This window comes from Ruegeria sp. HKCCD4315, assembly GCF_013112245.1.
Classification (GTDB): domain Bacteria; phylum Pseudomonadota; class Alphaproteobacteria; order Rhodobacterales; family Rhodobacteraceae; genus Ruegeria.
The window spans coordinates 3,006,313-3,063,120 of the sequence record NZ_WVRN01000001.1 but is presented as its reverse complement, the minus strand read 5'-3'; the positions used below and the strand labels follow the sequence as shown (position 1 = coordinate 3,063,120).

Below are 56,808 nucleotides of genomic sequence, written 5' to 3'. Positions count from 1 at the left end.
TGGGTCATCGCGCCACCGGTGTACTGATGAGCTTTGAGGCCTGGACCATATTCGCGTTGTTCTGGGTGGTGTTCGTAACCACCCCAGGCCCGAACGCGGTCAACTGCATCTCAAATGGGATGAGCTTACCGTTTCCCAAAGCAATGCTTGGGGTGCTGGCAATCGTGACGCAAGCCAGCGCGTTCCTGATCCTGTCGGCGCTGGGCATCACCGCACTGATCGCGGCGTCACCGACCGGGTTCTTCGTGGCCAAACTTGTGGGGGCCGCTTTCCTGATTTGGGTCGGCATCCGAGGCTGGATGAACGCTACGAAACCAGCGCCAGCCTCTGAACGCCCTGCGCGGCATGTCTATTTTCACGCGCTGGCGGTGGCGACGATAAATCCCAAAAGCGTGGCAGGGTACCTGGCGGCCTTTTCGCAATTCGTGCAGCCCGACGTGCCGATCTGGCAGCAGATGGGAGTCATCATGCCCACGGCGCTGATCATCACCACGCTCAGTTATACCGGCTTCACCCTACTGGGCGCGCTCATGGGCAAGGCCGCACTAGGGGCTGTGTTCAACATCTGGGTTCGCCGTGTGATGGCGACCTGTTTCATCATCTATGGCGTGTTGCTGGGGGCCAGCTCCACGCCCGCAGCAAGGGGGTAATTGTATGCACACGGGTTCCTGCCTGTGCGGCGCGGTCGCGTTTACCATCGACGGAGAGCTGTCGCCGCCCTCGGCATGCCATTGCGGCCAGTGCCGCAAGCAGTCGGGCCACATCTGGTCCTCGACCTCGACCCATGAGGACAACCTGAGCTTTACCGCCAGCGACACGCTGCGTTGGTTCCGTGCGTCAGATACCGCGCGGCGTGGCTTTTGCAGTGTATGTGGCTCTTTCCTGTTCTGGCAGCACAATGCCGAAGACACGATTTCGATTTCCATGGGTGCGCTCAGCGAACCTACGGGCCTGAAACTCTCAAAGCACATCTTTGTCGCTGACAAAGGTGACTACTACGACATCTCAGACGATCTGCCCCAGCGGGCACAGTAACAGAGGATCAAAACACATGAGTGATTTTCCAACCAAAGCCCGTGTTGTCATCATCGGTGGCGGCGTCGTGGGCTGCTCGTCCCTTTATCATCTGGCCAAGAAGGGCTGGACCGACTGCGTTCTGCTGGAAAAGAACGAGCTGACTGCTGGCTCGACTTGGCACGCGGCGGGCAACGTGCCGACCTTCTCGACCTCATGGGCGATCATGAACATGCAGCGCTACTCGACCGAGCTGTATTCGCGCTTGGCCGAAGAAGTTGACTATCCGATGAACTACCACGTTTCGGGTTCCATTCGTCTGGCGCATAGCAAAGAGCGGATGCAAGAGTTCGAGCGCGCCATGTCCATGGGCCGCTATCAGGGCATCCCGATGGAGATGTGGACCCCGGAACAGGCCAAGGAGCATTATCCGTTCCTTGAGACGCATGACCTTGAGGGCGTGTTGTACGATCCGACCGATGGCGATATCGACCCGGCGCAGCTGACGCAGGCGTTGGCCAAAGGCGCGCGCGATCTGGGCCAGAAGATCATCCGTTTCTGCCCGGCCACCGATGTGACACAGCATGACGATGGCAGCTGGACCGTGCATACGGAAAAGGGCGACATCGCCTGTGACTATGTGGTGAACGCCGCCGGCTACTATGCGCAGCGCGTGGGCGAGATGTTCAAGCCATTCGGCGGCCGCACCGTTCCCGCGATGGTCATGAGCCATCAATACCTGCTGACCGACGAGGTGCCCGAGGTTGAGGCGTGGTCGAAAGAGCATGGCGGCAAGCTGCCGCTGCTGCGCGACGTCGATGTCTCCTACTATCTGCGGCAAGAGAAGAACGGCTTCAACCTCGGCCCCTATGAGCCCAACTGCAAGGGCCACTGGATGACCGAAGACGATCCGATGCCCGAGGATTTCAGCTTCCAGCTTTGGAATGACGATCTGGACCGGATTGAGGATATCGTCACCGACGCCATGGAGCGGGTGCCGCTGATGGCAACCTCGGGCGTTGGACGTGTAATCAACGGTCCGATCCCCTACGCGCCTGATGGCCTGCCGCTGATCGGTCCGATGCCCGGTGTGAAAAACGCTTTTGAGGCACACAGTTTTACCTTTGGCATCGCGCAGGGCGGTGGCGCGGGCAAGGTGCTGGCGGAATGGATCGTTGACGGCGCGACCGAATGGGATATGTGGGCCGTCGATCCACGCCGCTACACCGATTACACCGATCAGGACTATTGCAACCAGAAAGGCATGGAAGTCTACGGCAACGAATACGCCATGCATTTCCCGCACCACGAATGGCCTGCCGCGCGTGACAAAAAGCTGTCGCCGGTTCATGATAAGGTCAAAGCGCTGGGCGGCGTGATGGGCGTTTACAACGGTTGGGAACGCGCCAACTGGTTCGCGCAGCCGGGTGATGACACCACGCTTGAGGCAACGCATACCTGGGGCCGTTCCGGCCCCTGGGAGCAGCGGATCAAAGAAGAATGCGAGGCGGTGCGCGACCATTGCGGCGTGCTTGACCTGCCAGGGTTCTCGCGTTTCATGGTCAAAGGCGAAGGCGCTGCCGAGGCACTGCGTGGCCTAGTAGCTGGTGGATTGCCTAAAGTGGGCCGTATCAATCTGGTCTACATCTCGGATGACCGCGGCCGCATCCTGACAGAGATGTCCTGTCTGCGCCTGGGCGAAGATGAATTCGTCATGATCACTGCCGCGACCGCGCAATGGCATGACCGGGATATTCTGGTGAATGCAATGCCCGCCAGCGTATCGGTTGAGGACGTCACCACAACCCGCGACACACTGATCGTCACCGGCCCGAAATCGCGTGAGATCCTGTCGGGTTTGACCGACGCCGATCTGTCCTCGGGCTGGCTGACCCATCAGGCCGCAACCGTGGCTGGCCAACCGGCCCACCTGATCCGCGTTTCTTTTGCTGGTGAGTTGGGGTGGGAAGTACACGCACTCAACGCGGATATGCCTGCGATCTACGACGCGATCCTCGGTGCAGGGGCCAAGCCGTTCGGCATGTACGCCCTGAACTCGCTGCGCATCGAGAAAGGTTACCGCGCGTGGAAAGGCGACTTGTCGACCGATTACTCGCTGCTCGAAGGGGGGCTGGAGCGGTTCGTCAAACTGGACAAGCCGCAGGACTTCCCCGGCAAGGCCGCGATCCTGAGCGAGAAGCAGCAAGGCGTGAAGAAGTCGTTCGTCACCCTGACTGTTGAGGCTGGTGATTGCGACGCGCCTTACATGTCCTGCATCTGGCAGGGCGATGAGATCGTCGGTGAGACGACGTCGGGTGCATGGGGGTACCGTGTCGGCAAATCCATCGCTCTGGGCATGATCAAGGCTGAGCTTGCGAACCCGGGTACCGAGCTTGAGGTCGAAATCTACGGCCAAAAGTGCCGCGCTGTGGTAGAGCAGGATCAACCGCTTTGGGATCCCGAGAACGAGCGGTTGCGCGCTTAACCTCTTGCGGAGACCGCCATGAGCAAACGATACGCCAAACTGGGGCCCGGCGAGGGCCCCAACTATGACTGGGAAAACGATCATACCTTCGTGAAGGTGTCAGGTCAGGACACAGACGGCGCATACACGCTTATGGAAGACAACTTGAAGGCCAGCTTTGCGCTTGGCCTTCATCGCCATGATACGCACGCCGAAACCTTCTATTTTCTGGAAGGTGAAGTTGACTTCTATGTCGACGGCGACTGGCATCGATGCGGGCAGGGCACCACGATGCATGTGCCACCCGGAGTACCGCACGCGTGCCGCGTTGCAGGTGATGCGCCAGCCAAGATGCTCATGATCTTTCAGCCCTCGGGGTTTGATGGGTTCCTTGCTGAACTTGCAAAGATGACCGAGGCAGACTTTGCGGACGAGGCCAAGATGGCCGAGGTCAATGCGCGCTACGACATTGTTCCCATGGGTCCTGTCCCGCCGCATCCGGATGATGAGGTCTGAGATGGCTATTCCAAAAACCATGTCTGGTGTCTATCTGACGGGTCACGGTGGACCCGAAGTCTTGGAGTGGCGCGAAGATATTCCGGTGCCAAAGCCCGGTCCCGGGCAGGTCCTTGTTCGGGTTGCCGCTGCCGGTGTGAACAACACTGATATCAATACGCGGGTTGGCTGGTATTCGTCGGATGTGACCGGCGCTACGGATGCTGTGGATCAGGACGTCGAAGCCGGCGGGTGGGGTGGCGCCCTACGTTTCCCACGCATTCAGGGTGGGGATCTGTGCGGCATCATCGAGGCAGTGGGCGATAGGGTCCATTTCAGTCCAGGCCAACGCGTGACCTGCCCGATCAACCTGCCGCGTCCGCGTCCCGGTCAGCCTCAGGGCTTTATTGCATTGGGGTCCGAGATCGACGGGGCGTTTGCCCAATACTGTCTGGTAGAGGCGGATGACCTGTACGACGTCAGCGCATCCCCTTTGTCCGACGTTGAAATTGCAGCCATCCCCTGCGCATTTGGGACCGCTGAAAACCTGCTGACCCGCGCAGGGGTCACATCAGGCCAAAAGGTCCTGATCACTGGCGCGTCTGGTGGTGTTGGGATGGCCGCTGTGCAGCTTGCTGCGTTGCGTGGGGCCACTGTCTGGGGCGTGACGGGGTCCGCAAAGGCTGAGGTCGTGAAATCCCAGGGTGCGGCAGGAACCTTCGAGCGTGATGAACCGTTGCCGCATGACATGTTCGACGTGGTGATTGATGTGGTTGGTGGGCCCGCGTGGGCATCGTTGATCCTGTCGCTGAAACCCGGTGGGCATTACGCCGTATCAGGCGCAATTGCCGGCCCGATGGTGCAGGCGGATCTTAGGGATATCTACTTGCGCGACATAACCATTCATGGCTGTACGCATCAGACACCCGAAGTATTTGGCCGCCTTGTCGAATTGATGAATGCCGGGCGCATCCGGCCATTGATCTCGCGCACCTATCCGTTAAGGGACATCGCACTGGCGCAATCGGATTTTCAATCCAAGACCTTTCCGGGCAAGCTGGTGCTGATCCCCTGAGGAGCAATGACATGACAGATATCACCCTCTTGGATGGTTCAATCGGCCAGGAATTGGTCAAACGCAGCGGGGATACGCCAACAGCGCTTTGGTCAACTCGGGTCATGATTGATCGCCCCGAGCTGGTGCGCGAAGTACACGAAGAGTATTTCAGGTGCGGCGCGACAATAGCGACAACGAATACCTATGCGGTTCACCGGTCCCGATTGCGGTTCGAAGACATCGAAGATCAGTTGGAACCCCTCGTTGATGCGGCCTTGTCACAAGCACAAGCCGCGTGCATTGGAACAAAGGGGCGCGTCGCGGGTTCTCTGGGGCCTTTGTTGGCCACATACAGGCCCGACCTGAAGCCCGACCCAATCGATGCGGGCGAAAAATTTGCGGAACTGGTAAGCCTTATGGCGGATCGGGTGGATCTGTTTCTCATCGAGACGGTGTCCTCTGTGCTTGAAGCCGAAGGCGCGCTGCGGGGAACATCGGGATGTGGCAAGCCGGTTTGGTTGTCTCTTTCAGTCAACGATGACGACGGCACCCGTCTCAGGTCGGGTGAGCCCCTGGCGGACATAGCGCCGTTGGTCAAAACGTACGCGCCGGATGCGCTGTTGATCAATTGCTCGCGCCCCGAAGCGATCCCAGCAGCGTTGGACATCCTGTCCAGCATGTCCTTGCCATTTGGGGCCTATGCAAATGGGTTCACGCATATCTCGGCCGGGTTTCTTGAAGATGCGCCAACAGTTGATGCGCTGGAACAACGCCATGATCTTGGGCCCCATGCATACGCGGATCGCGTCATGGCATGGATTGATCAGGGGGCAACGATTGTCGGCGGATGCTGTGAAATCGGACCGGAGCACATCGAAACGCTCGCCACCCGGTTGCGGGCAGCCGGACACAACATCGTCTGAGCACGAAGATGACAGGTGAGACGGCGCAAAAAGGCTTGAAGCAAACGATCCGGCATTTCGACATTCTTGTCGCGCCGGGGTTTGTGTTGCTTGAACTCGCCTCGCTTGTGGATGTTCTGCGGGTGGCAAACCGGGTCTGTGCCTCGCCGCCTTTCACCTATACCTACCGGTCTTTGCGCGGTGGCGATATTGCCAGCAGCAGTGACGCTTTTGTTTCGACCTCAACGGTACCATCGCAACCTACGGCTGACTATTTGTTCGTCATCGGCAACACGGACCCGGATCAGCCAGACCTGTCGTTGGGCCGTATTGTGTCGGACTATACTTTCCGTGGCGCACAGGTCTTTTTGCTGTCTGAAGCGGCCAGTCGTTACATAAAAGAACAGGGCACGGAAGATTTGGCAACCCATTGGGAAAATGCCTCGTTCCTGCGTGAACGCGGTGCCCGGTTCGAGGCGAAGCTTTTGATCGCGACCGAGATCGGACCCGTAGTGACCTGTGCCGGTATGAGCGCCACGGCAGACATTGCACTGTCGGTTATCGGGCGACACATCTCGGGGCCAGCCAAAATGACGGTCGCCGATATCATGCTGCATGAGCAGATTCGCGATTTCTCATCCATGCAGCCGTTTTCCGGGGCAAAAACCACAGCCACCGGCGACGCCAAGCTGGATCAGTGCATTAAGCTGATGCAAGAGAATATCGAGGAACCCTTGCCAATCCGCCAGATTGTCGAGGACTTGAACCTGTCAAATCGGTCACTGGAACGTAAGTTCAAATCCTTCTTCGGCACAACTCCCAACGGGTTCTATCGCGAAATGCGTTTGGCCAAGGCCAATAACCTTCTGATGAACACAACAATGAGCGTACGCGAGATTGGGATGGCTTGCGGATTTCCCAACGGGTTTTCATCTGTTTACAAAAGCTTTTTCGGGGTCACGCCATTTGTCATGAGACGGGACAGGCGTCAGACCACACAAAGATGATTTTCTCTGACATCGTGACGCTTTTGATGCATTTCTTGTCGATCCTTCGTGGCATTCTGCCCCAAACCAAACACTAGCGGAGTCGTCACAATGGTTGATCTTCCCAGCAAGGCCCGAGTGGTCATTATTGGCGGCGGCGTCATCGGATGCTCGGTCGCCTATCACCTGACCAAAAAGGGCTGGAAAGATGTCGTGCTGCTTGAACGTAAACAGCTGACCAGTGGCACAACCTGGCACGCGGCCGGTCTGATCGCGCAGTTGCGGGCCACAGCAAACATGACCAAGCTGGCGAAGTACAGCCAGGAGCTTTACGGTTCTTTGGAAGAAGAAACCGGTGTTGCCACCGGGTTCAAACGCTGCGGTTCTATCACCGTCGCCCTGACCGAAGAGCGCAAGGAAGAGATCTACCGTCAGGCGGCCATGGCCCGCGCCTTTGGCGTTGAGGTCGACGAAATTTCAAATGAGCGGGTGCAAGAACTGTACCCACACATCAATCTCGACGGTATCAAAGGGGCCGTTTACCTGCCGCTGGACGGGCAGGGCGATCCCGCCAATATCGCTCTGGCGCTGGCTAAGGGTGCGCGCCAGCGCGGCGCTGTTGTGAAGGAACGGGTTAAAGTCACAGACATCGTCAAGCAGGGCCGTACTGTCACCGGGGTGGATTGGGTCGCGGATGACGGCAGTGCCTCGGGCCACATCGAATGCGACATGGTGGTGAACTGCGCCGGGATGTGGGGTCATGAGGTTGGCCGCATGGCGGGCACCAACGTGCCGCTTCATGCGTGCGAGCATTTCTATATCGTGACCGAAAATATCGATGGTCTGACCCAACTGCCAGTGCTGCGCGTGCCTGACGAATGCGCGTATTACAAAGAAGATGCAGGTAAAATCCTGCTGGGTGCGTTCGAATCCAACGCTAAACCCTGGGCAATGGACGGCATCCCGGACACGTTCGAATTCGATCAACTCCCCGAAGATTTCGATCATTTTGAGCCGATCCTCGAAGCCGCATGTGAACGGATGCCGATGCTGGCCGAAGCCGGTATTCACACTTTCTTCAACGGCCCGGAATCGTTCACTCCGGACGACGCTTACCATCTGGGTCTGGCGCCTGAGATGGATAATGTATGGGTCGCCGCCGGGTTCAATTCGATCGGCATCCAATCCGCCGGTGGTGCGGGCATGGCGCTGGCTGAATGGATGGACACAGGCGAGAAACCCTTTGACCTTGGCGACGTAGACGTCAGCCGGATGCAGCCGTTTCAGGGTAACAAAAAGTACCTCTTCGAACGCTCGAAAGAGACGCTGGGGCTGCTCTATGCAGACCACTTCCCCTATCGCCAAAAAGCCACTGCGCGCGGCGTGCGCCGGACGCCGTTCCACCACCACCTTCTGGAACAGGGGGCCGTCATGGGCGAGCTGGCCGGCTGGGAACGCGCCAACTGGTTCGCGAATGAAGGACAGGAACGGGAATACCAGTACAGCTGGAAGCGCCAGAACTGGATCGAAAACTCGGCTGCTGAACACCGCGCGGTGCGCGAGAATGTCGGCATGTATGACATGTCGTCTTTCGGCAAGATCCGAGTCGAAGGTCCCGATGCCGAGAAGTTCATGAATTATATCGGCGGCGGCGACTACTCGGTACCTACTGGCAAGATCGTCTACACGCAGTTTCTGAACCGCACAGGCGGGATTGAGGCGGACGTCACCGTTACGCGCCAGACCGAAACCGCTTATCTGGTTGTGACCCCCGCTGCGACCCGTCTGGCAGATCAAACATGGATGATGCGCAACGCGGGCAATTTCAATGTGGTGATCACGGATGTCACGGCGGGTGAAGGTGTTCTGGCTGTCATGGGGCCCAACTCGCGCGCTTTGCTCGAGAAAGTATCGCCCAACGATTTCACCAACGCGGCCAACCCCTTCGGCACTGCGCAGGAGATCGAGATCGGTATGGGCCTGGCGCGTGCTCATCGCGTCACCTATGTGGGCGAGCTTGGATGGGAGATCTATGTCTCTGCGGACATGGCAGGCCATGTATTCGAAACCTTCCTTGAGGCCGGGCAGGATATGGGGCTGAAGCTGTGCGGTATGCACATGATGGACAGCTGCAGGATCGAAAAAGGCTTTCGCCATTTTGGCCATGACATCACCTGCGAGGATCACGTGGTTGATGCGGGCTTGGGCTTTGCCGTCAAGGTCGACAAAGGCAGCGACTTCATAGGACGGGAAGCGGTGATTGCGCGCAAGGAAAGCGGCCCTAAAAACCGGCTGGTGCAGTTCAAGTTGACTGACGCTGAGCCGTTGCTGTTCCACAACGAGCCGATTGTCCGCGATGGCGAATATGTGGGTTACCTGAGTTCAGGCAACTATGGCCACACGTTGGGCGGTGCCATTGGTCTGGGCTATGTCCCGTGCGAAGGCGAAAAGGCTGCGGACGTTCTGGCATCTTCTTACGAGATCGATGTCTGTGGGGTGAAGGTTAAAGCGGAAGCTTCGCTCAAGCCGATGTACGACCCGAAATCAGAGCGTGTGAAAGTCTGACATGCGAGAGGGGGGCTCTGCCCCCGCCGCCCGTTCCGGGCGACTCCCCCGAGGTATTTAGGGCCAGATGAATGAGGGATCCCTTGTTCATCTGGCTAAAATACCTCGGAGCGCGAGGCAGCGCCTCGCTGCGCCAACATGAGTTTCAACGCGGCATCCGAGATCGACCCATCACTATTCGTTATGTGTTACTTCAACGTTTTCAGAGTTTTCAAGCTGATGTGAACTGCCGTAAATGTGTCCGGTATCAACCGGAGATTTGCTGTGGCCGACACGCCCATTCCCTCTCAGAATTCCGACACACCTAAGGGTCTGGCGCTGGCGGTAACCGCATATGTCCTTTGGGGATTTTTGCCGCTCTACCTGAAAGCGCTGGACCATATTGGCCCAGTCGAAGTCGTGGCCCATCGCATCATCTGGTCTGTTCCGGTGGCCGGGTTGTTGTTGGTCATTTTGGGGCGCACTCGCGACCTCAAGGCAGCGCTCGGAAATCCGAAGATGCTGGGAATGGCGGCTTTGACAGCTGCTTTGATTACTGTGAACTGGGCGATTTATGTTTGGGCGATCTCAACCGGTCATGCTTTGGATGCCGCGCTTGGATATTACATCAACCCGCTGTTCAGCATTGCACTTGGCGCGATTTTGCTGCGTGAGCCACTGACACGCATGCAGCTGATTGCCGTGGGTCTGGCCTCATTAGGTGTTTTGGTTCTGGTGTTTGAGGCCGGCCGTTTGCCATGGGCTGCGCTTGGCCTGATGGTCAGTTGGGGGTTCTATGCGTTTTTCAAACGATCCCTGCCAATCGGACCAAATCAAGGGTTCCTGCTTGAGGTGCTGATCCTTTTGATCCCGGCTTTGGTCTACGTCACATTTTTGGGCGTGCAGGGTACGGGGCACTTTGGCGTGGGACTGTCAGATACTTTGCTGTTGTCCTGCGCCGGAGTCGTGACGGCTGTGCCTCTGCTGGTTTATGCAAACGGGGCCAAGTTGGTTCGGTTGTCAACGATGGGTATCCTGCAATACATCGCACCAACCATGATTTTCGTGACAGCAATCACTGTGTTTGGCGAAAAGATCGACACCGGTCGGATGATCGCTTTCCCGCTGATCTGGGCGGCGTTGATTGTTTATTCGATCCCGATGATCCGGCAAACGCGGGCTCAGGCCTGACGCAACAGCTGTGCCGCGGCATCTGCCCAAAGGGCGTAGGCGTGTGGACTGGGATGATAGCCGTCCGGGGCAGCAAGCGCCGGGTCATCCGGCAGATCGAGTTTCAGATGCCGGACATGGGGGTAGGCCGACACAACCTGCTGCAGCGCCTGATCCAGCCGGGCCGCCTGACGGCCGAGGACCCAGGCCAAAGGATGGGACAAGGCTGGGAACCTGTTCATCTGTGGAACGCCGGTTACGACAATGCGTCGTGCTCCCAGATCGTTGGACAGAGCAGTGATAAGCTGCGTTTGGCGGTATGCAAATTGTCGGGATGTAACGGCACGGGTCACATCATTGACGCCTAAGGCCGTGACAACTGCGTCGAACTCCCCCTGCAGGCTTTTCAGGCGGTAGAGTGTGTCCAGTGTTGTGTGCCCCGTGGTTGCTTCCAATTGCCACTCGACCGAATAATGTTTGGCCAGCCGGTCAACCAGCTGCCCTGACAGAGCCTGCGCTTGGGTTCCGGCCCCAACACCAGCCGCCGAGCTGTCGCCACAGATGAGCAGGCGCAGGCGTGGTCCGCGACCTGATCGGCCATTCCGCGGGCCCGTCGGCTCTGGCAACATCTGAGCGTTGCGCCGGACTGAAAGCCCCTGCGCTGCCAGAACCGGCAGCAGGGGAATGCGCAGGACCTGATCGGCTGCAATCAAACCGCGCATGGTCAGCTCAGGGCGTCTTTGAACTTGAGAAACCGTGCATCGGTCATCACGCGCGCCATCATCGCCTCTCGTAGTGCACCCACTGTCTTATAGGGGCGCATCGCGACCTCGAAGGTTTGAATCAAACCGTCGTCGTTTAGCGTGATCAGATCCACCCCGATCCCGTCAAGATCCCCGACCTTGCACTGGAATTCCAACGCCCAGTCTTTTCCCTCGCCCATGATGCGGCGATAGCGGAAGTCTGAAAACACCTGACCAACATGTCCCAGAACGGCGGCCACCGGCGCGCGCCCGGTCCAGGTGCTGTAGTAGGTTGGCGGCAGGAACCGGACATCCTCGGCCAGAAGCGCGTGGATCAGGGCTTCATCGCCGTTGGCGACAACCTCTTGCATTCGTTCGATGGTCGGGTGCATGTCGTTTCCTCCTGTGTCGAAGGTCTCTGAACATTGCCCAACAGGCAAGGACGACGTTGCGGGAGGGGGCGGGCTGCGATAGGCAGGCCCGCATGAGTGAGACCTATGACCCCCCTCAAACCCCGCTGGATGTCTTGCACGAAGACGCGCAGTTGATCGTGGTGAACAAACCGTCTGGCCTGCTTTCGGTGCCAGGGCGTGGTGAACATCTGGCGGATTGTCTTCTGACGCGGGTGCAGGCTGCGTTTCCTCAGGCATTGCTGGTGCATCGGCTGGACCGGGATACATCCGGTGTCATGGTTTTTGCCCAAACGCCCCATGCACAGCGCAATCTGAGTGTGCAGTTCGAACAGCGTCAGACGCGCAAAACCTACGTCGCTCGTGTCTGGGGGCGCTTGGAGCCAAAGACCGGCACAGTGGACCTGCCTTTGATTGTGGACTGGCCCAACCGGCCCCGACAAATGGTCTGCAAAGACACCGGAAAGCCCGCGCTCACCGATTGGCGCGTTGTAAAACATGAGGGCGACACAACGCGAGTGCGCCTGTTTCCCAAAACCGGACGGTCTCATCAGTTGCGGGTTCATATGCAGGCGTTGGGTCATCCAATTCTGGGCGACCCGTTTTATGCAACAGGTCCGGCGGCGGATTTTCCAAGGCTGATGCTGCATTCGGAAGAACTGCGCCTGAAACACCCAGAAGGCGGGGTTTCGATGAAATTTCGTGCCGGGGCCGATTTTTGACGAATTCGCATCCCAGTTGGCGGCTAATTGCCGATCTCACTGGATTGTTGCTTGAGACCCAACACCCTGGCCGTGATATACTGAGGAAAACCAAACGCACCTGACAAACGGGTGTTGGAGCAGAAGGTGATGTCATGACGATTTCCAAGTTTATTCTGGCCACGGGGCTGAGTTCAGTCCTTGTTCTTTCGGCCTGTACAGATCCCGGCACATTGTCGGCGCAAAGCGATCCGAACCAGAACGCCAAACAGGGTGCCGTTTTGGGGGGTCTTGTCGGGGCGGGCATTGGCGCGATCGCCAATAACTCGAACCCGGGTCTGGGCGCGTTGGCAGGGGCCGCAATTGGCGCAGCCGGTGGTGGCCTGATCGGCAACCAGTTGGACAAACAGGCGGCTGAGCTGCGTCAGCAATTGGCAAATGACGGAATCACCATCGTCAATGCGGGTGATCGTCTGATCGTGACGGTCCCAAATGATATTACCTTTGACACTGACAGCTCGACCGTGCGCCCGGGATTGCGGTCCGATCTGGTGAAAGTGGGCCAGAATCTGGTCAATTACCCCAACTCGAACGTGCAGATCATTGGTCACACGGACAGCGACGGTGACGCGGGTTACAATCAAGGGCTGTCTGAGCGTCGCGCAAACGCAGTTGCGGATATCCTGCAGGCCAATGGTGTCAGCTTTAATCGCATCACGACAATTGGTCAGGGCGAAAACAATCCCGTCGCCTCGAACCTGACACCGGAAGGCAAGGCTCAGAACCGACGGGTTGAAATCGTTGTTGTGCCCAGTGGAAACGCGTAACGCGGATTAAGCATTATGCACGGGGTCGCCATTGGCGGCCCCGTTTGCGCATTGACTGTGCGTCAAATGGGGTTTGGAACAGATCAAACTCGGGCTAGTTTTCAGAAAATCACTGAAACGGAGTCCCCCTAGATGTCTCAACCCACACTCCTCGGCTTGTCTGGATCCCTGCGTCAGGATGCAACCAACCGCAAGCTTTTGCGGGAAGCGGCCCGGTTGTTTGCTTCGGCCAACTTTGTCGAAGCAGACCTGAACCTGCCCCTTTATGACGGAGATCTGGAAGAGGGTGAGGGCGTTCCGGCAGCGGTGCAGTCTTTGGCGGACCAAATCGCACAGTCAGATGCGGTTATCATCTCGACGCCGGAATACAACAAAGGTCCATCGGGCGTTTTGAAGAACGCGCTGGATTGGGTCAGCCGCACACAGGGCAATCCGTGGGCCGACAAACCGGTTGCCGTTATGTCGGCGGCGGCAGGTCGCGCTGGCGGTGAGCGCGCGCAGATGATCCTGCGGTCGTTTATGGTGCCCTTCCAGCCGCGCATTCTGCAGGGGCCTGAAATCCATCTGGCAGACAGTTCGAACGCGTTCGACGAACACGGAAAACTGACCTCTGACCGGTATGAAAAGTCACTGCATAAACTGATGCAGAAACTGCGGGCCGAGGCCGGTTTTTGAAACTGGCCCGCGTATTAGGCATGGCACGTTCGGGCTGACGAGCCTCAAAGGATGGTGTTGGGTCTATGCGCCCATCTCGTAGAGCGCATCGATTACAATGAGGCGTCGGGCCGGAAATCTTCGGGAATTTCATCCCGGCCTTCCAACATCAGATCAGCCATGACCTCGGCGATCTTGGGGGCCATGCCAAAACCGATTTTGAAACCTCCATTGGCGATAAACTGACCCTTGTGCAGTGGATGCGCACCTAACATTGGTGCGCGGCTTTTGCTGCGGGGGCGGACACCGGCCCAGCGCTCTATTACCTCGGCCCCGTGCAGCAGCGGCAGGGCGCGCGTTGCGCGATCGATCACATCGTCCAGAGCGCTGTCTGTGCTGGTCGGATCGTCATATTCCCGTTCCGACGTTGACCCGATGGCAAGTGTTCCGTCCGCGTGGGGTACGATATGTATCACATCGGCAAAGAGCTGAGGGACCTCTCCGGCGTCAAAGCGCAACAGGGCAGCTTGCCCTTTGACGCCGTTTCCGACGGTCTTGCCATAGGCATCGTTGAGCTCTTGTAACCCGGCAAGGCCAGTTGCGTGCACAACCTGTCCTTGGTTTTCAGCGTTATTGACAACGTGAACGCCCATAACCTCAAGGGCGGCCACAAGCGCAGCGCAGGCTCGTCGAGGGTGCATCCGCGCGGTCAGAGTATCCCGGATGACAAATCCGGTGGGGCTGGGCGGACACCATGTACCAGCCTGTGCGGTGGTGATCACGCGCCATTCGGCTTGACCTTGCCAAAGTTTATCTGCCGTACCTTCGCGCTGCCGCGCCAGGTCAAGGCTGCGGGCATCCGGGATGGGCTGAAGGCGACCCAACCGACCATAACCGGGGGAAACGCCGCCGGTTTCTTCGATTTGCCGCCAAAAAGGTTCAGCCATGATCAGACTGTCGAACTGAAAGGCTTTCTTGGCGTTCCAGTTTTCCGGCACATGCGGGGCCAATGCACCGACCAGACCGCCGCTGGACCCGGCACCGGGCCCGAACGGATCGACAACCTGCACCTTTGCGCCGCGTCGGGCACAGACCCACGCGATGGACAGGCCGAAAATCCCTGCGCCGCGCACCGTCACATCGACCATTGCCAATTCCCTTTTCCTTGTTCAGTGTCGCGCCGCTTAGCTACAGGATTCCGAGATGGCAGACCAGCGTGCCAAATTGACGTGGACGGAGGATCAGATACCGGTCTCGGATCGTTTCGACGATCCCTATTATTCTTTGCAGAACGGGCTAGAAGAGACGCGCCACGTGTTCCTGGCTGGCAACGATCTACCTGCGCGATTCACACCTGGTTTTCACATCGCCGAACTTGGTTTTGGAACTGGGTTGAACCTGCTGACGGTATGGTCTGAGTGGGAGAAATCCGGCCAAACCGGACCTTTGCGGTTTACCAGTTTCGAAGCTTTCCCAATGGCCACGGAAGATATGCATCATGCGCTGAAGGCGTTTCCCGAGTTGAAACCGTGGAGCAGCCGGTTTCTCGCACACTGGACGGGTCGCGAATGCATGCTCGAAACTCTTCAGTTCGAGGTGATCATTGGTGATGCGCGTGAGACTTTGCCAAAATGGGCCGGAAAGGCGGATGCCTGGTTTCTTGACGGGTTTTCGCCCGCCAAGAACCCGGAACTGTGGGGGGCGGACCTGATGCAAGAGGTTGCAATCCACACCGCGGCAGAGGGGACAGCCGCCACCTATACCGCCGCTGGTTTTGTACGTCGGGGGTTGGAGGATGCTGGTTTCAACGTGATGCGCACGTCCGGCTATGGCCGCAAGCGACATATGACACGGGCAATCAAAGCATGACGCAGAAGAACAATATCGGTGCAGGCATCGCCCTGATGGTGGGTGCCACGATTGTGTTTGCCTTGCAGGACGGTATCTCGCGGCATCTGGCCGGGACCTACAACACCTACATGGTCGTGATGGTCCGCTATTGGTTCTTCGCGGCGTTTGTCATTGCACTGGCGGCACGATCACCCGGTGGGTTGAGGGCAGCCACGCAGACAAATCAGTTGGGTCTGCAAATAACCCGTGGTGTGTTGCTGGCGGCCGAGATCTGTGTCGCCGTCTTTGGGTTCACCATACTCGGTTTGATCGACAGCATGGCTGTCTTCATCTGCTATCCATTGCTTGTTGCCGCGCTAAGCGGGCCGGTATTGGGCGAGCAGGTCGGGTGGCGCCGGTGGAGCGCGATCGGGGTGGGGTGCATTGGCGTTCTGATCATTTTGCAACCAGGTGCGGGCGTATTTAACCCTTGGGCGATCATTCCCCTCATCTCGGCCCTGATGTTTGCAGTCTACGCCCTGCTGACCCGCTATGCCGCCCGGCAGGACAGCACAGCCACCAGTTTTTTCTGGACAGGTGTCGCCGGCTCCGTCGCAATGACTCTGGTCGGAATTTGGTTCTGGGAGCCGATGGTGCCTGCTGACTGGGGCTGGATGGCGCTACTGTGCGTCAGCGGCGCGTCTGGTCACTGGTTGCTGATCAAGTGCTATGAGATGGCCGAGGCGAGCGCGGTGCAACCCTTCGCCTATTTCCATCTGGTCTGGAGCGCGATGCTGGGTATTTCAGTCTTTGGCGAAACGCTGCGCCCTGAAGTTGTGGCAGGCGCAGCGATTGTTGTGGCCGCAGGGCTGTTCACCTTATGGCGCGAACGCCGCCAGAGATGATCCGATCAGTTCTTGTGAGAACGGGATCGGAAGCGCGGGCTGTCCCAGTCGCGCGCGGTAGACAGGCAGGCTTTCGGTCACGCGCATCACGTAGTTGCGGGTTTCGCTGAAAGGTATCGTCTCGATCCAGTCAACGATATCAACTTCGCCGGTGCGCGGGTCTCCAAAACGCTCCATCCACGAGATTGGGCGCCTGGGTCCCGCGTTATACCCGGCGGCCATCATCACCACGTTGCCGTTGAAATCAGCTGCCAGACCCGAAAGATAGTTGGCCCCCAGCTTGGCGTTGTACTGCCAATCCGTGGTAAGCCGTCCCGTCTGGTGGCCACTGAGAATGCCTAACTCACCCGCGACCAGCTTGGCCGTCGCAGGCATCACCTGCATCAGACCGCGCGCGCCCGCGCCACTAATAACGACAGGATCAAACTCGCTTTCGCGCCGCGCAATCGCCAGCGTCATTTCCTTGGCCATCGGTAGGCGCATGTCTGCGACCGGATGCACCGGGTAGTAGGCTGCGGGCAACACCGTGCCCGTGGTTGCCGCCCGCTTGGCGATCATCACCGCCAGGTGTGGCTGTTTCAGCTCGATGACCAGGTCACCAAGTTGATTGGCCTGCACCGGATCAAGGCTTTCGACCAGATGTGTCAGGAACCTCTCGGAGAGGTTGCCCTCTCCGGCCTTCAACAGTAGCAAGCCTGCTTCCAAAACACTGGACTCAGCGAACTCTGCCTGCCGCCAATGCGGTGCGCGGCGTGGATTGGCCAGCTCTGCATCAAACGGCCTGCCGATCCGTTCCGCAGCAAGCAAGCCATAGAACGAAGTCTGGTAATCCGCCCCCATCGCATAAGCGTCATATGCTTTGTCCGCATCACCCTGCGCTGCATACGCGCGTCCAAGCCAGTAACCACCACGCCCTTTCGAAATTGGTGATTTAACCGCGTCGGAAAAATTCTGGAAATGCCTTACGGCGGTTGCAGGGTCATTCAGCTTGCGCAGGGCCAGAAACCCCGCCAGCCACTCCAGATCGGCATAGCCATAGCCCATTTCAGGGGTCATGTGGTGATTGGCGGCCACGTCATATGCGCGTGCAGATCGTCCAGACCGCATCTCAAGCCGTGCCAGGCGGCGGCGCCCTTCGGCCCATTTGTCAGGCTCGCCCAACGCATCCGGCCCTGTTGAACGCGCCAGCATCAGGTCTATGGCGCTGTCGTCCAATTCCTTCTTGTCCCGCCAGACAAAACGGTCAAAGGCAAGCCCGGGCGCATCCATCAGAGATTTCGGGACTGCTGCCACCTTGCCGTCCACACCCGGCTGACGCTTTTGCAATGCGATTCGCGCCTCGGCCAGCTTGCGTTGGTCAGCACTGACCAGCGGCAGCATTTGGCCCGCGCTGACCAGATGACCATCCCACAACATCCGGTCCAGCCGCGCCGCGTGATGTGGTTTCAACAGCTTCGCAAAGTTTTCCAGATACGTCTTTTGTAACCCCGAACCCATCGGCATGGTCCGCCACGCCGTGACAATATCCGCTTCGGCGTCCCCCACGCGTCCTTTTGCTTTTAAGGCGATTGCATAGTTCAGCGCGCCCTCAGCCGTCTGAGGAGGCATGTCAGTGTAGAATTTCAAAACCCTATCCGGGTCAGCGCCGGTAAAGACGGGCTCGCTCTTGCGGCGCAACCATGCCATTCCGGGCCAGTCCGGACGGCGTTCGAGAAACACCAGCACATCGCCCGAGCTGCCGAATCCCTCGCGCAGCCAGTGCCAGACGATGACGTCTCGGGAAACAGAGCCGCGTTGGCCTGAAACCCTCAACGCGGCATTCCAGTCGCCCTTTCGCATTTCATAAAGCCCGGCGCGCAAATCACCAGCGGCATCCGCCCGCGCAAGCTGCGGTGCCGTCACTGAATACACAATCACAGCAATCAAAAGTGCCAGAATGCGTGTCATACCTTGCATTTCCCAACCAACCGAGGATAGAGCCTGTGAGGATAAACCGTGCGTCGCCGGGATCAACTCACAAAGCTGGAAACGTGAGGGACCGAGGCGTAAAAACCGCAAAATGCACCTTAAAGGAGCGTGTCATGTTCAAAGGCTCAATGCCAGCCCTCGTCACCCCGTTCACCAACGGCGAGTTGGACCTGAAGACGCTCAAACACCTTGTGGAGTGGCAGATTGCCGAAGGCTCGACCGGGCTGGTGCCGGTTGGAACCACGGGCGAAAGTCCCACGCTCAGCCACGATGAGCATGAAACGGTTATCGAAGAGGTCGTGAAAACAGCGGCGGGTCGCGTTCCGGTCATCGCCGGTGCCGGATCGAACAATACGGTCGAAGCCGTTCGTTTTGTGCAATTCGCCAAAAAGGTCGGCGCGGATGCAGCGCTGGTTGTCACCCCGTACTACAACAAGCCAACCCAACGCGGCCTGATCGCGCATTTCCAGGCTCTTCACGAAGCTGCGGATATTCCGATCATCATTTACAATATCCCCGGACGGTCCGTTGTTGACATGACACCGGCCACTATGGGTGAGCTTTCCAAGCTGCCACGCATCGTTGGGGTTAAGGACGCAACGGGCGATCTGGCCCGTGTCAGCCAACAGCGCGCGACCTGCGGCGCGGATTTCTGCCAACTGTCTGGTGAAGACGCGACTGCGCTTGGATTCAACGCCCATGGCGGCGTTGGCTGCATCTCGGTCACGGCAAACGTGGCACCCAAATTGTGCGCCGAATTCCAACAGGCCACACTGGCCGGAGACTATGCAAAAGCGCTGGACTATCAGGATAAGCTGATGCCTCTGCACGAGGCCATCTTTATCGAACCGGGTCTTGTCGGTGCCAAATACGCGCTCAGCAAACTGGGCCTTTGCAGCACCGAAGTGCGCTCACCTCTCACCGAGCTTGAGGACGGCACCAAGGCTGCAATCGAGGCCGCAATGGCGCATGCCGGTCTGATCTAAGTCGGACCCGAAATGACAAAAGGGCGGCCTCAAATCCCGAGCGCCGCCCTTTTCATTTGCCGGATCCAATCTTCATCTGTCTAAAAATACCTCGGGGAGATGCGCGGTACGCGCAGCGGGGGCAGAGCCCCCTTCTCACCGTTTCCCGTAGTAAAGCCCAACAACATGCTCTGCCTGCGCAAAGAACAACCAGCGCGACGTTGCTACGCCCGCCAGATGCGACGCCACCGCCAGCAAGGCAAAGAGGTGCTTGATCACGACGCCCGAGACCGGGATCAGGATCAGCAGCAAAGGCAACACAAACGCCAGAACAAAGGAAATGATCCGCAGTTTCTGCACGTGTTTGCGCCCAACCACGTGGACGAATTCGCGCAACAGATAGTTGGTGCCCGTATGCGGCGGCTCGAAGGCGCGCACATCACCGCGGGCGCCCAGCCCAGTGGCGGTGCTCAGCGAAGTGCCGGATCGCGCGAATGCGCCGTCGCCCTTGGCCCAGTAAGCAAGCTGTACTGCCCCGGCAATGGCAAGCAACCAGGGGGCCAGAGTTTCAGCCCCGGACAACAGGGCACCTCCGGCCAAGCTGAAGGACAGGAACAGGATTGGCGTCAGTTCCATGTTCCAGCGCGGGATGGTCTTGAGCTGGGTGTAGATCATCGAGGTGGTAAACACGGTCGCAAGACTGAAAAACGCGCCGAGCCAACCCAGAACTGTCCAATGGCTGCCCAGAAAAACTGCGCCGAATGCATAAAGCCCCATGACCACCAGGGCCGCCACGGCACAGACCCCTTCTCGGCTGAGCCAGCTCGATTTCCATTGGCTGAACGCCTTCCAGGCGCGTTCGGGGTGGCCCAAATGGAAGGTTGAGGCCAGCAAACCACCCACTGCCAGCGCATATGCGATGACGTAAAATACGAATGCCACAAAGCCTGTCACCGCAGGCTGGCCAAGCCCGAGGAAAAACAGCAAGCCGAATCCCAACCCGGACAAAGTGGTGAAGATAATAACGGACGGTGCGGGATGCATCAGAGTTTCTCCAACGTCTTGTCGAGCCAGCCGAGGAACCCCTTGGGTTCTTCAGCGACCGGTGCCAGCAGGGGGGCCAAAATGTCGATCTGGTCCTCAACCGTGTCCTTGGGGCGTGGCGGCAGGTATTTATTGACGGGTTTGGTGCCCATTTCAGGCATCAGGTCCATACCGCCCCGATCTGCGACGAGTTTGCTGACATCGCTGTCAGGGTCGCCCAAATCGCCAAAGTGCCGCGCGCCGGCCGGGCAGGTGCGCACGCATGAGGGCACACGATCTACCTCGGGCAGGTTTTCGTTGTAGATACGGTCGACACAGAGAGTACATTTTTTCATGACGCCTTCTGCTGCATCCAGCTCCCGGGCACCGTATGGACAGGACCAGGCGCAAAGACCGCAGCCAATACAGTCGCTTTCATTAACCAACACGATACCGTCTTCGATGCGTTTATAGCTGGCGCCGGTTGGGCAGACAGTGACACAGGGAGCATCTTCGCAATGCAGGCAAGATTTCGGGAAGTGTATCAGTTGAGCGTGACCCTGTTCCGGCTGTACCTCATAGGAATGTACGCGGTTCAAGAAGGTGCCGGACGGGTTGCCACCGTAGGCGTCTTGGTCCGACAGAGGCGCGCCGTAGTTTTCCGTGTTCCATCCTTTGCAAGAGATCACGCAGGCGTGGCAACCGACACAGGTGTCCAGGTCGATGACCAGACCCATTTTACGTTCGGTGGATTGGGGGAGCTGGGTCATGTCAGGGAACCTCGGCAGTTATGGGCGGGGGAGGGGGCCAGCCCCCTCTTGAGCCTTTGGCTCAATTCACCCCCGAGATATTTTTGGCCAGATGAAGAACGGATCCGGGTCATTTGCCGACCTTCCATGCGATATCTTTCGGGCCGGTGCCAACGGGCGATTTGATCGGCTCAAATTCGGGTTGGCTTTCGGTATCTGTCGGAGGGGCGGCTTTTTCGATTTTGACCTTGAGGTCGAACCATGCAGCCTGACCAGTCACCGGGTCAGAGTTGGCCCACCGCATCCCGTCGCCTTTGGGCGGCAGCAGTTCGTGGATCAGGTGGTTGAGGAGGAAGCCTTTGGTGGCTTCTGGCGCGTCCTCTTGCAGAGCCCACGCGCCTTTTCGTTTACCAATGGCGTTCCAGGTCCAGACGGTGTTGTCGTTCAGTGCGGCCATTTCCATGACGGGCACGGTGATTTCTCCGTGCGGAGAGGTGACCTTGGCCCAATCGCCATCGCTCAGCCCATGTTCCCGCATCAGTTTGGTTGGGACGTAGAGCGGGTTGCGTCCGTGCAGCTGGCGCAGCCAGGCGTTCTGAGTGCCCCAGCTGTGGTACATCGCCATCGGGCGCTGGGTCAGTGCGTTGACTGTAAAGCCTTCGTTGCCCTGCTGGTCGGGTTCATACCAGATCGGCAGCGGGTCCATCGTGTTTTTGATCCGCTGGCGCAGGTGATCCGGCGGCTGGCGGTCACCATGCCCTTCTGCGGCCAGTTGGAACTTGCGCATAGGCTCGGAATAAAGTTGGAACAGGTATGGCTGCGGGCTGTCATAGAGCCCCATGCCAACAGCCCATTCCTGATAGGCCGCGTTCCAGGGTTTGTAGTAATCCGCGCCTTCGGGGATGTGCGCGACGTAGAAACCACCGTTTTCGATATAGCGGTTCAGCTGGTCGGGATTGACCTCTCCACGCCCTTCCATGTCGCCGTTTTCACCGCGGAACCCGGCAAGCGGGCCAATACCCGGCTTGCGCTGGTGGTTCACGATATAGTCGGCGTAGTCTTTCCACTTGGGCGTCCCGTCTTCGTTGGTGAAGCCCGGCAGGCTCATGCGATTGGCGAGTTCGATCAGAACCGACTGGAAGCCGCGCACGTCGCGGTCAGGCTCAATCACCGGCCAGCGGATCGCGTCGGCGGCGGCGTCGGCCTCGCAAATCGGGCGGTCAAGCAGCGAGATACAGTCGTGCCGTTCCAGATAGGTGGTGTCAGGCAGGATCAGGTCAGCATAAGCCACCATTTCCGAGGAGTAGGCGTCGGAATAAATGATATGTGGTATGACGTATTTGCCGTCTTCGTTGCGCGCCGTCAGCATCTCCATCACACCTTTGGTGTTCATGGAGGAGTTCCACGACATGTTCGCCATGTACATGAACAGCGTGTCGATCTTGTAAGGATCACCAGCTGCGGCATTCGAGATCACCATGTGCATCAGCCCGTGGGCGGACATTGGGTTTTCCCAGGTAAAGGCTTTGTCGATACGCTGCGCCGTGCCGCAATCGTCAATCAGTAGGTCCTCTGGCCCACGTGGGAAGCCTAGGTGGGGCCCTTCCAGCGGGCGACCAGGACGGCGGTCGCCGTGGGGGGTGGGGTGCGCCTCGACCGGTTTGGGGTAGGGCGGTTTGAAGCGGAAGCCGCCGGGGACCTCGACCGTGCCCAATAGGATTTGCAGCACATGCAGTGAGCGACACGTTTGAAACCCGTTGGCGTGGGCCGAGATACCACGCATGGCGTGGAAGCTGACCGGGCGGCCAATCATTTTGGAGTGTGTCTCGCCCCGGAAGTCGGTCCATTCTTGATCCAGCTCGATGGCTTCGTCAAAGGCAACACGGGCGATTTCCGCCGCGATGGCGCGGATGCGTTTGGCCGGGATGCCGCAGCGCTCGGCCACAGCTTCGGGGGCGTGGTCGTCGCTCAGGTATTTCTCGGCCATCAGGTGGAAGACGGGTCGATGCGTGACGCCGTCTTTTTCATAGGTTGCCGCCAAGTCTGGGCGGACGCCGGGTTTGTTGAACGCGGTGGGTTCGCCGGTCGCACGATCTATCACTAGCGGCTTGCCGTCGGCGTCGCGCAGGAACAGGCCCTTTTCAGGCCCCTCCGCAGCATTCACCAGCACTGGCGCGTTGGTGTAGCGGCTAAGATAATCGAGATCGATTTTTCCTGCTTTCATCAGCACGTGGATCAGAGACAGAATGAACAGACCATCCGTGCCCGGCGTAATCCCGACCCAGTCGTCTGCCACGGCGTTATAGCCGGATCGGATCGGGTTCACACCGATCACCCGCGCGCCGCGTGCCTTGATTTTGCCGATACCCATCTTGATTGGGTTGCTGTCGTGATCTTCGGCCACACCAAACAGCATGAACAGCTTTGTATGATCCCAATCGGGCTGGCCGAACTCCCAGAAAGCGCCACCCATGGTGTAGATGCCGCCCGCAGCCATGTTAACCGAACAGAACCCGCCATGGGCTGCATAGTTCGGGGTGCCGAAGTTTTGCGCCCAGAAGGACGTGAAGCTTTGACTTTGGTCTCGGCCAGTAAAGAAGGCAAGTTTTTGCGGGGCGGTCTCGTGCAGTTCATTCAGCCAGCCAACGGCGGTGCTGATCGCTTCATCCCACTCGATTTCGCGAAACTCGCCCGAGCCGCGCGGGCCGACCCGGCGCAGCGGTTTGCGCAGGCGTGACGGGGCATTGACCTGCATGATCCCGGCGCTGCCCTTGGCGCACAAAACACCTTTGTTTACAGGGTGGTCGCGGTTGCCTTCGATATAGGCAACCTTGCCATCTTTCATGTGTACGTTGATGCCGCAACGGCAGGCGCACATATAGCACGTGGTCTTGCGAACCTCGTCCGAAACCTTCGGAGACGTATCAAGGATCGGCTGCTGATGGGTCATTGGCGGGTCCTGTCGGTTATGTCGGGATGAATGTGTCAGTTTCTTCCCGATTTGAGAACACTGTTCCGAGAAACGGTGTGAAAGAGTGCATTACGTTTTGCTGGCTTGCAGGGCGGTCACGGCGATCATTTGGGTTACATCTTCGGCGCTACAGCCGCGCGACAGGTCGTTGGCCGGCTGGGCCAGTCCCTGAAGCACGGGGCCAATTGCGGTATAGCCACCCAGCCGTTGGGTGATCTTGTAGCCGATATTGCCCGCGTCGAGATTTGGGAAAATCATTACGTTGGCTTGACCGGCGACGGATGAACCGGGGGATTTGCGGTCGCCCACCGAAGGGACAAAAGCGGCGTCAAACTGCAACTCTCCGTCGACAGACAGATCAGGTGCTGTCTGACGCAAGGTGTCAGTGGCTTCGATCACCTTGTCCACGTCCGTGTGTTTGGCGCTGCCTTTGGTCGAAAAGCTGAGCATCGCGATCTTGGGTTCGACCTGCAGAAGAGTTTTTGCCGAAGCGGCCGAGGCGATGGCGATTTTGCTCAACTCAGAGGCAGACGGGTTGATGACCAGACCGCAGTCTGAATAAAGCATCGCCCGCGCACCGGGTTGGGCGTTTTCAGGCGGGTACATCAGAAAAAAAGACGACACCATTCCGGCATCTGGGGCCATTCCGATCACTTGGATAGCCGCGCGGACGATGTCGCCGGTTATGTGAACCGCGCCGCCTACCGTGCCGGTGGCGCGCCCGCTGCGTACCAGCATGGCGGCGTAGACTGGCGCTGATTCAACGGCAGCGCGGGCTTTGGTCAGATCCACGCCCTTGTGCTGACGAAGTTCGAAGAACCTCTGGGCAAACTCCTCGGTCAGGTCCGAGATCTTGGGGTCATGCACAGCGATGCCCGGCGAAGGCACCGCCCCTTGATCTTTCAGGGCGGCTTCGACTTCGGCTTGCGGGCCGACCAGGATTACGTCGGCCAGATCGGCCTTGTGGGCGGCAAGCGCCCCCGCAACAACACGGGGATCACTGCCTTCGCATAAAGAAATAACAGGGCGGATGGCCGGAGCGTTCTGCCGCAACAGCTCAATGGGTGTCAGGGTCATTCGCTCCGGCCTCGTCCTTTGTTTATACGGCTTGCTCGCGCATGTCGTCAGCCGAAACGCCCGCAACTGCGACAGGCTTTTTCATCGCGTCGCGGCGGAAGGGTTCACCCAGTTCCTGATTGATCATGGCTTCGATCAGGGTGGTGATGCCGTTCTTCTGATCCTCGATCGCCTGGTTCAACGCTGCGGTCAATTCGTCCTGCGTGCGGGCGATAACACCCTTCAGGCCGCAGGCATTTGCGATACCGGCGTATGACACTTTGGTGTCCAGCTCGGTGCCGACGAAGTTGTCATCGAACCACAGGGTCGAGTTGCGCTTTTCCGCGCCCCACTGGTAGTTGCGGAAGACGATCTGAGTTACGGCGGGCCATTCTTCGCGGCCAATTGCAGTCAGTTCGTTCACGGCGATACCAAAGGCACCGTCACCGGCGAAGCCGACAACCGGAACGTCCGGCTGGCCGATTTTCGCACCCACGATGGCGGGCAGGCCATAGCCGCAGGGGCCGAACAGGCCGGGGGCCAGATATTTGCGGCCTTCCTCGAAGGACGGATAGGCGTTGCCGATGGCGCAGTTGTTGCCGATGTCGGACGAGATGATCGCCTCTTTCGGCAGCGCGGACTGGATTGCGCGCCATGCCATGCGTGGGCTCATCCAGTCGGGCTTTGCGGCACGTGCACGTTCGTTCCAGCTGGTGCCCGGATCGTCATCTTCGTGATCCATGCTCGAAAGCTGCTGCGCCCAAGCGGATTTCTTTTGCGCGATCTTGGCTTTGCGGTCCGCGCGGCCCTCGTCACCCGCGGTGTCCGACAGCTGGGCCAGAATCCCGTTTGCGACCTTGGCCGCATCACCGACGATGCCGACGCTGACTTTCTTGGTCAGACCGATGCGGTCGGGGTTGATGTCGACCTGGATGATTTTTGCATCGGCAGGCCAGTATTCCATGCCGTATCCGGGCAGGGTCGAGAACGGGTTCAGACGGGTGCCCAGGCACAGAACCACATCGGCCTCGCTGATCAGCTCCATCCCGGCTTTCGAACCGTTGTAGCCCAGCGGACCGGCGAACAGTGGGTGCGAGCCGGGGAAGGCGTCGTTGTGCTGGTAGCCAACGCAGACCGGCGCATCCAGACGCTCGGCCAGGGCCTTCGACGCGTCGATGCCGCCTTCGGCCAGAACCACACCGGCACCGTTCAGTATGACAGGGTTTTTGGCGTTCGACAGCAACTCGGCCGCCTGCGACACAGCGGTTTCACCGCCCGAGGGGCGCTCGAATTCGACAATAGCAGGCAGATCAACGTCGATAACTTGGGTCCACATATCGCGGGGTATGTTCAACTGAGCCGGACCGCTGGCGCGTTTGGCCTGCATGATCACGCGGTTCAGAACCTCGCAGACGCGGGACGGGTCACGAACCTCTTCCTGATAGGCAACCATGTCTTCGAACAGCTTCATCTGCTCGACTTCCTGGAACCCACCCTGTCCGATGGTTTTGTTCGCCGCCTGCGGGGTCACCAGCAGCAGCGGGGTGTGGTTCCAGTAGGCGGTTTTGACAGCGGTCACGAAGTTGGTGATGCCAGGGCCGTTTTGCGCGATCATCATCGACATCTTGCCGGTGGCCCGGGTATAGCCATCGGCCATCATGCCGGCGCTGCCTTCATGGGCGCAGTCCCAGAACATGATTCCAGCTTTTGGGAACAGATCCGAGATCGGCATCATCGCCGAGCCAATGATACCGAACGCATGTTCGATCCCGTGCATCTGCAGAACCTTAACAAAGGCTTCTTCGGTCGTCATCTTCATGTGAGTGCTCTCCAAACAAGTGGGTGAAGCCGGGCAAAGAGCCCGGGGTTTGATACGGTTTTGGCGTATGGGTGCGGCTGGCGTTAGGGCCAAAACGAAACCCAAATTAGGTCCAGATGCCGCTCAGGTAGTTCGAATGGCGTCTGCAATCAATTTTACACCTGGTGCAATGCGGTCGGTCGAAATGGAGGAGTAACCGAGGCGGTAGTAATTCTGTGGCCTGTTCGGACCAGAGAAAAACGGGGCACCAGGTTCAATGTGAACGCCCTGGGTCTGCAACCTCAATGCCAGTTGGGTTGTGTCGATATGCTCGGGCGCAGACATCCACATTGATGAGCCGCCAATCACGCCGCGCCCGGCCACGGTCAGTCCGCTTTCTTCTATGGCGGAATCCATTGCATCGCGCCGTTCTTGCAGGGCTTTCGACATACGCCGGATTTGCGCGTCGTAATGGCCCAGTGAAAGGAAATACGCAGCCGTACGCTGAATGTGCCCGGGTGGGTGGCGCAGAACCAATGACCGAAGCGCGCGTGCCTCTCGGATAAAGGGCTCAGAGCCAACCATGTATCCAAGCCGCAAACCGGGGAACAGCGACTTGGAAAAACTGCCGACGTAAATCACGCGTCCATCCCGATCCATAGACTTGAGTGCCGGAGACGGCGCACCCCGAAAGGCCATTTCGAACTCGTAGTCATCCTCGACAACCATTGCATCCAATTCGCGTGCTCGATCCAGCAGTTGATTGCGGCGCGCGATAGGCATTGTCGCCGTCGTCGGGCTTTGATGGCTGGGGGTGGTAAAGATAACGTCAGCGTCGTCTGGGATCGTCTCGGGTGGCAGTCCGTTCTGATCGACGCTCAAGGGCGTCACCGCGCAGTCCCAATGGTTCAGCAGGCTCCGCAGCGCGTAATAGCAGGGGTCTTCGATCACTGCAGATCGATTGTGAGTCAGCAAAATGCGCGACGCCAGCCAGAGAGCGTTCTGCGCGCCCAAAGTGATCAGAATCTCTTCGGGGCGGGCTGCAATGCCGCGTCTGGGCAGAGTGTGGCGGGCGATGAACTCGATCAGAAGTGGATCATCCTGATCCACGTAGTCCCCCGTTAGCGAATCGAAGTCCTTGTGTCCCAACGCGCGCACGGCGCACAAGCGCCAGTTAGCGTGATCAAACAATGACCGGTCGGCCTGACCGTAGATGAACGGATAGCGGTAATCGCGCCAGTCGCTGGGTTTTGGCAGAACGTCACTGTCCAGAAAGCGACGGGCCAACGCTTTGTCCCAGTCAACGGATTCTGTGCCGCGCTGGACAGGCGAGTATTTCGGTGGAACGGGCGCGTTATGCGAAACATAGTACCCAGATCGCCCCTTGGCCGTCAGGTAATCATTCGCCAGCAATTCGGTATAGGCCAACGTGACGGTAATCCGGCTGACGCCCAGATGTGCGGCCAGTTTTCGCGATGATGGCAGTTTCTCTCCAACGTGAAAGCGGCCCGACAGAATGCCCTCGGCAATCATCTGCTGGATTTGGGCCTGCAGCGTGCCCTGACCGTTGAGTTCTAGAAAGAATGTATCGACCGAAATCCCCATGCCTGCTTATAGGTTGGACTTAAAGGGCGTGCAATCTGGACTTACGCAATCTGGGCGTATTTCAACGACCCGGTTGACTGGGAAACGTTATTAAACTAAATAACCAGAAATCTAGTTTAATGGAGGCGACTCATGTGGGAAGCTGCTGCTGCCGGATTTTCTGCGATGGGCTCGGAGGCCCGGCTGAAAGTCCTCAAGACCTTGGTTCGGGCTGGTGAGGCCGGTTTGACGGTTGGCGAGATTCAAAACCGGACGGGCATTGCTCCGTCGACTTTGGCGCATCACCTGCGGTTTCTTGCGGCCGGTGGTGTGGTTGAACAGGAAAAGATTGGTCGGACCACGATCAACCGAGCTTGTTACGACGAATTGAGAAACCTGGCGCAGTTCATTCTCAGCGAATGCTGCGCCGATGAAGTTGGAAAGGCCGCGAACGATGGCTGAGTTGACACAAAACCCGCGCGTGACGGCCAAGGGGGTGCTGGACCTGATCAAGACGCCTTGGGCGCTGATCGTCGTGATCCTTGTCGCGGTAGCCGTTCTGGACCCCGGCAATCTGCGTGAGGTGGTAACGTTTGCCGCAAAGGCTTTAGCCCATACAGGGCAATACATCCTGTTTGCCGTGCTGTTGCTGTCGTACCTAAAGGCGACCGGAGCAGAAGTGATGGTGGCGCGCGCCTTTGAGGGGCGCGAGACCCGAATGATCTTTCTGGCCGCGTTGTTCGGTGGATTGGCTCCGTTCTGTTCCTGTGAGGTCATTCCCTTTATCGCGGGCCTTCTGGCGCTTGGCGCGCCGCTGTCTGCGGTCATGGCGTTCTGGCTCAGCTCACCCTTGATCGACCCGCCGACGCTTTTGATTACGGCTGGCGCGCTGGGGTGGCCTTTTGCCATCGGCAAAGCGGTCGCGGCGGTCGCACTTGGCCTGTTCGGAGGCTTCGCGGTTCGGCTGCTGATGCGCCAGGGTGCGTTTGCCCAACCGTTGCGCGCGTACAAACCCGCCGGGTGCTGCGGATGTGGGCCGAAACTGGACGACAAGCCGGTCTGGAAATTCTGGCAGGAGCCCGAGCGCCGCGCTCGGTTCCGCTCGGAATTCGTGCACAACGGTTTGTTCCTGTTGAAATGGCTGGCTCTGGCCTATGTACTCGAAGCCCTGTTGGTCAACTACGTGCCTGCCGACCTGATCGCTGGCGCGGTGGGTGGAGAAGGTGTGCTGCCCATCGTTGTCGCTGCCTTAGTGGGTATGCCTGCTTATCTGAACTCCTACGTGGCACCACCGCTGTTGGCTGGATTGATGGAACAAGGAATGACTGCGGGTGCCGCCATGTCTTTCATGGTCGCTGGTGCCGTCAGTTCCATCCCGGCAATGGCCGCCGTCTGGTCGCTGGTCAAACCCCGTGTGTTTGCAACCTATTTGGGCCTTGGTGTGGGCGGAGCAATTATCGCGGGCATCATCTTTCAGATGGTGTGACTAAAAAAGCCACCCGGTGTCAGCGTCGGGTGGCTTTGCGTCTAGGTGTTAGCCAATTAACTGCCTTCGCACAGGCTTGGCAGTTTGAACCGGTACCGCGCCTCACCAGATTCGACATAAACGCGTTTCTCGATGCAAGCTGTGGTGCCTACGGTCTGGGAAATGGGCGACTCGGTCGACGTGATTGAAGTTGCCGAACCATCGGGCAGCCGGACCGAGGCGATAACACCGTTCCTGAGATCACCATTGACCGGGGTCGCCGACAGCACTGGAACGGTCAGGAAAGCTTCGTGCTCGTGTTTGCCCTCATCCCCCAGCAGATAGAGGGTTGTGACGATGGCAATCATCACAGCGCCACCGGCCAATCCAAGACCCCATGTTTTCACAAAGGCATAGATCGAAACGGCGCGGTGCGGGCCAAAGATCGCTGATAGAATGCTTAGCATGACAAGTCCGTCAAAAAAGTCCCAGCCGTTCCGACCGGGGCTGATTCTACGTTACGGGCGAAGATCGTCTTCGTCTTCGTCATCCGCCCCGCCTTTGGGCAGATTGAAGAAGCTGTCGGCGTCGATGATCGCCTCTTCGTCTTTTTCTTCTGCTGGCTCGTCGGACAGCGAGAAGGTTTCGAGCCCTTCGATGGCCGTCGGGATTTTCGGCGCGGCATCCATTTCCAGAGACTGTTCCGTCGAGACCAGTTTGCGACGCTCATCATCGCTCATCACACCGCCTTCGGCCGCTTTCTTTGCGGCTGCTTTCTGAACGGCTGTGTCCAGCTCGGACTGCTTGCAAAGGCCCAGAGCAACCGGATCGATGGGTTGCATGTTGGTGATGTTCCAGTGGGTACGCTCGCGGATCGACTGGATTGTCGGTTTCGTGGTGCCCACCAGCTTGGCAATCTGGCCATCGCTGAGTTCGGGGTGGAACTTGACCAGCCACAGGATCGAGTTCGGACGGTCCTGACGCTTGGACAGCGGGGTGTAACGCGGACCACGGCGTTTTTCTTCGCCAGCGGCCGAAGGATTGAACTTGAGCTTCAGCTTGTGAAGCGGGTTGTTCTGCGCCGCGTCGATTTCGTCCTGGGTCAATTGGTTGTTGGCAATCGGGTCAAAGCCTTTGACGCCTGCAGCCACATCACCATCAGCGATGCCCTGCACTTCCAACTCGTGCATTCCTACGAAATCCGCGATCTGCTTGAAGCTGATCGTGGTGTTGTCCACCAGCCATACGGCGGTTGCCTTGGCCATAAGCGGTTTTGCCATCAGCCCGTCTCCTATACATACATCTGTCCCGTCGCCGGAATTCGGCGGCCCCGGGGATTTGGGGCAGGTTTCCGTTGTCGGGGAACTTGGGGCCTATATAGTCGCGGCACGGCAAGAAGGGAAGAGGCGAATGCGCCAAGGTATTTCAGGGCTGGTATTGTGGATCTTCAGCGCGGTTGCCGCGCTGGCCGAAGGCGAAAAGGCCGGAGAGTTCGATTACTATGTTTTGTCGCTCAGCTGGTCGCCCAACTGGTGTGCCCGCGAAGGCGACGCGCGCGGGTCCGATCAGTGCGATGCGCGGCATGACCACGGTTGGATTTTGCATGGCCTGTGGCCACAGTTCCATCAAGGCTGGCCGTCGTATTGCAGAACGCCCGAAGCACCGCCGACCCGACGCATGACGCGTGAAATGGAAGATATTCAGGGCAGTGCGGGCTTGGCCTGGCACCAGTGGAAGAAACACGGCACCTGTTCCGGGCTGTCGGCAGCCGACTATTTCGCGCTGTCCCGGCGCACCTATGACGCGGTTGAGCGCCCGGAGGTCTTCCGCAAGCTGGACGCATCCGTGAAGTTACCCGCCGAAGTGGTCGAAGAAGCGTTTCTGAAGGCCAATCCCGAACTAGAGCGCGATATGATCACCGTCACGTGCAAGCAAGGCTATATCGAAGAAGTCCGCCTGTGCCTGTCACGCGACCTTGACCCCGTGCCTTGTAGCCGCGACGTGATCCGCGACTGCACCGCCAAGGACGCATTGTTCGATCCGATTCGTTAAAGCTTCTTGTTCTGGCAGTCGCGGGCATAGTCCAGTGCTTTGGCGGTTCCTTTGAGGTCGATGGCCATGACGACCTCCCCAGCCGGATTGTAGACGGTCATTGTCTTGTTCTGGGCGATTGCGTCGACGAAGCTTCGGTCGGTGAAGAAGACAGTCGCGCCCGGCACGTCGCGCTCGTTGAACCCGATGGCCGTGGCATCATAGCTTTTGCCGTCCAGATCAAAGCGGATCGAATAGCTCTCACCCTGTTTAATGTCGCCCCACGCCTTGTTGTAGACCGCGAAATAGCCGCGATTACCCAGCGCGTCATAGCCCAGCCGCACGACCGAGAGGTCCTGGTACACCGTCTGGATCAGGCATCCGTTACCAAGCGCGGGGTCCATCATGATGTTCCAGCCTTCGACGAAGCCCTTGTCGACAAGTTCCTGCGACAGGGCGGCAGTTGCGGTGAAGGTGGCGAAGGTGAGGGCGAGAAGGCGGGTCATAACGTATTCCAATCAAAGGGATCAAGTCTGAGGCATTCTACTACGCGCGTACGGAAGGCAAAGGCCCTTTTGCTTTTTAGCGACCTTTTTGACTCCGGGTCTTGATCCATGCGCAAGGGTGAACCCTGCTATGATGGCTTGGGAAGCAACTTGAAAACCGATCGCTGACCAATAGTTTTACGACTCAGCAGTTTAAGGAGCATTAGATGTCTCAGTTTCCAAGGACTTTTTCACATATCGGGTTGTCTGTTCCAAACGTGGACGAAGCCGTAAAGTTCTATTCCGAGGTCTTGGGGTTTTACGTCATCATGCCGCCCACGGACGTGGTGGAGGATGGCTCGGACATTGGGGTCATGTGCACGGATGTTTTCGGCCCGGACTGGAGGAAATTGCGTATCGCACATCTCGCGACAGCGGACCGGATTGGAATTGAACTTTTTGAGTTTGACGGGAATTACGCGCCCGAAAACAACATCGATTTCCGCAGAAATGGAACGTTTCACTTTTGCATTCAGGACCCCGATGTCGAAGGTCTGGTCGAGAAGATTGTGCAGGCTGGTGGAAAACAGCGCATGCCGATCCGGCACTATTACCCCGGAGAAAAGCCTTACCGCATGGTCTATGTTGAAGACCCATTTGGTATCGTATTCGAACTCTACAGCCACTCGTATGAGCTGACCTACTCGTCTGGTGCTTACACCTGAAGCCTGCGAGCATGCTTTGATAAGCGTTGGGGCGACAATGCAGTTGTCGCCCTGGTCCAATACGGCCCGCTATATTTCCTTTCGCGCCCTTAGCGCGGCGGTGATCGTCCCGTCATCCAGATAATCCAATTCTCCGCCAATCGGCACGCCCTGCGCTAGTGAGGTCAGGCGAACCTGTCCTTCCAACTGATCAGCAATGTAATGCGCCGTGGTCTGGCCATCGACGGTGGCATTCAGCGCAAGGATGATCTCGGTAATCCCCTCGGCCATCACTCGGTCTTTGAGGCGGGGAATGCTCAACTCGTCCGGGCCAACCCCGTCCAGCGCCGACAGCGTGCCACCCAGAACGTGATAGCGGCCTTTGAAGACGCCCGCGCGCTCCATCGCCCAGAGGTCGGCCACGTCTTCGACCACGCAGAGCTCTCCGGTTGCACGGTCTTCGCTGTTGCAGATGTCACAGATATCGGTGGTGCCCACGTTCCCGCAGTTCAGGCATTCGCGGGCGGTCACGGCGACTTGCTGCATGGCATCAGACAAAGGTGTCAGCAGCAAAGCGCGTTTTCGGATCAGGTGCAGCACAGCGCGACGGGCCGAACGCGGGCCGAGGCCGGGCAGTTTGGCCATCAGGTCGATCAGGTTGTCGATGTCGCTGTTCGAACTCATGGCCTGTCCTGTCTTGCGCCGGAGGGAGCCTCCGGCGGGAGTATTTCAAAAAAGATGAAGCTCAGAACGGCAGCTTGATGTCTGCGGGCAAGCCCATGCTTTCGGTCAGTTTGGCCATTTCTTCCTGCGAACGTTCAGCGGCTTTGGTTTGGGCATCCTTGATGGCCGCCAGGATCAGGTCTTCGACCACTTCCTTGTCGTCACCGTTGAAGATCGACGGATCAATATCCAGACCTTTCAGTTCGCCTTTGGCGGTTGCAGTCGCCTTGACCAGTCCAGCCCCGGATTCACCGACAACCATCATGTTGTTCAGCTCTTCCTGCATTTCGGTCATCTTGGTTTGCAGGTCCTGCGCGGATTTCATCATCTTGGCCATGTCACCCAGACCGCCAAGCCCGCCGAGTCCTTTCAGCATAGTATTCTCCTGTATCTCTGCTTGGGTTCTAAATACGGGCCGCAGCCGCGTGGCACAAGGGTTCCCGCGTTTGACGGTGAGGTCTTTGGAAACGCGCCTCCCTTTGTCGCGCAGTGGCAGGTTGCGCGTTATGTGAAGGCAAGGATTGGGTTTGCCGCACGGGCTTTGCCGAGACTTAGATTTTGGAACCGGGTGATCACGGTAACCTCAATAGACGCGTCACCGGCTCAATCCTCTTCGAACGGGTCCCACTCATCCTCGACTTCGGGCAGCGCCTCGGTCTCGACTTGGGCGGCGCGCTGTTCCGGTGTCTCGATCTTTGTGATCCTGGCCCTGGGAAATTGAGCCAGTACAGCCTGAACCAGCGGGTGTTGTTCGGCTTCGGCTTTCAAAGCCAGTTCGGCCTTGTCCCGAATTTCAGCAATTGTCGGCGCATCCCCGTTCGAGACGATCGAGACAGCCCACCGGTTTCCGGTCCAGCGTTGCAGGGCCGAACCCAGCCTGGGCGCAAGGTCTGTCGGTGCCTGCGTGGCTGGGGTGAATTCGATCCGACCGGGTTGGTAAGATACAAGCCGCACTCCGTTTTCCACTTCGACCAGAAGCTTCACGTCGCGGTTGGCGCGGATCAGTTCGACCACGTGCTCAAAGGTCGGGTAACGGGCCAGGGCGGTCTGAACATCCAGAGCCAACGCGGCAACGGGAGCGCCGCTTGAGCCGCGTGGGGCCGAGGCGTATGTGGATGCGGGGGTGGCGCTGGCCTGCGCGGGTGTTGCACCCTGCCGAGACATCGAGGTGCCGCCGCCAGGTCCACCTGCCGGAGGCGCTGGAGTGTCCTGCAGCCGCTTGACCAGTTCTTCAGGGCTGGGCAGATCAGCAACGTGGGTCAGGCGAATAACGGCCATCTCAGCGGCCATCATCGCGTTTGGCGCGGCTGAAACTTCTTCGAGCGCTTTCAGCAACATCTGCCACATCCGGGTCAAAACGCGCATCGGCAGGGCCTCTGCCATGTGCTGGCCACGGCTCCGTTCGTCAGGCGAAACGGTTGGGTCTTCGGCGGCGTCGGGCGTAATTTTGACGACGGACACCCAATGGGTGATTTCGGCCAGATCGCGTAAGACGGCCAGCGGGTCTGCGCCCTCAGCGTATTGCCCGCTGAGTTCCGTCAGCGCACCCGCCGCGTTGCCCCGCAGGATCATGTCCATCAGGTCCAGAACGCGGCCACGGTCCGCAAGGCCCAGCATTGCGCGGACCTGCTCGGCAGTGGTTTCACCCGCCCCGTGCGAAATCGCCTGATCCAGCAGCGAGGTTGCATCCCGTGCCGATCCTTCCGCGGCACGTGTGATCAGCGCCAGCGCGTCATCGGCGATTTGGGCATCTTCGGCGGTTGCGATCTTTTGCAGAAGCCCGATCATATCTTCGGGCTCGATCCGGCGCAGATCAAAGCGCTGACAGCGGGACAGAACCGTGACCGGCACTTTGCGGATTTCGGTTGTTGCGAAGATAAACTTCACATGTTCAGGCGGTTCCTCGAGCGTCTTGAGCAGCGCGTTGAAAGCGCTGGTCGAGAGCATGTGGACCTCGTCGATGATGTAGATCTTGTAACGCGCGCTGGCGGCGCGATAGCGGACACTGTCGATTATTTCGCGAATGTCATTCACACCGGTTCGGCTGGCGGCGTCCATCTCCATCACATCGACATGGCGGCCTTCCATGATCGCCACGCAATGTTCGCATTGCCCGCAAGGCTCGGTCGTCGGGCCGCCATTGCCGTCGGGGCCGATGCAGTTCATACCCTTGGCGATGATCCGCGCGGTGGTGGTTTTGCCGGTGCCGCGAATGCCGGTCATGATGAAAGCCTGCGCAATCCGGTCCGCTTCGAATGCGTTTTTCAGGGTGCGCACCATGGCGTCCTGACCCACCAGATCGGCAAAGGTTTCCGGGCGATATTTGCGGGCGAGAACCTGATAGGCGGGGCTGGGCGTGTCGGTCATGTTTTCTCGGTCGGATTCGGTGCTTCGGCTCAGCGTAGTGGCCGCTGCCTTCCGCGTCCACTGCGAGGCGCGATGATTTTTGATTTAGATTCCGACCGGATTCGCACTAAGCTGTTCCAACAAAATTTAAGACTCATTTTTGTAAAGAGTTCCTGGTGGAGGACACACGTTCATGTCGCAGCTGGTTATCTATGCCCTGCAAGTCGCAGGAGGAACGCTGGCCCTGACGTCTATACCCGGACATGGCGGGGACTATGAGACGGATCTGGATACGATTGCCGCGTGGAAGCCGGGGATTGTCATTTCAATGACAACGGATGTCGAGATGCTTCAGCACGGGGCGCAGGATTTTGGCAGCGATATTCAAAGCCGCGCCAGCCGGTGGGTGCATCTGCCGATCGAAGACTTTGGCGCACCAACGGCGGCGGTTGAAGAGGCGTGGCCAGAAGTTAGCGCCGCCGCCCGGCATGCCCTGGCTGGAGGAGGCCGAGTGCTGGTGCATTGTCGGGGCGGCTGTGGCAGGTCGGGGATGGTTGTCCTGCGTCTGATGGTCGAGTGCGGCGAACGGGCTGACAAGGCGCTGGAGCGTCTGCGCTCGCTGCGCCCCTGTGCTGTGGAAACAGACGCGCAGCTGGCTTGGGCGGCCCGGGTTTCCCCGGCGCAGGTGGTGTGACCTCAGGCCGAAAGCTGTTCGGGTGCGTGTACGGTTTTCCGGGGCCGTAGCGTTGCAACCTCGATCATCGCGCAGGGTGGGTTTGCAATGATGCCAGATGGCAGAGTGCGGAACGTGTTTCCAAAAATCAGATCAGCATAGAGGTTCAGGTCCTCAATTGCTGCGTTGGGCTGCGTGTCACAAAACACGCGAACACTGTCTGATTGTGCCTGGAAAATTGCCTGACACCCTTTTGTGCAATGTGAAAGCTCACTACTACCGTCAAACTCGAAGTCGTCGCCTGTGGCAGCCGAAGCTTGTGTCATGGCCTCGGAGATCGAGCGCGCCAGCCGCGCCAGGGCGGGGCAGGTTTTGCCCGTCCGCTGACATACCGTTGCGCTGTATTCATGCGTCTTTGTCTTCCAGATCATCCTGCGCCCTCCGCGCGTGGTGGACAGAAGGATCGGGTCAGGTGGGACAGCGAAGTGCAGTCAGGACCTGCCCGGACACCCCGCCCGAGTTTCGGTTTCAGTTTCGATGGCAGGTCTCCTGACTTGCGGGTCATGGCTTTGCCGACCTTCCCAGCCCTCGGGGCCAGTGGCGTTTCGGCTTTGCTCACCGCTTACAGTTGCGGGGGCAGTCGCGGCATTGGTTAGCGTCCGGATGACCAGACGGAACCGCACCGTGTTCCCTTTTCATCCCGACCCCTTGTGGGGGACAGGAACCATCACACAATCGCTAGCGTCTGATCCGGTTCCGAGTCAAGCGGATCTTTGTCCCCGACGTTTGGTCATGCTGGATGGGTAAAAACTTCCCGCGTAGAGTTTCAATTATTGAAGTAAGAAACTTTGTCTTCGGCGCAGGGTCAGGGATCATGTTGGATACAGAACAGACGGTTTTGACCGAAGAGTTCCTCTTTCCGTCCGGGTCATCAACCCTTTCAGCGCGCTTGTACCGACCGTTGTCGGAACCCGGCACAGTGGTTGTGCTGAACAGTGCCACAGGCGTGCCACGCGACTATTATCGCCACTTCGCACGTTGGCTGGCCGCTGAGCGCGGCATGGCGTGCCTAACCTATGATTACCGGGACTTCGGGCACTCTTTGACCGGCCGCATGAAGGATGCACGTGCGACAATGGCCGATTGGGCCTTGATCGATATGCCGGCGGCGCGGGCGGAAATGCGCAGGCGTTTTCCCGGTGCACAACAATGGACGATTGGTCATTCTGTAGGTGCCATGCTGGGACCCGTACAGCCCGATATCGACAAAATCGACCGGATGATTTGTGTGTGTTCTGGGCTTGTGACCCTGAACGATCACCCATGGCCCTACCGTGGATTGGCCGGGGTGTTCTGGTATGGGCACGCCCCATTGCTGGTCAAAGCGCTTGGGTATTTACCCGGAAAGGCAATCGGTTTTGGTGCGGATTTGCCGGCATCGGTCTACTGGCAATGGCGTAAATGGTGCACCGCTCCTTCGAGTTACATGCCCGAGATCGGAGCCGGGTTGCCTGATGCGCGTTGGACAGAAACTGAAAAACCGGTGGATCTGTTTACTTTTGAAGATGACCAGATGGTCCCACCCGAGGCGGTATGGCGGCTTGCCGATCTCTATGGCCCCAAGGCCAAACGACATCTGCTGAAACCTGCTGAATTTGGGTTATCTGAAGTTGGGCATATTGGGGCTTTTGCTCGTCGTAACGCGGCCCTTTGGCCACGCTTTGTCGACATCTGAACACGTTTTGGGTGAGACCGCGTATCACCCATTAGGCATGTGAGGGGAAAGTGAGAGGTTGGACATCGACCCAAGCGGGGCTCGTTGTGGCTGCTTCCTTCCGGACCTGACCAGGTTGGCGAGGCGCTCGCCCGCGCCAACCTCTCGACTCTGGATATAGGGAAGGCGAGGGCAAAAGACAACCCGTCAGAACGTCAGACGGATCCGCTCGAATCCGGCTTCATCAGGACTTAGCATTTGGGCGTTGAACATGCGCAGCTCATCCATGTGTTCAAGGGCACCGGGACCTGTTCGAAGCAAGGCATTTACGCCCGTTTGAGCTGTCAGTGTAAACGGATAGGGGTGCCGCGATATTGGATCGGGCGGAAGGCGACGAGATAGGTAATCCCGCGTCAGTTCTTTGATGTCGAGCGGCGGTAGGTTGATGCGTTGGGCCGCAGAGGCGGCAGGAAAATGTCCGCCTCCGCTGGCGCGGTAATTGTTGCTGGCCAGGACGAATCTTTGCGCAGGTTGAACAGGTTGGCCACCGAATGTCAGATTGCGAATTCGCCTGTTGTCAGGGTCGACCAACCGACCGTCATTGTCGAAGCGCGCAGGTTGCGATGGATCGATTTGATAGGACAGGCCGAAGATGACGTCAAAATTGTAACCGGCACGTTCGGGGTTTACTAAGTCCGCTTCTATATCAGGTGACAGCTGGTTGAGCACGCTTGCCGACATTTCCAGCCAATCCAGCACGTCGGCACCGTTGATCTGTAATGCGCGCAGTTCATTGGGAAACGGATACAGGTCTGCAACGTGACGCAGGCATATTTCCCCCGCCGGGACATCTGTAAAATGCCGTGGGCCAGCGCGCCCACCGCTTTTCCCAGGCGCCACGGCTGACAAAAGAGGTAACTCTTCCAAAGCGGAACCGTGCAGGAAAGGGCGCAAAGCGGCAGCCTGCGCAGCAGCAACCAGAGCCAAGCCGCGATCCGGTGCGCAAAAACTGAAATAGCTGTGCATGGATTCTGATACGCGCGCGACGGGTTTGGCAACCGCGCTGCGTGTCTGACGATGGGCGTCGGCGAACAGACGCACCATATCCTGGTCTTCCTCGACCGCGATTCCGCTCGCGCAAACCGGGCGCAGGTCCACGCGACATTCTTCAATGCTGAACCCGGCATTCGGTCGCGGAGAAACTACAAGATCAATGACACCAAGATAAGATCCAGCCGACCCGGCCATGACAACCGGGGTCTGATGCACCAGCCCGTTTGCGTGATCGAGATATTGGGCGTTGGTATCGGTGCGACTCGGAAGGGTCAGATGCGTATGCCCGGCGACAATGGCGTCGATTCCGTCGATGGCGGCCAAGGGAATTATGGCATTCTCCATCCCTTCCACCGGCTCTTTTTGGCCCAGGCCGGAATGCGCTAGAGCAACGATAAGGTCACATCCTTCAGCGCGCAGCCGTTTTGGCAGTTCGCATGCCGTCGAAATAATTTCCTCGGCAGTGACTTCTCCGTTCAAGTGATGTTCTTCCCAGCGGGTGGTTTGAGGCGGAAGAACGGATATCAAGCCGATGCGAAGGGGCATATCTTTGCCACCCAAAAGCACGGTGCGGTCCAGTATCGCGAATCTCTGCCATGCTTGCAGGCTACCCGATCGATGCAGGTTGCTGCACAGGACAGGGCAAGGGGCTTGCGAGATGATATTGTCCAATACCGGCAGCCCAAAACCAAAATCATGGTTGCCGAGACCTATGGCGTCGTACTCCAGCGCCGCAAAGGCTTGCATGACCGGATGCGGCACGTCGCTCTGGGCCGCCCACTCGCCCAACGGCGTGCCCTGAATTGCATCCCCATTGTCCACCAACAGAACCAAAGCATCCCCTGCTTCTTGGCGGGCTTTGCGGATCAGGCTGGCGGTGCGCGTCAATCCTAGCGTCGGGTCAGGAGTATCCGTGTAATAGTCAAAACCTGTCAGGTTCATATGCAGGTCGGTTGTTGCCAGAATACGCACATGCCCACGGTTTTTTTCGGAGGGCACCTGCGTCGAAGGGTTTTGCTTCACTTTGAATGGTCTGCTTTTGAATAGGGTTATTGATTAATTCTTACAAAGCGTAACCTAAATGATTTTTCCGGGGCCGCCATGCGGCTTTTCAGCGGCAGACATGCGTGTTGCGCGTGTTTGAATTGCCATTGCAACACGGTCTGAGACATGGCAGCCCTGTGCCAGGGACCAAAAGGAATTCCAATGAAAAACGCAGAGCAGGTGACCTTTGGCGGCTCGGGTCTGGATCGGGCGGCCCATATGCGCGGAAATGCCGAAACGTTGACGGCGGCGCAAAGCCACCCGGCGGCGGCGTGCATGATGATCTGGCGCGGTAAAGTTCTGGTTACGGGCCAAGGGCTGGATCAGCTTGCTCTGCTTCCAATGACGCACTCGCTGGTCAGCGCGGGACCAGGCGGGGTCATTGAGGCTCCTGTTTTTTTGGGCCTTTCCGCTGAAGACACGCCATTGTTCGCGGTGGATATCTCGGCCTGGACCGCAGAAGGTCTGGACCTGACCGGTCTGGGAGAGTTCGTGGACAAATCCGAGCAGCAGCACCCGGATTTGCCAGAGGGATACGTGTTTGCTGAATTGCGTCGGATCATGACGCGACTTTCGCCGCGCGATGCCGAATTGGCGGCAACGGCCAAAGCCGTTATCGGCTGGCACGAAACGCATCGGTTTTGCGCACGCTGTGGGGCTGCCAGCGAGATGTCTCAGGGCGGGTGGCAACGCAGTTGCCCGTCATGCGGCGGGCAACATTTCCCGCGCACCGACCCGGTTGTGATCATGCTGATCACATATGGTGACAGCGTGCTGATGGGCCGGTCTCCGGGCTGGCCCGAGGGTATGTTTTCGCTATTGGCGGGATTTGTCGAACCCGGAGAAACGCTGGAAGCTGCGGTGCGCCGCGAGGTGATGGAAGAGGCGGGCGTTCCGGTCGGAGACGTATCCTATCTGTCCAGTCAACCCTGGCCATTCCCGGCTTCGCTGATGTTTGGCTGCGCGGGCGAGGCACTGGCGCATGACATCGTGATTGATCCCGTTGAGATTGAAGAGGCGATGTGGGTCAGCAAATCCGAGATGATGCAGGCATTTGCCGGTGATCATCCAAGCCTTTTGCCCGCCCGCAAGGGTGCAATTGCACATTTTCTGCTTGAGAACTGGCTTGCGGATACGCTGGACTGACGAAATATTGGCGCGGCCATAAACATCAAAGGGTATCATGCAGTTTTCAGCCCGTGAGGATATCGAAGCCCCCATTAACGCAGTGTTCGACATGGTGTCGGATTTCGGACGGTTCGAACGTATGGCCATGCGCCGGGGAATCGACGTACGGCGCTTGGGGTCCGAAGCGGTCTTTGTTACCGGGACTGAGTGGCAGACAGAGTTCAAGCTGCGGGGCAAGCTGCGCCAAATGTCGGTGGTGATGACGGATTTTGACCGACCTTCGCAAATGCGATTTGAAGCCTCCAGCAAGGGCATGACCGGTCTGACCAGTGTTGATTTTCTGGCCCTGTCGCCGCGCAGAACGCGCCTGAGCCTTGAGATGTCACTGGCGGCCAAAACCCTGCCTGCACGTCTGTTGTTGCAATCGGTGAAACTGGGTCAGTCCCGATTCCGCAAACAATTGCAATCCCGGCTGAGTGAGTTTGCGCGCGAGTTGGAGCAGCGGCATCTGCACGGTGCCTAGAAAACGCCGGTGCGCTGTTTCACAACGCGATTGAGCAGAAGAGGCAGGTTGCCAAGTCGAACACCCAAACGCATTAGCGAGATGATCGCTTGCTACGTGGCTAGGCGCAGCAACCTGCGCCAATCTGAGTTCGCCCAACCTAAGGAAGAGTAGCCTATCCGCGGGGCTGCGCTGCCGGATAGACGCCCAGGATTTCCACATTGGTTGTGAAGTGTTCCAACTCGTCCATGGCCAACCGAACGTTCCGGTCATCCGGATGACCAACGATATCTGCATAAAACTGCGTCGCAGTGAACGACCCGTCAACCATGTAGCTTTCCAGCTTGGTCATGTTGATGCCGTTGGTGGCAAAGCCGCCCATCGCCTTGTACAGCGCCGCAGGGATGTTGCGGACCTGAAACACAAAGCTGGTGATCATTCCATGTTCTCCGCGACGCGCCAGGTCGGCCTGTCGAGACATCACAAGGAAACGGGTCGTGTTGTCGTCGCTGTCCTCAATGTGGCGGGCCAGCACATTCAGGTTGTAGATCTCACCAGCCAACTCACTGGCCAGCGCCGCAGAGTGCAGGTCGCCCACCTCAGCCACTTCGCGCGCCGCGCGTGCGTTGTCGGGGCTGACACGTCCGCGAATGTTGTGCTGTTTCAGAAATCCTGCGCATTGCGGCAGCAGCACCAGATGGGAATGTGCCTCGGTAATGTCTTCCAGTTTTGCGCCGGGGACGCCCAACAGGTTTATATGTACCCGCACAAATGCTTCGTCGATGATATGCAAGCCGCTATGAGGCAACAGCCGGTGAATATCGGCGACTCGTCCGTAGGTCGTGTTTTCGACCGGCAGCATCGCCAGATCCGCCGCACCTGAACGAACCGATTCGATCACATCTTCGAAAGTCCGGCAAGGCAGGGCCTCCATTTCGGGCCGTGCGTTCCGACATGCTTCGTGGCTATAGGCGCCTGGTTCGCCCTGAAATGCGATGCGATTGGTCATTTGGTCGATTCCATGCAACAAGTTCGCGATTTGGTCGTTTCGTCGCGGTGTCTATACCTTGCCTCTCGCAAGGGGAAGCCTTAGACAGCAGCCCAGACAGCTGAAATGGACTCGCGATCAATGTTCGACACGATGACAGTTACCAAGGCCGCCGCAGGCCTGTTCGGCACTTTCCTGGTGCTGCTTCTGGCCAAATGGGGGGCGGATGTCCTCTATTCTTCCGGTGGCCATGGCCACGCTGAGGCCGCCTACATTATCGAAACCGAAAGCTCGGGCGAAAGCGCTGATGGTGAAGAAGTGGTCTTTGAAGACCTGCTGGCCGCCGCTGACGTCGAAAAAGGTGCAAGAGTGTTCCGCAAATGCACTGCCTGCCACAAGCTGGAAGACGGCGCAAACGGTACTGGCCCGTACCTGTACGCTGTTGTGGACCGTCCTGTTGCGTCGGCTAAAGGCTTTACAGGCTACTCGGCCAGCATGCAGGCGCATGGCGGCAACTGGACGCCTGAAGCTCTGGATGCCTTCCTGGAACGCCCAAGCGCCTACATCTCGGGCACATCGATGAGCTTTGCGGGTCTGAAAAAGCCGCAGGATCGCGCAGATGTGATTGCTTACCTGCAGACAATCGGCAACTGATTGCCCGTCAGATCAAAGATTTCCAAGGCCGCTGCCCTGTGCAGCGGCTTTTTTTGTCTGAAGGAAACTTCACAAAGCGCTCACGCATTCTAAACTTGAAACTGTTAGCGTTGGCACTTTAGCTAGCGGTTACGACATTGGTGAAGACACTGACCGAGAGGACGAGCCACATGAAATCCCTGATGCCCGCTGCGCGTGATCTTAAATTACGGCCCTGGGCTGCGGCGATATGCATTTCGGCTGCGGTCATCGCCAGTTCTGCCGGATTGGCGTTTGCAACCGGATTGCCCGACGATGATACAGTGACGGTCAGCCATGGCCTGTCTGTTTTCGGTGATCTGAAATACGGCCCGGATTTCACTCATTTCGACTATGTGAATCCTGATGCACCCAAAGGGGGCGAGATTTCGACCTGGGCCTTTGGGACGTTTGACAGCCTTACGCCCTTTATTCTCAAGGGTAACCCCGGCGCGCTTGCTTCCGTTTTTTACGATACTCTGATGAGTGGCAGCCTGGATGAGCCAGACGCGATGTACGGATCTGTTGCGGAAACCGCAGAATACCCCGAAAGCAGAGAGTGGGTGATTTTCAACATGCGCCCCGAAGCCCGGTTTCGAGATGGCTCGCCACTGACTGCCGAAGACGTCGTGTTTACGTTTGAAACTCTGCGCGACAAGGGACGCCCGTCTTACAAATTGCTGTTCAAGGATTTTGTAGGCGCTGAGGTATTGGATACCCACAAAGTCAAGTTCACCTTCAAACCCGACGGTGCCTTGCGCGAAGCCTATCTGACCGCCGCGGGTCTGCCGATCCTGTCAAAGGCTTACTACGAAACTGTTGATTTTGAAGAAACAAGCCTTGAAGCACCAATGGGATCTGGTGCCTATGAGCTTGAAAGTGTCGAGCCGGGACGGTCAATCACATATAAGCGGCGTGATGACTATTGGGCCAAGGACTTGCCGGTGAACGTCGGACAAAATAACTTCGACCGTATCAAGGTCGAGTATTTCGCAGACTACACGACCGCGTTTGAGGCCTTCAAAGCAGGTGCATACACCTATCGCGAGGAGTTCCTTTCGCGCCTATGGGCAACGGGGTATGATTTTCCTGCGATCGACAAAGGCTGGGTGAAAGTCGAAACCTTGCCAGACGGTCGACCAGCAGGCACCCAAGGGTTCTGGTTCAACCTGCGGCGCGACAAATTCAGCGACCCACGTGTGCGTGAGGCGATAGGTCTGGCCTTCAACTTCGAATGGTCGAACCAAAGTCTTTTCCACGGGCTTTACACTCGGACAGATAGTTTCTGGGAAAACTCGGGCATGCAGGCCGAAGGGATGCCCACTGAAAAAGAACTTGAACTGCTTGAACCTCTGCGTGGGCAGGTGCCAGACAGCGTTTTCACGGATCCCGCTTTTGCACCCGCCGAGTCCAACCCGGCCAATGCCGGTGATCGTCGTGCCTTACGTCGTGCGTCAAAGCTGTTGGACGAGGCCGGATGGGCCGTAGGTGACGATGGGAAACGCCGCAATGCGGACGGCGAAGTGCTGAGCGTTGAGTTTTTGAACGACAGCCCGTCCTTTGACCGGATCATCCTGCCGTTCGTCGACAACCTGGAACGTTTGGGTATCGATGCCACGGCGCAACGTGTTGACGCGGCTCAGGCCACTCAACGCCAGAAAAAGTTCGAATACGATGTGGTTGTTCAGCGTTATGCCATGTCCCAGACACCTGGAACCGAGTTGCGCGGTATTTTCGGGTCAGACTCAGCTGACATAGAAGGGTCGAACAATATTGCTGGTCTGAAGGACGAAGCCGTAGACCAGCTGATCCAGAATATCGAAGCGGCCACCACCCGCGAAGACCTGAATGCTGCGGTCCGGGCGTTGGACCGCGTCCTACGGGCCAAACACATCTGGATACCGCAATGGTACAAGCCGGTGCACAACATCGCATATTTTGACATGTACGAGCGGCCCTACACAGACAACCCGCCGCCCAGCGGGTTGGGTGAACTGTCGATCTGGTGGTACAACCCGGAAAAAGCAGCGGCTTTGAAAGCGGAAGGCGCTTTGCAATAAAATGGGCGCCTACATTCTTCGACGTCTGCTGCTGGTCATCCCGACCCTGCTTGGCATCATGGTTGTAAACTTTGTTCTGGTGCAATTTGTGCCGGGCGGACCAATCGAACAAATTGTTGCGCAGGCTCAGGGGCAGGGCGACGTGTTCTCGGGATTTGCTGGAGGCGGTGAAGCCGGCGCGGACACCTCGGGGCCTGCTGGGGACAACGACTATATCGGCGCACGCGGCCTGCCGCCCGAGTTCATTGCTGAGCTGGAAAAAGAATTCGGATTCGACAAACCGCCTCTGGAACGTTTTCTGATTATGATGGGCAACTATCTGACCCTGGATTTCGGGCAGAGCTATTTCCGTTCGATCAGCGTAATTGATCTGGTGCTTGAAAAGATGCCGGTCTCAATTTCGCTTGGTTTGTGGTCGACCCTGATTGCTTATCTGGTTTCTATTCCACTGGGCATCCGCAAAGCGATAAAAGATGGATCACAGTTCGATACCTGGACCAGCGGGGCGATCATCGTGGCCTATGCGATCCCGGGCTTTCTGTTTGCGATCCTCCTGCTGGTGCTGTTCGCGGGTGGGTCTTACTGGCAGATCTTCCCGCTGCGCGGATTGACCTCCGACAACTGGGAGAGCCTCAGCCTCTTCGGCAAGATTGCGGATTATTTCTGGCATATTGCGTTGCCGACAATTGCGCTCACGATCTCGGCCTTTGCGACGCTGACGCTTCTGACCAAGAACTCGTTTCTGGATGAAATCAAAAAGCAATATGTCATGACGGCCCGTGCCAAAGGACTGAGCGAACGCAAAGTTCTTTATGGCCATGTCTTTAGAAACGCGATGCTGATCGTGATTGCCGGTTTTCCGGCGGTGTTTATAGGCGTGTTCTTCGGTGGTTCGATCATTATCGAGACCATCTTTTCGCTGGACGGTCTGGGCCGTCTGGGGTTCGAGGCTGCCGTGGCGCGGGACTACCCGGTGATTTTTGGCACCTTGTTCATCTTCGGCCTGATGGGGCTGGTTGTGGGGATCATCAGCGATCTGATGTATGTGTTGGTCGATCCGCGCATCGACTTCGAAAAGCGGGAGGGGTAAATGGCACTCTCTCCTCTGAATCAGCGCCGCTGGAGCAACTTCTGCCGCAACAGGCGCGCGTTCTGGTCGCTCATCATATTCTCGGTTCTGTTTGGCCTGTCCTTGTGCGCCGAGTTCATCGCAAATGACAAACCCATCCTCGTGAAGTACCGGGGTGATTTCTATACGCCCATCTTCAATTTCTATGCAGAAACCGAATTTGGTGGGGACTTCCAGACGGAAGCCATTTATCGCGATCCCGAGGTTCAATGCTTGATCGATAGCGGCGGACTGGAAGAGTGTTTCGACGATCCCGAAGGCATCATTGAACAAATCGACGCCGGGACTTTCCAGGCGGAAGGGTTCGAGCGCGGCTGGGCGCTTTGGCCGTTGATCCCATACTCCTTCAACACATCGGTAGATCGACCTGGGGCCGCGCCCCTACCGCCCAACGGTCAGAACTTGCTGGGCACGGATGACACCAAACGCGACGTGTTGGCTCGGGTGATATATGGTTTCCGCTTGTCGATCCTGTTCACACTGCTTGTGACCGGTGCCGCCAGCCTGATCGGCATTTTTGCTGGTGCCATTCAAGGGTTTTTCGGCGGTTGGCTGGATCTGATATTTCAGCGGATCATCGAGATCTGGTCAGCGACGCCTTCGTTATATGTGATCATCATCATGTTCGCTGTCCTGGGCCGAAGTTTCTGGCTGTTGGTTGCGTTGATGATCTTGTTCAGTTGGACCGGATTGGTCGGCGTGGTGCGCGCCGAGTTTCTGCGGGCGCGGAACCTTGAATATGTGCGCGCTGCACGGGCGCTGGGCGTCGGCAACATGACCATCATGTTCCGCCATATGCTGCCCAATGCAATGGTGGCCACTCTGACGTTCATGCCATTCATTGTCACAGGAACCATCGGCGGCCTGGCCTCGTTGGATTATCTGGGCTTTGGTTTGCCGTCTTCGGCACCGTCTTTGGGAGAGCTGACCTTGCAGGCAAAACAGAACCTGCAAGCCCCGTGGCTGGCTTTCACTGCCTTTTTCACCTTTGCCATCATGCTGTCGCTGCTGGTCTTCATTTTCGAAGGCGTGCGGGATGCGTTTGATCCTAGAAAGACCTTCTCATGAGCTTGCTGGATGTGAACAACCTCAAGGTCTCGTTTCGGCAGGACGGTCAGGTCAGTGCCGCAGTCAAAGGCGTTTCCTTCACAGTAGATCGGGGTGAAACCGTTGCATTGGTGGGCGAATCCGGCTCAGGCAAATCCGTAACGGCTTTGTCGACGGTGTCACTGCTGGGTGACAGTGCACTGGTCGAAGGATCGGTGACCTATGATGGGCAAGAGATGATCGGTGCGTCCGAGCAGCATCTTATGGATGTCCGTGGCAATGACATCAGCTTCATCTTTCAGGAGCCGATGACCTCGCTGAACCCGCTGCACACGATTCAGAAGCAAATGGCGGAATCGCTGGCGCTGCATCAGGGTGTGACCGGCGACGCGGCTCGAGGTCGGATTTTGGAGCTGCTGACCAAGGTTGGTATCCGCGACCCCGAAGACAGGTTGGACAGTTATCCGCACCAGTTGTCTGGTGGGCAACGGCAGCGGGTGATGATCGCAATGGCGCTGGCCAACAAGCCGGACATCCTGATAGCCGACGAACCGACAACGGCGTTGGACGTGACCATTCAGGCGCAGATACTCGAGTTGTTGGCCGAATTGCAGAAATCCGAGAATATGGGGATGCTGTTCATCACCCACGATCTGGGAATCGTACGCCGGATTGCCGACCGTGTTTGTGTGATGAAGGATGGTGAGATTGTCGAAACCGGTGTCACGCAGGACATCTTTGACAACCCACAGCATCCCTATACCCGGAAACTCTTGGCCGCGGAACCTTCGGGTCAGCCCGAACCGGTTGCCTCAGACGCGGAAGAGGTCGCGCGCACCGATCACCTGAAGGTCTGGTTCCCAATCCAGCGCGGATTTCTGAAGCGTACCGTTGGCTATGTGAAGGCTGTGAATGACGCCACGTTTAGCGTGCGCGCAGGTGAGACTTTGGGAATCGTCGGCGAAAGCGGCTCTGGCAAGACCACGCTGGCGCTTGCGATCATGCGCCTCATTGCGTCCGAGGGCGGCATAACCTTCCGCGATCAGGATGTGCGAAGATGGTCTACCCGCGAATTGCGCAGGTTGCGCAAGGATATGCAGATCGTGTTTCAAGACCCGTTCGGCAGCCTCAGCCCACGCATGACCTGTCAGCAGATCATTGCGGAAGGTCTGGCCATTCACAACATTGACCCTCACCGCGCCCCGCGTGAGCTGGTTGCTGAGGTGATGACCGAAGTGGGGCTGGATCCTGCGGCGATGGACCGGTATCCGCACGAGTTCTCAGGCGGACAGCGCCAGCGTATCGCAATTGCGCGTGCGATGGTTTTGCGGCCCAAACTGCTGGTACTGGACGAGCCGACCAGCGCGCTGGACATGACGGTGCAGGTTCAGATCGTTGATCTGCTGCGCGATCTGCAGAAGAAATACGGGTTGGCCTATCTGTTCATCAGCCACGACCTGAAAGTCGTACGGGCGATGTCGCACAACGTGATCGTTATGCGGAATGGGGATGTGGTGGAAATGGGTGCGGCCGAGGCTTTGTTCGAAAACGCCCAGACCGACTATACCCGCGAGCTGATTGCAGCGGCGGGCTGAGATCAGCCCGCCTTTCTCAGCCTATCAAGCGCTTGCCTTCTCTTTGGTCGCCGCTTTCGGCACTGGCCCGCGCAGTTCTTCGTAGTGATCAAAGGTCAACTTGACCCACCCGGTTCCGCGCGTGGCACTGGCAAGAGTGCGATGCAGTTCATCCTCGGTCACGGCGGGGATCTGGGCGTTGAAGATCTCCCATCCCGACGCATTTGGGTTGCCCTCAAATCCCAGAACTTGCCCTTGCAGCGAACTGATCGTCGGCACGAGATCGCCAACAAAGTCCGATGGCAGGTGAATCTCTGCGGTCAGAATCGGTTGCAGAACCACCGGTTTGGCCTGAGGCAGCGCTTCGCGTACCGCGTTTTTGCCTGCGGTGCGGAACGCATAGTCCGAACTGTCCACATTATGGTGTTTGCCGTCGCTGAGGGTCACTTTGACGTCCACAACCGGAAATCCCTCGGGGCCTTGTTCCAGCGCGTCCTTGGCACCGTGTTCCACCGACGGAATATAGTTCTTGGGTACTGCACCGCCTTTAACCACCTCTTCGAACTGGAACCCCGATCCGCGTGGCAGGGGTGCGACCGAAATCACCACATCGGCAAACTGTCCTGCCCCGCCGGATTGTTTGCGATGACGGTGGCGATGTTCGACGGGTGCGCGGATGGTCTCGCGATAGGCGGTTTCGACCTGATCCGCTTCAATCTCGATCCCAAAATCCTCAGCCAGCTTGGCGGTTACGCGACGCATGTGCTGTGGACCTTGTGATCCAAGAATCGAATGGCCGCTCAACTCATCTTGCTGCAGGTGCAGGCCGGGGTCGATCTCGGCCAGTCGGCTTAGGGCGTTGGACAGGCGCACATCGTCCCGCTCATGCGCGGGTGAGACGATCTGACGATGCGCAACCGGGTGGGAGGACGCCCATTCCGGCAGCTCTGTCGCAGAAGAGCTGTCGTAGATATAGCCAGGGTTGAGGTGGTCGGATTTCACCGCCAGCCCAATCTGCCCGGCCTCCAGTGTCGCGATTTGGGTTTTGGCATCCAGCGTTGTCAGGTTTCCTACGGTTTCACCGCCCAACGCCTCGTGCGCTTGTACACCGTCCCCAAGGCCGCGCAGAACGACAATCTTTCCGATGTGCTTTTTGACATCTGCAAAGCCGGCAATTGCGCGGGCGCTGTCTGCAGCCTCGTCGCGTCCTGCGGCGATATCAAATTCAGGCGCTTCGTGTCGCAGTGCTTTCATCAGGCGAGTCAGCCCGTTGCCATGGCTCGCTGCACCCAAGCACGCGGGGATCAACTGGTGATTTTGCAGGACCTGCGCGGCAAGATCATACACTTCGTCATTTGGCGGCTGTTTGTCCTCGATCAGCTGTTCCAACAGATGGTCATCGAAATCGGACAGGGTTTCCAGCAACTCGGTTCGTGCTTCCTGCTCTCGATCTTCCACGGATTGCGGCAGTTCGATCAGGGCCGAGGGTTGGCCTTCCTGATATTTCCAGGCCCGTTCCGAGATCAGATCGACCGCGCCGATGATCGTGTCTCCTTCGCGGATCGGAACCTGACGCAAGGCGATATGATGGGTGCAATATGTTTGCAGGGCCGCGATGATGTCGCGGATGCGGCCATTGGGATTGTCCATCCGGTTGATGAAAAGGAAACAGGGGATGCCCGCTTCTTCGACCAGTCGCAGGTAGGGCGCGCATAGAACAGCGGCATTCGGGTCGGGTGGCACGACCACCACGGCGGCGTCCGATATGGCCATTGCAGGCCCGACATAGGCCAGTGCATCACCGCCGCCATCCACGTCGATCGCGCACCAGGGCTCGTCCAGGTAAGAAAAACCGTGCAAATGCACGGTTCCGGAAACATCGAATGTTGTGGGGCGCCCGTCGAGGCGGCTGATGGCCTCGACCAGGGTAGATTTGCCCGATTGGCTGGGCCCGAGGACGGTGAAGACGCGCATGAGTGTTGTCCCTCTTTCAGGTTGCAGAATGGCTGCACGAAAGGGGCATCCGCCGCATTTGCGTCGGCAAGGACTGTCTGTATTTTGCCCGCCTCAGGGTGCAGGGCGAAACTTCACCCCACAGCACGAGTGTGGGAAAAACCGCAGGCGTGCGTCAAGCCCCCGTTGCGTTTTGTGGTCTGCGGGCCAGAAATTGCCCGCAGCGAAGAGGTCAGATTGCCGAGCTGTGCCCGGCTTTGCTCAGGTCATACACGTCAAAACTGCGGGCGATCATCCGGGTTAACGCGCGCGCTTCGGGCGGGATGAAAAGCCCGTCATCAGTGATCCGCAGAAGCCCGTCGAAATCGGCGTTGGCGGAGTGATACATATCATTCAGCGTGGCGGCCGAGACGTCGTGGTCGCGCAGGATTTCAGCGCTGTTGATCTGGAAATCACACATCAGCGCTTCGATCAGACGTGCGCGCAGAATGTCCTGGCCTTTGAACAGATGTCCACGGGCTGTTGAAAACTGTCCGTCACGGACGGCTTTTGTGTGCGCCGAGGTGGCCGAGGCGTTCTGCGCATAGCCTTGCGGAAAGCGCGAGATCGAACTGGCCCCGACCCCGATTAGAACGTCTGCCTGATCGTCGGTGTATCCCTGGAAGTTCCGCTTCAAGCGCCCCGCGCGCAAGGCATGGGTCAGCCCGTCATCCTGTGTAGCGAAATGGTCGATGCCAATTTCGGCGTAGTTGTCCCACAGGAACAGACGACGGGCGGTATCGAACAGCTCGAGCCGTTGTTCCGGCGTGGGTAGCGCGTCGGAAGGGATCATCTGTTGGCGCTTCGCCATCCAGGGCACATGCGCGTAGCCATACAAAGCCACGCGATCCGGGCTGAGCGAAAGAAGCTTCTGCACGCTTTCGGTCATCCGGGCCTTTGTCTGATGCGGCAGGCCATAAAGGATATCTGCGTTCAAACTGGTGATGCCACGTTCACGGATCATGTCGATGGCGTCGCGGGTGGTGTCGTAGCTTTGAATACGACCGATGGTTTTCTGAATTTCGTCGTCGAAATCCTGCACCCCGATCGAGGCACGGTTCATACCTGCGTCCGCCAACGCATCCAGACGGGCTTCATCAATTTCGTTGGGATCAATCTCGACCGAAAATTCGGCATCAGATCCCATGGGTACGATACCCAGAATATGCTGCGCCAATTCGCGCATCAGCTGCGCGTTCAGCAAGGTCGGCGTGCCGCCACCCCAATGCAGGCGCGACAGCACCACGCCTTCGGGCAGGCGGGCTGCAAGCAGGTCCAACTCGGCCTTCAGAACGTCCACATAGGCAATAACCGGGTTGTCGGTTTGGGTTCCTTGTGTTCGGCAGGCACAGAACCAACACAGCCTGCGGCAGAACGGAACATGGATGTACAGGGAAATGGCACTGCCGGGTTTGATCCCCGAAATCCAGTCGCCAAACATGTCTGCTCCCACATCATTGCTAAAGTGGGGGGCGGTGGGGTAGCTTGTGTAACGCGGTACTTTCGCGTCAAAAAGTCCAAGCTTTGCCAATTGTGGTTTCACTATCATGGCGATACCCTTATGGCACCGACAACTTGGCTGCTTTGATGGAGATCAAGTAGGAACGCGCATGACAGTAAAAGCACAGTTTGATCATTCCAATTGCGAAGACTGCCCGATTCGACACCGAGCAGTCTGCGCCCGTTGCGATGCCGATGAGCTGGAAGAGCTTGAAAGCATTAAGTATTACCGCAGCTTCGAGGCGGGACAAACGATCATCTGGTCCGGCGACCAGATGAATTTTGTAGGCTCGGTCGTGGCCGGGATCGCGTCATTGACACAGACTATGGAAGACGGGCGTACACAGATGGTGGGTTTGCTGTTGCCCAGTGACTTTGTCGGCCGACCCGGGCGTGAGGCTGCGCCCTACGATGTGCAGGCGACCACGGATGTCGTCATGTGCTGCTTCCGCAAGAAGCCCTTCGAAGAATTGATGGCGACGACACCGCATATTGCGCATCGTCTGTTGCAGATGACTCTGGACGAGCTTGACGCTGCCCGCGAATGGATGCTGGTGCTTGGACGCAAGACTGCACGGGAAAAGATCGCGAGCCTATTGTCGATCATCGCACGCAGGGATGCGTCGATCAGTCAGAAAGGTCTGGCGGGACCGATTGTGTTTGACCTTCCCCTGACACGCGAAGCCATGGCGGATTACCTGGGTCTGACGCTTGAAACTGTCAGCCGCCAGATCTCGGCCTTGAAAAAGGAAGGCGTGATCACGCTGGAAGGTAAGCGCCACGTGACCATTCCCGACATGGGCCGTCTGATGGAAGAGGCCGGTGACGATTCGGACGGTGGCTTTTTGGTCTGATCCCGGTTTTTGTGCTGCAATACAGTGGCCGCAGTCTTTGGACTGCGGCTAGAAACAACTCAGGAGCTTAGCATGGTTTTCGGCAGTGTCTTGGCAATGCTTTTCATCGGCGCGATCGCCGGGTGGCTGTCAGGCAAGATCATGGAAGGCCGTGGATTTGGCCTTGTGGGTAACATCATCGTTGGAATCGTCGGGGCGTTTTTGGCGGGCATGATTTTCCCGGCGCTTGGCTTTTCGGTGGGCGGAGGGTTCTTTTCATCGATCTTCTTTGCGACCGTTGGGGCCGTGATTTTGCTGTTCGTGATCGGCCTTATCCGCAAAGCATGAAAAAAGCCGCCGTTTCGGGCGGCTTTTTTCAATTTAGACAAAGTTCAATGCGCCAGAAACACTGGGACGGAAGACTGTTCCAGCATATTACGTGTTGCCCCGCCGAGTATGGCCTCGCGGAAGCGCGAATGCCCATAGGCACCCATCACGATCATGTCCGATTCCGTATCTGATGCATGGCGGTTTAGAATGTCCGACACGCGCGTCATGGTCTTGCTCAGGACATCGATTTCACATTTGACCCCGTGTCGGGCCAACATCTGAGATAGCATCCCACCAGGATCCGACCGGTCAGGGCCGTGGCGCGGCGGATCAATGACGACGATGCGGGCCAGTTCCGCCTTTTTCAGGAAGGGCAGAGCGCGCCGGATGGCACACATCGCCTCGACGCTTTCGTTCCAGGCTATCATCACATTGCGCGGCGCTTTCAGGGGTGGGGTGTCATCAGGTACCACCAGAACCGGGCAATGGCCTTCGAACATAGCCGCTTCAATAATCGGCTCGGCCTCGGCTCCACGGTCTTTGCCGTAAGGATGCGGCAAGATCACCAAATCTGAAAACCGCGCCCGATGTGCAACATGTCGCCCTATGTCGGCAATCTGCGCCACACCGTGTTCGGCGGACCAGCGAACACCGGATTTACCCAGATAATCCTGGGCAAATGTCAGCAACTCTTGTGCCTCGGCATTGGCCCGGCTGAGTGTTTCCTGAACGATCAGTGCGTTGGCTCCGGCGTAATAGTAACCGGTCTGGCTGCGATCGACACCGAGGCACAGCGCTTCGGCATGGGCATCCTGCGAATCCGCCAGCGCCACCATCTGCGCCAGTGCGGTCTGAGCTGTCTGCGTTTCGGTCATGACAGTGAGAAGGGATTTGTACGCCATTTCGACCTCTTAGTTCGGGCATATGGTCTCATGCGACCGGTTGGCCTCTTTCATCCTCAATGCGTGTCACAGAAAACGGGGAACTGTCTTGATACAGATCAAAGCAACATCGGCTGTCGTGCTTCAGAACGGCAGCCAGTCAAATAGGTTTCGCGTGTCAAAAGAATCAAAATCGCGCGAAGCACGGCAAAGGGACGCAATATGTCGAATTACATCAAGCTGATCGTGCTTGGTCTGGTCGTGGTGTTTGCCGCCATCGGATCAAATTATGCACGCGATTTGGCGTATCAGGTGCATGCGATTCTGGTGATGCTTATCGCCGGTGGATTGTTCATCTGGACGCTTCGAAACACTGAAGAGCCAGATATTCTTGTCGATCGCTCGGGCGAATACATGGATGACGTGATCCGCTACGGCGTGATCGCAACCGCCTTTTGGGGTGTGGTAGGGTTCCTGGCGGGAACCTTTATTGCGTTCCAGCTGGCGTTTCCGGTGCTCAACTTCGAGTGGGCGCAAGGGTATTTGAACTTTGGGCGTTTGCGTCCGCTGCACACCTCGGCGGTGATTTTTGCATTTGGCGGTAACGCGCTGATCGCAACGTCGTTCTACGTGGTGCAGCGCACCAGCGCCGCGCGTCTGTGGGGCGGCAACCTCGCATGGTTCGTGTTCTGGGGCTACCAGCTGTTCATCGTACTGGCCGCGACCGGCTATATCCTGGGCGGTACACAGTCCAAGGAATATGCCGAACCTGAATGGTATGTTGACCTGTGGCTGACCGTTGTTTGGGTTGCTTACCTTGCTGTCTATCTGGGCACGATCATCAAACGGAAAGAACCCCACATCTATGTGGCGAACTGGTTCTATCTGGCGTTCATCGTGACCGTTGCCATGCTGCACCTGGTCAACAACATGACCATTCCGGTCAGCATCTGGGGTTCGAAGTCGGTTATCGTCTGGTCTGGTGTTCAAGATGCCATGATCCAGTGGTGGTACGGTCACAACGCCGTGGGCTTCTTCCTGACTGCGGGCTTCCTGGGCATGATGTACTATTTCATCCCGAAACAGGCCGAGCGTCCGGTCTTCTCGTACAAGCTGTC

General features: G+C 58.1%; 54 protein-coding genes, 1 other RNA gene and 1 riboswitch (2 of these 56 cut by a window edge). Of the genes, 32 read left to right on the top strand and 23 right to left on the bottom strand.

Annotated features, from left to right (window positions below):
• The 10 genes from GS646_RS15180 to rarD form a co-directional block, all read left to right on the top strand.
• Positions 1-27: the 3' portion of an XRE family transcriptional regulator gene (locus GS646_RS15180; protein WP_171095880.1), read on the top strand. Its footprint begins 543 nt before the window's first position; 27 of the gene's 570 nt are visible here — the last part of the coding sequence; its start codon lies off the left edge, out of view; it ends in the stop codon at positions 25-27.
• Entirely contained in the window at positions 27-650 is a 624-nt protein-coding gene (locus GS646_RS15175) for a LysE family translocator (protein ID WP_171188665.1), read from the top strand. Before GS646_RS15180 ends, GS646_RS15175 begins: the two co-directional genes overlap by 1 nt.
• A 4-nt stretch (positions 651-654) precedes the next feature.
• Positions 655-1,035: a GFA family protein gene (locus tag GS646_RS15170; RefSeq protein WP_171188666.1), complete on the top strand. Its 381-nt coding sequence runs from the start codon at positions 655-657 to the stop codon at positions 1,033-1,035.
• A 16-nt stretch (positions 1,036-1,051) separates the two neighbouring features.
• Entirely contained in the window at positions 1,052-3,499 is a 2,448-nt protein-coding gene (locus tag GS646_RS15165) for an FAD-dependent oxidoreductase (protein WP_171188667.1), read from the top strand.
• Positions 3,500-3,517: 18 nt separating this feature from the next.
• A complete protein-coding gene (locus GS646_RS15160) occupies positions 3,518-3,994 on the top strand; it encodes a cupin domain-containing protein (RefSeq protein ID WP_171188668.1) in 477 nt (158 codons plus the stop codon).
• 1 nt (position 3,995) lies between these two features.
• Positions 3,996-5,048, top strand: a complete 1,053-nt coding sequence (locus tag GS646_RS15155; protein WP_171188669.1) for an alcohol dehydrogenase family protein — start codon at positions 3,996-3,998, stop codon at positions 5,046-5,048.
• An 11-nt stretch (positions 5,049-5,059) separates the two neighbouring features.
• Positions 5,060-5,953 carry a homocysteine S-methyltransferase family protein gene (locus tag GS646_RS15150; RefSeq protein WP_171648386.1) on the top strand — a complete coding sequence of 298 codons (894 nt, stop codon included), beginning with the start codon at positions 5,060-5,062 and terminating at the stop codon, positions 5,951-5,953.
• An 8-nt stretch (positions 5,954-5,961) separates the two neighbouring features.
• Positions 5,962-6,939: a GlxA family transcriptional regulator gene (locus GS646_RS15145; protein ID WP_171188672.1), complete on the top strand. Its 978-nt coding sequence runs from the start codon at positions 5,962-5,964 to the stop codon at positions 6,937-6,939.
• A gap of 90 nt (positions 6,940-7,029) precedes the next feature.
• Entirely contained in the window at positions 7,030-9,483 is a 2,454-nt protein-coding gene (locus tag GS646_RS15140) for an FAD-dependent oxidoreductase (protein ID WP_171648388.1), read from the top strand.
• Positions 9,484-9,747: 264 nt separating this feature from the next.
• Positions 9,748-10,653: an EamA family transporter RarD gene (rarD, locus tag GS646_RS15135; RefSeq protein WP_171188676.1), complete on the top strand. Its 906-nt coding sequence runs from the start codon at positions 9,748-9,750 to the stop codon at positions 10,651-10,653.
• Here the strand turns inward: rarD and GS646_RS15130 are convergent.
• On the bottom strand, positions 10,644-11,354 hold the full coding sequence (locus tag GS646_RS15130) for an SGNH/GDSL hydrolase family protein (RefSeq protein WP_171188678.1): 711 nt from the start codon (positions 11,352-11,354) through the stop codon (positions 10,644-10,646). The genes rarD and GS646_RS15130 overlap by 10 nt on opposite strands.
• Positions 11,355-11,356: 2 nt before the next feature.
• The gene (locus tag GS646_RS15125) at positions 11,357-11,767 is read right to left on the bottom strand and encodes a nuclear transport factor 2 family protein (protein ID WP_171188680.1); all 411 of its coding nucleotides are present in this window, start codon (positions 11,765-11,767) and stop codon (positions 11,357-11,359) included.
• A 92-nt stretch (positions 11,768-11,859) separates the two neighbouring features.
• Here GS646_RS15125 and GS646_RS15120 point away from each other — a divergent pair, with 92 nt between their 5' ends.
• From GS646_RS15120 to GS646_RS15110, 3 genes are all read left to right on the top strand, one after another.
• A complete protein-coding gene (locus GS646_RS15120; protein ID WP_171188681.1) occupies positions 11,860-12,507 on the top strand; it encodes an RluA family pseudouridine synthase in 648 nt (215 codons plus the stop codon).
• Positions 12,508-12,641: 134 nt separating this feature from the next.
• Positions 12,642-13,313, top strand: a complete 672-nt coding sequence (locus GS646_RS15115) for an OmpA family protein (RefSeq protein ID WP_171188683.1) — start codon at positions 12,642-12,644, stop codon at positions 13,311-13,313.
• 132 nt (positions 13,314-13,445) lie between these two features.
• Complete coding sequence (locus tag GS646_RS15110) at positions 13,446-13,988, top strand: NADPH-dependent FMN reductase (RefSeq protein ID WP_171188685.1); 543 nt, start codon at positions 13,446-13,448, stop codon at positions 13,986-13,988.
• A gap of 92 nt (positions 13,989-14,080) precedes the next feature.
• Here GS646_RS15110 and GS646_RS15105 read toward each other — a convergent pair whose 3' ends face one another.
• Positions 14,081-15,115 carry an FAD-binding oxidoreductase gene (locus GS646_RS15105; protein ID WP_171648390.1) on the bottom strand — a complete coding sequence of 345 codons (1,035 nt, stop codon included), beginning with the start codon at positions 15,113-15,115 and terminating at the stop codon, positions 14,081-14,083.
• A 55-nt stretch (positions 15,116-15,170) separates the two neighbouring features.
• On the opposite strand from GS646_RS15105, the gene mnmD reads away from it, so the two are divergent.
• Positions 15,171-15,836, top strand: coding sequence for a tRNA (5-methylaminomethyl-2-thiouridine)(34)-methyltransferase MnmD (gene mnmD / locus GS646_RS15100; protein WP_171188688.1), 666 nt, complete (start codon positions 15,171-15,173; stop codon positions 15,834-15,836).
• Positions 15,833-16,702 carry a DMT family transporter gene (locus tag GS646_RS15095; protein ID WP_171095913.1) on the top strand — a complete coding sequence of 290 codons (870 nt, stop codon included), beginning with the start codon at positions 15,833-15,835 and terminating at the stop codon, positions 16,700-16,702. Before mnmD ends, GS646_RS15095 begins: the two co-directional genes overlap by 4 nt.
• On the opposite strand, the gene GS646_RS15090 is transcribed toward GS646_RS15095, so the two are convergent.
• Entirely contained in the window at positions 16,676-18,649 is a 1,974-nt protein-coding gene (locus GS646_RS15090; protein WP_171188690.1) for a lytic transglycosylase domain-containing protein, read from the bottom strand. The two genes, GS646_RS15095 and GS646_RS15090, sit on opposite strands and share 27 nt — an antisense overlap.
• 134 nt (positions 18,650-18,783) lie before the next feature.
• On the opposite strand from GS646_RS15090, the gene dapA reads away from it, so the two are divergent.
• Positions 18,784-19,656 carry a 4-hydroxy-tetrahydrodipicolinate synthase gene (dapA, locus tag GS646_RS15085; protein ID WP_171095918.1) on the top strand — a complete coding sequence of 291 codons (873 nt, stop codon included), beginning with the start codon at positions 18,784-18,786 and terminating at the stop codon, positions 19,654-19,656.
• Between the two features lie 135 nt (positions 19,657-19,791).
• On the opposite strand, the gene GS646_RS15080 is transcribed toward dapA, so the two are convergent.
• From GS646_RS15080 to GS646_RS15055, 6 genes are all read right to left on the bottom strand, one after another.
• Entirely contained in the window at positions 19,792-20,679 is an 888-nt protein-coding gene (locus GS646_RS15080) for a DmsC/YnfH family molybdoenzyme membrane anchor subunit (protein ID WP_171188693.1), read from the bottom strand.
• A complete protein-coding gene (locus tag GS646_RS15075) occupies positions 20,679-21,428 on the bottom strand; it encodes a 4Fe-4S dicluster domain-containing protein (protein WP_171095922.1) in 750 nt (249 codons plus the stop codon). The genes GS646_RS15080 and GS646_RS15075 overlap by 1 nt, the downstream gene beginning before the upstream one ends.
• A gap of 109 nt (positions 21,429-21,537) precedes the next feature.
• The gene (locus GS646_RS15070; RefSeq protein ID WP_171188695.1) at positions 21,538-24,357 is read right to left on the bottom strand and encodes a molybdopterin oxidoreductase family protein; all 2,820 of its coding nucleotides are present in this window, start codon (positions 24,355-24,357) and stop codon (positions 21,538-21,540) included.
• Between the two features lie 90 nt (positions 24,358-24,447).
• Complete coding sequence (gene pta / locus GS646_RS15065; protein ID WP_171648392.1) at positions 24,448-25,455, bottom strand: phosphate acetyltransferase; 1,008 nt, start codon at positions 25,453-25,455, stop codon at positions 24,448-24,450.
• Between the two features lie 22 nt (positions 25,456-25,477).
• Positions 25,478-27,253 (bottom strand): sulfoacetaldehyde acetyltransferase, encoded by a 1,776-nt coding sequence (gene xsc / locus GS646_RS15060; protein ID WP_171095927.1) that lies wholly within the window; start codon positions 27,251-27,253, stop codon positions 25,478-25,480.
• 123 nt (positions 27,254-27,376) lie between these two features.
• A complete protein-coding gene (locus GS646_RS15055; RefSeq protein WP_171648394.1) occupies positions 27,377-28,837 on the bottom strand; it encodes a PLP-dependent aminotransferase family protein in 1,461 nt (486 codons plus the stop codon).
• A gap of 132 nt (positions 28,838-28,969) precedes the next feature.
• Here GS646_RS15055 and GS646_RS15050 point away from each other — a divergent pair, with 132 nt between their 5' ends.
• Complete coding sequence (locus GS646_RS15050; protein WP_171095930.1) at positions 28,970-29,278, top strand: helix-turn-helix transcriptional regulator; 309 nt, start codon at positions 28,970-28,972, stop codon at positions 29,276-29,278.
• A complete protein-coding gene (locus GS646_RS15045) occupies positions 29,271-30,302 on the top strand; it encodes a permease (RefSeq protein WP_171188702.1) in 1,032 nt (343 codons plus the stop codon). The genes GS646_RS15050 and GS646_RS15045 overlap by 8 nt, the downstream gene beginning before the upstream one ends.
• Before the next feature lie 56 nt (positions 30,303-30,358).
• Here GS646_RS15045 and GS646_RS15040 read toward each other — a convergent pair whose 3' ends face one another.
• Both GS646_RS15040 and GS646_RS15035 read right to left on the bottom strand, forming a co-directional pair.
• The gene (locus GS646_RS15040) at positions 30,359-30,748 is read right to left on the bottom strand and encodes a hypothetical protein (protein ID WP_171188704.1); all 390 of its coding nucleotides are present in this window, start codon (positions 30,746-30,748) and stop codon (positions 30,359-30,361) included.
• Positions 30,749-30,799: 51 nt separating this feature from the next.
• Positions 30,800-31,561, bottom strand: a complete 762-nt coding sequence (locus tag GS646_RS15035) for a DUF1013 domain-containing protein (protein WP_171095938.1) — start codon at positions 31,559-31,561, stop codon at positions 30,800-30,802.
• A gap of 130 nt (positions 31,562-31,691) precedes the next feature.
• Between GS646_RS15035 and GS646_RS15030 the strand changes: the two genes are divergently transcribed.
• Positions 31,692-32,333, top strand: coding sequence for a ribonuclease T2 (locus tag GS646_RS15030; RefSeq protein ID WP_171188706.1), 642 nt, complete (start codon positions 31,692-31,694; stop codon positions 32,331-32,333).
• On the opposite strand, the gene GS646_RS15025 is transcribed toward GS646_RS15030, so the two are convergent.
• The gene (locus GS646_RS15025; RefSeq protein WP_171188708.1) at positions 32,330-32,818 is read right to left on the bottom strand and encodes a hypothetical protein; all 489 of its coding nucleotides are present in this window, start codon (positions 32,816-32,818) and stop codon (positions 32,330-32,332) included. The two genes, GS646_RS15030 and GS646_RS15025, sit on opposite strands and share 4 nt — an antisense overlap.
• Positions 32,819-33,024: 206 nt before the next feature.
• On the opposite strand from GS646_RS15025, the gene GS646_RS15020 reads away from it, so the two are divergent.
• Positions 33,025-33,522, top strand: coding sequence for a lactoylglutathione lyase family protein (locus GS646_RS15020; RefSeq protein WP_171188710.1), 498 nt, complete (start codon positions 33,025-33,027; stop codon positions 33,520-33,522).
• A 69-nt stretch (positions 33,523-33,591) separates the two neighbouring features.
• On the opposite strand, the gene recR is transcribed toward GS646_RS15020, so the two are convergent.
• The 3 genes from recR to GS646_RS15005 all read right to left on the bottom strand — a co-directional run bounded on the left by recR (position 33,592) and on the right by GS646_RS15005 (position 36,591).
• Entirely contained in the window at positions 33,592-34,185 is a 594-nt protein-coding gene (gene recR, locus GS646_RS15015) for a recombination mediator RecR (RefSeq protein WP_171648396.1), read from the bottom strand.
• Positions 34,186-34,246: 61 nt separating this feature from the next.
• Entirely contained in the window at positions 34,247-34,600 is a 354-nt protein-coding gene (locus GS646_RS15010; protein WP_170347293.1) for a YbaB/EbfC family nucleoid-associated protein, read from the bottom strand.
• Between the two features lie 227 nt (positions 34,601-34,827).
• Positions 34,828-36,591: a DNA polymerase III subunit gamma/tau gene (locus GS646_RS15005; protein ID WP_171188713.1), complete on the bottom strand. Its 1,764-nt coding sequence runs from the start codon at positions 36,589-36,591 to the stop codon at positions 34,828-34,830.
• A 172-nt stretch (positions 36,592-36,763) separates the two neighbouring features.
• Here GS646_RS15005 and GS646_RS15000 point away from each other — a divergent pair, with 172 nt between their 5' ends.
• Positions 36,764-37,264 carry a dual specificity protein phosphatase family protein gene (locus GS646_RS15000; RefSeq protein ID WP_171095953.1) on the top strand — a complete coding sequence of 167 codons (501 nt, stop codon included), beginning with the start codon at positions 36,764-36,766 and terminating at the stop codon, positions 37,262-37,264.
• Between the two features lie 2 nt (positions 37,265-37,266).
• Here GS646_RS15000 and GS646_RS14995 read toward each other — a convergent pair whose 3' ends face one another.
• The gene (locus GS646_RS14995; RefSeq protein ID WP_171188715.1) at positions 37,267-37,674 is read right to left on the bottom strand and encodes a hypothetical protein; all 408 of its coding nucleotides are present in this window, start codon (positions 37,672-37,674) and stop codon (positions 37,267-37,269) included.
• A gap of 90 nt (positions 37,675-37,764) precedes the next feature.
• Positions 37,765-37,987: riboswitch (cobalamin riboswitch) on the bottom strand.
• Positions 37,988-38,117: 130 nt separating this feature from the next.
• On the opposite strand from GS646_RS14995, the gene GS646_RS14990 reads away from it, so the two are divergent.
• Positions 38,118-38,978 (top strand): hypothetical protein, encoded by an 861-nt coding sequence (locus GS646_RS14990; RefSeq protein ID WP_171095957.1) that lies wholly within the window; start codon positions 38,118-38,120, stop codon positions 38,976-38,978.
• Positions 38,979-39,026: 48 nt separating this feature from the next.
• Here GS646_RS14990 and ffs read toward each other — a convergent pair.
• Positions 39,027-39,125, bottom strand: an RNA gene (gene ffs, locus GS646_RS14985) — signal recognition particle sRNA small type.
• Between the two features lie 39 nt (positions 39,126-39,164).
• Positions 39,165-41,033, bottom strand: a complete 1,869-nt coding sequence (locus GS646_RS14980) for a bifunctional 2',3'-cyclic-nucleotide 2'-phosphodiesterase/3'-nucleotidase (RefSeq protein ID WP_371732089.1) — start codon at positions 41,031-41,033, stop codon at positions 39,165-39,167.
• A gap of 183 nt (positions 41,034-41,216) precedes the next feature.
• On the opposite strand from GS646_RS14980, the gene nudC reads away from it, so the two are divergent.
• Entirely contained in the window at positions 41,217-42,200 is a 984-nt protein-coding gene (nudC, locus tag GS646_RS14975; RefSeq protein WP_171188717.1) for an NAD(+) diphosphatase, read from the top strand.
• Between the two features lie 37 nt (positions 42,201-42,237).
• A complete protein-coding gene (locus GS646_RS14970; RefSeq protein WP_171188719.1) occupies positions 42,238-42,705 on the top strand; it encodes an SRPBCC family protein in 468 nt (155 codons plus the stop codon).
• 154 nt (positions 42,706-42,859) lie between these two features.
• Here the strand turns inward: GS646_RS14970 and GS646_RS14965 are convergent, their stop codons facing one another.
• The gene (locus GS646_RS14965) at positions 42,860-43,693 is read right to left on the bottom strand and encodes a prephenate dehydratase (protein WP_171188721.1); all 834 of its coding nucleotides are present in this window, start codon (positions 43,691-43,693) and stop codon (positions 42,860-42,862) included.
• Positions 43,694-43,813: 120 nt separating this feature from the next.
• On the opposite strand from GS646_RS14965, the gene GS646_RS14960 reads away from it, so the two are divergent.
• The 5 genes from GS646_RS14960 to GS646_RS14940 all read left to right on the top strand — a co-directional run bounded on the left by GS646_RS14960 (position 43,814) and on the right by GS646_RS14940 (position 50,175).
• Positions 43,814-44,326 carry a cytochrome c family protein gene (locus GS646_RS14960; RefSeq protein ID WP_171096040.1) on the top strand — a complete coding sequence of 171 codons (513 nt, stop codon included), beginning with the start codon at positions 43,814-43,816 and terminating at the stop codon, positions 44,324-44,326.
• A gap of 170 nt (positions 44,327-44,496) precedes the next feature.
• Positions 44,497-46,404, top strand: a complete 1,908-nt coding sequence (locus GS646_RS14955; protein ID WP_253746736.1) for an extracellular solute-binding protein — start codon at positions 44,497-44,499, stop codon at positions 46,402-46,404.
• Position 46,405: 1 nt separating this feature from the next.
• Entirely contained in the window at positions 46,406-47,494 is a 1,089-nt protein-coding gene (locus tag GS646_RS14950) for a microcin C ABC transporter permease YejB (RefSeq protein WP_171188723.1), read from the top strand.
• Complete coding sequence (locus tag GS646_RS14945) at positions 47,495-48,601, top strand: ABC transporter permease (RefSeq protein WP_171095968.1); 1,107 nt, start codon at positions 47,495-47,497, stop codon at positions 48,599-48,601. It abuts the gene before it with no gap.
• Entirely contained in the window at positions 48,598-50,175 is a 1,578-nt protein-coding gene (locus tag GS646_RS14940; RefSeq protein WP_171188725.1) for an ABC transporter ATP-binding protein, read from the top strand. Before GS646_RS14945 ends, GS646_RS14940 begins: the two co-directional genes overlap by 4 nt.
• A gap of 24 nt (positions 50,176-50,199) precedes the next feature.
• Here the strand turns inward: GS646_RS14940 and GS646_RS14935 are convergent, their stop codons facing one another.
• Together GS646_RS14935 and hemN are read right to left on the bottom strand one after the other, a co-directional pair.
• Positions 50,200-52,128, bottom strand: coding sequence for an elongation factor G (locus GS646_RS14935; protein WP_171188727.1), 1,929 nt, complete (start codon positions 52,126-52,128; stop codon positions 50,200-50,202).
• A gap of 211 nt (positions 52,129-52,339) precedes the next feature.
• A complete protein-coding gene (hemN, locus tag GS646_RS14930; protein WP_171188729.1) occupies positions 52,340-53,695 on the bottom strand; it encodes an oxygen-independent coproporphyrinogen III oxidase in 1,356 nt (451 codons plus the stop codon).
• Between the two features lie 61 nt (positions 53,696-53,756).
• On the opposite strand from hemN, the gene fnrL reads away from it, so the two are divergent.
• Both fnrL and GS646_RS14920 read left to right on the top strand, forming a co-directional pair.
• On the top strand, positions 53,757-54,500 hold the full coding sequence (gene fnrL / locus GS646_RS14925; RefSeq protein ID WP_171095976.1) for a transcriptional regulator FnrL: 744 nt from the start codon (positions 53,757-53,759) through the stop codon (positions 54,498-54,500).
• A gap of 72 nt (positions 54,501-54,572) precedes the next feature.
• Positions 54,573-54,827: a GlsB/YeaQ/YmgE family stress response membrane protein gene (locus GS646_RS14920; RefSeq protein WP_171095978.1), complete on the top strand. Its 255-nt coding sequence runs from the start codon at positions 54,573-54,575 to the stop codon at positions 54,825-54,827.
• Between the two features lie 44 nt (positions 54,828-54,871).
• Here GS646_RS14920 and GS646_RS14915 read toward each other — a convergent pair whose 3' ends face one another.
• On the bottom strand, positions 54,872-55,711 hold the full coding sequence (locus GS646_RS14915; RefSeq protein WP_171095981.1) for a universal stress protein: 840 nt from the start codon (positions 55,709-55,711) through the stop codon (positions 54,872-54,874).
• A 201-nt stretch (positions 55,712-55,912) separates the two neighbouring features.
• On the opposite strand from GS646_RS14915, the gene ccoN reads away from it, so the two are divergent.
• Positions 55,913-56,808 carry the 5' portion of a cytochrome-c oxidase, cbb3-type subunit I gene (gene ccoN / locus GS646_RS14910; RefSeq protein WP_171095983.1) on the top strand. 712 nt of this gene lie beyond the right edge of the window, so only the first 896 of its 1,608 coding nucleotides appear in the window; the start codon lies at positions 55,913-55,915; its stop codon lies off the right edge, out of view.

Coding starts and splice junctions, on each gene's coding strand:
- GS646_RS14965 (WP_171188721.1), bottom strand. CDS start 43,693: ATGACCAATCGCATCGCATTTCAGGGCGAACCAGGCGCCTATAGCCAC.
- recR (WP_171648396.1), bottom strand. CDS start 34,185: ATGAGTTCGAACAGCGACATCGACAACCTGATCGACCTGATGGCCAAA.
- GS646_RS15010 (WP_170347293.1), bottom strand. CDS start 34,600: ATGCTGAAAGGACTCGGCGGGCTTGGCGGTCTGGGTGACATGGCCAAG.
- GS646_RS15040 (WP_171188704.1), bottom strand. CDS start 30,748: ATGCTAAGCATTCTATCAGCGATCTTTGGCCCGCACCGCGCCGTTTCG.
- GS646_RS14945 (WP_171095968.1), top strand. CDS start 47,495: ATGGCACTCTCTCCTCTGAATCAGCGCCGCTGGAGCAACTTCTGCCGC.
- GS646_RS15105 (WP_171648390.1), bottom strand. CDS start 15,115: ATGGTCGATGTGACGGTGCGCGGCGCAGGGATTTTCGGCCTGTCCATC.
- GS646_RS14955 (WP_253746736.1), top strand. CDS start 44,497: ATGAAATCCCTGATGCCCGCTGCGCGTGATCTTAAATTACGGCCCTGG.
- GS646_RS14970 (WP_171188719.1), top strand. CDS start 42,238: ATGCAGTTTTCAGCCCGTGAGGATATCGAAGCCCCCATTAACGCAGTG.
- mnmD (WP_171188688.1), top strand. CDS start 15,171: ATGGCAGACCAGCGTGCCAAATTGACGTGGACGGAGGATCAGATACCG.
- GS646_RS15000 (WP_171095953.1), top strand. CDS start 36,764: ATGTCGCAGCTGGTTATCTATGCCCTGCAAGTCGCAGGAGGAACGCTG.
- GS646_RS15165 (WP_171188667.1), top strand. CDS start 1,052: ATGAGTGATTTTCCAACCAAAGCCCGTGTTGTCATCATCGGTGGCGGC.
- dapA (WP_171095918.1), top strand. CDS start 18,784: ATGTTCAAAGGCTCAATGCCAGCCCTCGTCACCCCGTTCACCAACGGC.
- GS646_RS15155 (WP_171188669.1), top strand. CDS start 3,996: ATGGCTATTCCAAAAACCATGTCTGGTGTCTATCTGACGGGTCACGGT.
- GS646_RS15170 (WP_171188666.1), top strand. CDS start 655: ATGCACACGGGTTCCTGCCTGTGCGGCGCGGTCGCGTTTACCATCGAC.
- hemN (WP_171188729.1), bottom strand. CDS start 53,695: ATGATAGTGAAACCACAATTGGCAAAGCTTGGACTTTTTGACGCGAAA.
- GS646_RS15005 (WP_171188713.1), bottom strand. CDS start 36,591: ATGACCGACACGCCCAGCCCCGCCTATCAGGTTCTCGCCCGCAAATAT.
- GS646_RS14990 (WP_171095957.1), top strand. CDS start 38,118: ATGTTGGATACAGAACAGACGGTTTTGACCGAAGAGTTCCTCTTTCCG.
- GS646_RS15095 (WP_171095913.1), top strand. CDS start 15,833: ATGACGCAGAAGAACAATATCGGTGCAGGCATCGCCCTGATGGTGGGT.
- GS646_RS14940 (WP_171188725.1), top strand. CDS start 48,598: ATGAGCTTGCTGGATGTGAACAACCTCAAGGTCTCGTTTCGGCAGGAC.
- GS646_RS15050 (WP_171095930.1), top strand. CDS start 28,970: ATGTGGGAAGCTGCTGCTGCCGGATTTTCTGCGATGGGCTCGGAGGCC.
- GS646_RS15115 (WP_171188683.1), top strand. CDS start 12,642: ATGACGATTTCCAAGTTTATTCTGGCCACGGGGCTGAGTTCAGTCCTT.
- GS646_RS15090 (WP_171188690.1), bottom strand. CDS start 18,649: ATGACACGCATTCTGGCACTTTTGATTGCTGTGATTGTGTATTCAGTG.
- GS646_RS15175 (WP_171188665.1), top strand. CDS start 27: ATGAGCTTTGAGGCCTGGACCATATTCGCGTTGTTCTGGGTGGTGTTC.
- nudC (WP_171188717.1), top strand. CDS start 41,217: ATGAAAAACGCAGAGCAGGTGACCTTTGGCGGCTCGGGTCTGGATCGG.
- GS646_RS15055 (WP_171648394.1), bottom strand. CDS start 28,837: ATGGGGATTTCGGTCGATACATTCTTTCTAGAACTCAACGGTCAGGGC.
- GS646_RS15035 (WP_171095938.1), bottom strand. CDS start 31,561: ATGGCAAAACCGCTTATGGCCAAGGCAACCGCCGTATGGCTGGTGGAC.
- GS646_RS14995 (WP_171188715.1), bottom strand. CDS start 37,674: ATGATCTGGAAGACAAAGACGCATGAATACAGCGCAACGGTATGTCAG.
- GS646_RS14935 (WP_171188727.1), bottom strand. CDS start 52,128: ATGCGCGTCTTCACCGTCCTCGGGCCCAGCCAATCGGGCAAATCTACC.
- GS646_RS14920 (WP_171095978.1), top strand. CDS start 54,573: ATGGTTTTCGGCAGTGTCTTGGCAATGCTTTTCATCGGCGCGATCGCC.
- xsc (WP_171095927.1), bottom strand. CDS start 27,253: ATGAAGATGACGACCGAAGAAGCCTTTGTTAAGGTTCTGCAGATGCAC.
- GS646_RS15130 (WP_171188678.1), bottom strand. CDS start 11,354: ATGCGCGGTTTGATTGCAGCCGATCAGGTCCTGCGCATTCCCCTGCTG.
- GS646_RS15110 (WP_171188685.1), top strand. CDS start 13,446: ATGTCTCAACCCACACTCCTCGGCTTGTCTGGATCCCTGCGTCAGGAT.
- GS646_RS14915 (WP_171095981.1), bottom strand. CDS start 55,711: ATGGCGTACAAATCCCTTCTCACTGTCATGACCGAAACGCAGACAGCT.
- GS646_RS15045 (WP_171188702.1), top strand. CDS start 29,271: ATGGCTGAGTTGACACAAAACCCGCGCGTGACGGCCAAGGGGGTGCTG.
- GS646_RS15125 (WP_171188680.1), bottom strand. CDS start 11,767: ATGCACCCGACCATCGAACGAATGCAAGAGGTTGTCGCCAACGGCGAT.
- GS646_RS15025 (WP_171188708.1), bottom strand. CDS start 32,818: ATGACCCGCCTTCTCGCCCTCACCTTCGCCACCTTCACCGCAACTGCC.
- GS646_RS15120 (WP_171188681.1), top strand. CDS start 11,860: ATGAGTGAGACCTATGACCCCCCTCAAACCCCGCTGGATGTCTTGCAC.
- GS646_RS15080 (WP_171188693.1), bottom strand. CDS start 20,679: ATGCATCCCGCACCGTCCGTTATTATCTTCACCACTTTGTCCGGGTTG.
- GS646_RS15075 (WP_171095922.1), bottom strand. CDS start 21,428: ATGACCCAGCTCCCCCAATCCACCGAACGTAAAATGGGTCTGGTCATC.
- GS646_RS15145 (WP_171188672.1), top strand. CDS start 5,962: ATGACAGGTGAGACGGCGCAAAAAGGCTTGAAGCAAACGATCCGGCAT.
- GS646_RS15070 (WP_171188695.1), bottom strand. CDS start 24,357: ATGACCCATCAGCAGCCGATCCTTGATACGTCTCCGAAGGTTTCGGAC.
- GS646_RS15150 (WP_171648386.1), top strand. CDS start 5,060: ATGACAGATATCACCCTCTTGGATGGTTCAATCGGCCAGGAATTGGTC.
- GS646_RS15140 (WP_171648388.1), top strand. CDS start 7,030: ATGGTTGATCTTCCCAGCAAGGCCCGAGTGGTCATTATTGGCGGCGGC.
- GS646_RS15160 (WP_171188668.1), top strand. CDS start 3,518: ATGAGCAAACGATACGCCAAACTGGGGCCCGGCGAGGGCCCCAACTAT.
- GS646_RS14960 (WP_171096040.1), top strand. CDS start 43,814: ATGTTCGACACGATGACAGTTACCAAGGCCGCCGCAGGCCTGTTCGGC.
- GS646_RS15020 (WP_171188710.1), top strand. CDS start 33,025: ATGTCTCAGTTTCCAAGGACTTTTTCACATATCGGGTTGTCTGTTCCA.
- GS646_RS14950 (WP_171188723.1), top strand. CDS start 46,406: ATGGGCGCCTACATTCTTCGACGTCTGCTGCTGGTCATCCCGACCCTG.
- pta (WP_171648392.1), bottom strand. CDS start 25,455: ATGACCCTGACACCCATTGAGCTGTTGCGGCAGAACGCTCCGGCCATC.
- fnrL (WP_171095976.1), top strand. CDS start 53,757: ATGACAGTAAAAGCACAGTTTGATCATTCCAATTGCGAAGACTGCCCG.
- GS646_RS15030 (WP_171188706.1), top strand. CDS start 31,692: ATGCGCCAAGGTATTTCAGGGCTGGTATTGTGGATCTTCAGCGCGGTT.